This window comes from Microbacterium sp. Au-Mic1 (genome assembly GCF_021341785.1).
Classification (GTDB): domain Bacteria; phylum Actinomycetota; class Actinomycetes; order Actinomycetales; family Microbacteriaceae; genus Microbacterium.
On the sequence record NZ_JAJTTF010000002.1, the window covers coordinates 1 to 57,061 of the forward strand.

The 57,061-nt window shown below is 69.8% G+C and carries 50 protein-coding genes, 1 pseudogene and 1 riboswitch; of the genes and pseudogenes, 35 read left to right on the plus strand and 16 right to left on the minus strand.

Going from position 1 to position 57,061, the window contains the following annotated elements:
* The 3 genes from infB to LXM50_RS18660 form a co-directional block, all read left to right on the plus strand.
* On the plus strand, positions 1-2,011 hold a 2,011-nt coding region (gene infB / locus LXM50_RS02550; RefSeq protein WP_233309561.1), incomplete at its 5' end, for a translation initiation factor IF-2.
* A gap of 140 nt (positions 2,012-2,151) precedes the next feature.
* Positions 2,152-2,583: a 30S ribosome-binding factor RbfA gene (gene rbfA / locus LXM50_RS02555; protein WP_233309562.1), complete on the plus strand. Its 432-nt coding sequence runs from the start codon at positions 2,152-2,154 to the stop codon at positions 2,581-2,583.
* 170 nt (positions 2,584-2,753) lie between these two features.
* Complete coding sequence (locus tag LXM50_RS18660; protein WP_233309564.1) at positions 2,754-4,964, plus strand: helix-turn-helix transcriptional regulator; 2,211 nt, start codon at positions 2,754-2,756, stop codon at positions 4,962-4,964.
* Between the two features lie 32 nt (positions 4,965-4,996).
* On the opposite strand, the gene LXM50_RS02565 is transcribed toward LXM50_RS18660, so the two are convergent.
* A complete protein-coding gene (locus LXM50_RS02565; RefSeq protein WP_233309565.1) occupies positions 4,997-5,893 on the minus strand; it encodes an A/G-specific adenine glycosylase in 897 nt (298 codons plus the stop codon).
* Between the two features lie 89 nt (positions 5,894-5,982).
* Between LXM50_RS02565 and truB the strand changes: the two genes are divergently transcribed.
* From truB to LXM50_RS02595, 6 genes are all read left to right on the plus strand, one after another.
* Positions 5,983-6,879: a tRNA pseudouridine(55) synthase TruB gene (gene truB, locus LXM50_RS02570; RefSeq protein WP_233309567.1), complete on the plus strand. Its 897-nt coding sequence runs from the start codon at positions 5,983-5,985 to the stop codon at positions 6,877-6,879.
* Complete coding sequence (locus LXM50_RS02575) at positions 6,876-7,247, plus strand: hypothetical protein (RefSeq protein WP_233309569.1); 372 nt, start codon at positions 6,876-6,878, stop codon at positions 7,245-7,247. The genes truB and LXM50_RS02575 overlap by 4 nt, the downstream gene beginning before the upstream one ends.
* A 138-nt stretch (positions 7,248-7,385) precedes the next feature.
* Complete coding sequence (locus tag LXM50_RS02580; RefSeq protein ID WP_233310076.1) at positions 7,386-7,814, plus strand: hypothetical protein; 429 nt, start codon at positions 7,386-7,388, stop codon at positions 7,812-7,814.
* A complete protein-coding gene (locus tag LXM50_RS02585) occupies positions 7,811-8,788 on the plus strand; it encodes a bifunctional riboflavin kinase/FAD synthetase (protein ID WP_233309571.1) in 978 nt (325 codons plus the stop codon). The genes LXM50_RS02580 and LXM50_RS02585 overlap by 4 nt, the downstream gene beginning before the upstream one ends.
* A gap of 214 nt (positions 8,789-9,002) precedes the next feature.
* Positions 9,003-11,147 (plus strand): DEAD/DEAH box helicase, encoded by a 2,145-nt coding sequence (locus tag LXM50_RS02590; protein ID WP_233309572.1) that lies wholly within the window; start codon positions 9,003-9,005, stop codon positions 11,145-11,147.
* A 216-nt stretch (positions 11,148-11,363) separates the two neighbouring features.
* Positions 11,364-12,392, plus strand: a complete 1,029-nt coding sequence (locus LXM50_RS02595; RefSeq protein ID WP_233309573.1) for an ATP-dependent 6-phosphofructokinase — start codon at positions 11,364-11,366, stop codon at positions 12,390-12,392.
* Between the two features lie 88 nt (positions 12,393-12,480).
* Here LXM50_RS02595 and LXM50_RS02600 read toward each other — a convergent pair whose 3' ends face one another.
* Both LXM50_RS02600 and LXM50_RS02605 read right to left on the minus strand, forming a co-directional pair.
* The gene (locus LXM50_RS02600) at positions 12,481-13,449 is read right to left on the minus strand and encodes a DUF559 domain-containing protein (protein WP_233309575.1); all 969 of its coding nucleotides are present in this window, start codon (positions 13,447-13,449) and stop codon (positions 12,481-12,483) included.
* Between the two features lie 227 nt (positions 13,450-13,676).
* Positions 13,677-15,806 carry a S9 family peptidase gene (locus LXM50_RS02605; protein WP_233309577.1) on the minus strand — a complete coding sequence of 710 codons (2,130 nt, stop codon included), beginning with the start codon at positions 15,804-15,806 and terminating at the stop codon, positions 13,677-13,679.
* Positions 15,807-15,973: 167 nt separating this feature from the next.
* Between LXM50_RS02605 and LXM50_RS02610 the strand changes: the two genes are divergently transcribed.
* The 9 genes from LXM50_RS02610 to LXM50_RS02650 all read left to right on the plus strand — a co-directional run bounded on the left by LXM50_RS02610 (position 15,974) and on the right by LXM50_RS02650 (position 26,363).
* The gene (locus tag LXM50_RS02610; RefSeq protein ID WP_233309579.1) at positions 15,974-17,212 is read left to right on the plus strand and encodes an inorganic phosphate transporter; all 1,239 of its coding nucleotides are present in this window, start codon (positions 15,974-15,976) and stop codon (positions 17,210-17,212) included.
* On the plus strand, positions 17,209-17,541 hold the full coding sequence (locus tag LXM50_RS02615) for a peptidase (RefSeq protein ID WP_233309581.1): 333 nt from the start codon (positions 17,209-17,211) through the stop codon (positions 17,539-17,541). Before LXM50_RS02610 ends, LXM50_RS02615 begins: the two co-directional genes overlap by 4 nt.
* A gap of 64 nt (positions 17,542-17,605) precedes the next feature.
* Positions 17,606-18,508: a metallophosphoesterase gene (locus LXM50_RS02620; RefSeq protein ID WP_233309582.1), complete on the plus strand. Its 903-nt coding sequence runs from the start codon at positions 17,606-17,608 to the stop codon at positions 18,506-18,508.
* Between the two features lie 127 nt (positions 18,509-18,635).
* On the plus strand, positions 18,636-20,096 hold the full coding sequence (locus LXM50_RS02625; RefSeq protein WP_233309583.1) for an aspartate ammonia-lyase: 1,461 nt from the start codon (positions 18,636-18,638) through the stop codon (positions 20,094-20,096).
* 153 nt (positions 20,097-20,249) lie between these two features.
* Positions 20,250-21,518 (plus strand): extracellular solute-binding protein, encoded by a 1,269-nt coding sequence (locus LXM50_RS02630; RefSeq protein ID WP_233309585.1) that lies wholly within the window; start codon positions 20,250-20,252, stop codon positions 21,516-21,518.
* 1 nt (position 21,519) lies between these two features.
* Positions 21,520-22,479 carry a carbohydrate ABC transporter permease gene (locus tag LXM50_RS02635; protein ID WP_374107794.1) on the plus strand — a complete coding sequence of 320 codons (960 nt, stop codon included), beginning with the start codon at positions 21,520-21,522 and terminating at the stop codon, positions 22,477-22,479.
* Between the two features lie 3 nt (positions 22,480-22,482).
* A complete protein-coding gene (locus LXM50_RS02640; RefSeq protein WP_233309587.1) occupies positions 22,483-23,346 on the plus strand; it encodes a carbohydrate ABC transporter permease in 864 nt (287 codons plus the stop codon).
* 23 nt (positions 23,347-23,369) lie between these two features.
* On the plus strand, positions 23,370-25,208 hold the full coding sequence (locus LXM50_RS02645) for a glycoside hydrolase family 3 protein (protein ID WP_233309589.1): 1,839 nt from the start codon (positions 23,370-23,372) through the stop codon (positions 25,206-25,208).
* 39 nt (positions 25,209-25,247) lie between these two features.
* On the plus strand, positions 25,248-26,363 hold the full coding sequence (locus LXM50_RS02650; protein WP_233309592.1) for a LacI family DNA-binding transcriptional regulator: 1,116 nt from the start codon (positions 25,248-25,250) through the stop codon (positions 26,361-26,363).
* A 19-nt stretch (positions 26,364-26,382) separates the two neighbouring features.
* Here the strand turns inward: LXM50_RS02650 and LXM50_RS02655 are convergent, their stop codons facing one another.
* Positions 26,383-27,252, minus strand: a complete 870-nt coding sequence (locus tag LXM50_RS02655; protein ID WP_233309594.1) for a fumarylacetoacetate hydrolase family protein — start codon at positions 27,250-27,252, stop codon at positions 26,383-26,385.
* A gap of 59 nt (positions 27,253-27,311) precedes the next feature.
* Between LXM50_RS02655 and LXM50_RS02660 the strand changes: the two genes are divergently transcribed.
* From LXM50_RS02660 to LXM50_RS02670, 3 genes are all read left to right on the plus strand, one after another.
* Complete coding sequence (locus LXM50_RS02660) at positions 27,312-28,703, plus strand: PrsW family intramembrane metalloprotease (protein WP_233309595.1); 1,392 nt, start codon at positions 27,312-27,314, stop codon at positions 28,701-28,703.
* A gap of 289 nt (positions 28,704-28,992) precedes the next feature.
* On the plus strand, positions 28,993-29,361 hold the full coding sequence (locus LXM50_RS02665) for an FKBP-type peptidyl-prolyl cis-trans isomerase (RefSeq protein ID WP_233309597.1): 369 nt from the start codon (positions 28,993-28,995) through the stop codon (positions 29,359-29,361).
* A 160-nt stretch (positions 29,362-29,521) separates the two neighbouring features.
* Positions 29,522-30,070 carry a YceI family protein gene (locus LXM50_RS02670; RefSeq protein ID WP_233309598.1) on the plus strand — a complete coding sequence of 183 codons (549 nt, stop codon included), beginning with the start codon at positions 29,522-29,524 and terminating at the stop codon, positions 30,068-30,070.
* Positions 30,071-30,148: 78 nt separating this feature from the next.
* Here LXM50_RS02670 and LXM50_RS02675 read toward each other — a convergent pair whose 3' ends face one another.
* Both LXM50_RS02675 and LXM50_RS02680 read right to left on the minus strand, forming a co-directional pair.
* The gene (locus tag LXM50_RS02675) at positions 30,149-31,042 is read right to left on the minus strand and encodes a DNA-3-methyladenine glycosylase (protein WP_233309600.1); all 894 of its coding nucleotides are present in this window, start codon (positions 31,040-31,042) and stop codon (positions 30,149-30,151) included.
* 60 nt (positions 31,043-31,102) lie between these two features.
* Entirely contained in the window at positions 31,103-31,972 is an 870-nt protein-coding gene (locus tag LXM50_RS02680) for a sigma-70 family RNA polymerase sigma factor (protein WP_233309601.1), read from the minus strand.
* A gap of 85 nt (positions 31,973-32,057) precedes the next feature.
* On the opposite strand from LXM50_RS02680, the gene LXM50_RS02685 reads away from it, so the two are divergent.
* Positions 32,058-32,552: a carboxymuconolactone decarboxylase family protein gene (locus tag LXM50_RS02685; protein WP_233309602.1), complete on the plus strand. Its 495-nt coding sequence runs from the start codon at positions 32,058-32,060 to the stop codon at positions 32,550-32,552.
* 36 nt (positions 32,553-32,588) lie between these two features.
* On the opposite strand, the gene LXM50_RS02690 is transcribed toward LXM50_RS02685, so the two are convergent.
* Positions 32,589-33,821, minus strand: coding sequence for an MFS transporter (locus LXM50_RS02690; RefSeq protein WP_233310078.1), 1,233 nt, complete (start codon positions 33,819-33,821; stop codon positions 32,589-32,591).
* Positions 33,822-34,037: 216 nt separating this feature from the next.
* On the opposite strand from LXM50_RS02690, the gene rpsO reads away from it, so the two are divergent.
* The 4 genes from rpsO (at position 34,038) to LXM50_RS02710 (ending at position 36,572) form a co-directional block, all read left to right on the plus strand.
* Entirely contained in the window at positions 34,038-34,307 is a 270-nt protein-coding gene (gene rpsO, locus LXM50_RS02695; protein WP_018187174.1) for a 30S ribosomal protein S15, read from the plus strand.
* 169 nt (positions 34,308-34,476) lie between these two features.
* Complete coding sequence (locus LXM50_RS02700) at positions 34,477-35,367, plus strand: hypothetical protein (protein WP_233309603.1); 891 nt, start codon at positions 34,477-34,479, stop codon at positions 35,365-35,367.
* A gap of 7 nt (positions 35,368-35,374) precedes the next feature.
* On the plus strand, positions 35,375-36,265 hold the full coding sequence (locus LXM50_RS02705; RefSeq protein WP_233309605.1) for a hypothetical protein: 891 nt from the start codon (positions 35,375-35,377) through the stop codon (positions 36,263-36,265).
* On the plus strand, positions 36,258-36,572 hold the full coding sequence (locus LXM50_RS02710) for a transcriptional regulator (RefSeq protein WP_233309607.1): 315 nt from the start codon (positions 36,258-36,260) through the stop codon (positions 36,570-36,572). The genes LXM50_RS02705 and LXM50_RS02710 overlap by 8 nt, the downstream gene beginning before the upstream one ends.
* Positions 36,573-36,726: 154 nt before the next feature.
* Here the strand turns inward: LXM50_RS02710 and LXM50_RS02715 are convergent, their stop codons facing one another.
* From LXM50_RS02715 to LXM50_RS02750, 7 genes are all read right to left on the minus strand, one after another.
* Positions 36,727-37,962, minus strand: a complete 1,236-nt coding sequence (locus tag LXM50_RS02715; RefSeq protein ID WP_233309608.1) for an MFS transporter — start codon at positions 37,960-37,962, stop codon at positions 36,727-36,729.
* On the minus strand, positions 37,946-39,157 hold the full coding sequence (locus LXM50_RS02720; RefSeq protein WP_233309609.1) for an amidohydrolase family protein: 1,212 nt from the start codon (positions 39,155-39,157) through the stop codon (positions 37,946-37,948). Before LXM50_RS02720 ends, LXM50_RS02715 begins: the two co-directional genes overlap by 17 nt.
* On the minus strand, positions 39,144-40,169 hold the full coding sequence (locus LXM50_RS02725) for an ABC transporter ATP-binding protein (protein ID WP_233309611.1): 1,026 nt from the start codon (positions 40,167-40,169) through the stop codon (positions 39,144-39,146). Before LXM50_RS02725 ends, LXM50_RS02720 begins: the two co-directional genes overlap by 14 nt.
* On the minus strand, positions 40,166-41,182 hold the full coding sequence (locus tag LXM50_RS02730; RefSeq protein WP_233309614.1) for an ABC transporter ATP-binding protein: 1,017 nt from the start codon (positions 41,180-41,182) through the stop codon (positions 40,166-40,168). The genes LXM50_RS02725 and LXM50_RS02730 overlap by 4 nt, the downstream gene beginning before the upstream one ends.
* Positions 41,182-42,183 carry an ABC transporter permease gene (locus LXM50_RS02735; RefSeq protein ID WP_233309616.1) on the minus strand — a complete coding sequence of 334 codons (1,002 nt, stop codon included), beginning with the start codon at positions 42,181-42,183 and terminating at the stop codon, positions 41,182-41,184. The genes LXM50_RS02730 and LXM50_RS02735 overlap by 1 nt, the downstream gene beginning before the upstream one ends.
* Positions 42,184-42,245: 62 nt before the next feature.
* Positions 42,246-43,970: an ABC transporter substrate-binding protein gene (locus LXM50_RS02740; RefSeq protein WP_267920537.1), complete on the minus strand. Its 1,725-nt coding sequence runs from the start codon at positions 43,968-43,970 to the stop codon at positions 42,246-42,248.
* Between the two features lie 82 nt (positions 43,971-44,052).
* Positions 44,053-45,060, minus strand: a complete 1,008-nt coding sequence (locus LXM50_RS02750; RefSeq protein ID WP_233309618.1) for an ABC transporter permease — start codon at positions 45,058-45,060, stop codon at positions 44,053-44,055.
* Between the two features lie 170 nt (positions 45,061-45,230).
* Between LXM50_RS02750 and LXM50_RS02755 the strand changes: the two genes are divergently transcribed.
* Complete coding sequence (locus LXM50_RS02755) at positions 45,231-46,718, plus strand: chlorohydrolase family protein (protein ID WP_233309619.1); 1,488 nt, start codon at positions 45,231-45,233, stop codon at positions 46,716-46,718.
* A complete protein-coding gene (locus tag LXM50_RS02760; protein ID WP_233309621.1) occupies positions 46,702-47,367 on the plus strand; it encodes a GntR family transcriptional regulator in 666 nt (221 codons plus the stop codon). Before LXM50_RS02755 ends, LXM50_RS02760 begins: the two co-directional genes overlap by 17 nt.
* Positions 47,368-47,417: 50 nt before the next feature.
* On the opposite strand, the gene LXM50_RS02765 is transcribed toward LXM50_RS02760, so the two are convergent.
* Entirely contained in the window at positions 47,418-48,422 is a 1,005-nt protein-coding gene (locus LXM50_RS02765) for an isopenicillin N synthase family oxygenase (protein ID WP_233309623.1), read from the minus strand.
* A gap of 166 nt (positions 48,423-48,588) precedes the next feature.
* Between LXM50_RS02765 and efeU the strand changes: the two genes are divergently transcribed.
* The 7 genes from efeU to LXM50_RS02800 all read left to right on the plus strand — a co-directional run bounded on the left by efeU (position 48,589) and on the right by LXM50_RS02800 (position 56,360).
* The gene (efeU, locus tag LXM50_RS02770; RefSeq protein WP_233309625.1) at positions 48,589-49,587 is read left to right on the plus strand and encodes an iron uptake transporter permease EfeU; all 999 of its coding nucleotides are present in this window, start codon (positions 48,589-48,591) and stop codon (positions 49,585-49,587) included.
* Positions 49,584-50,816, plus strand: a complete 1,233-nt coding sequence (efeO, locus tag LXM50_RS02775) for an iron uptake system protein EfeO (RefSeq protein WP_233309626.1) — start codon at positions 49,584-49,586, stop codon at positions 50,814-50,816. Before efeU ends, efeO begins: the two co-directional genes overlap by 4 nt.
* Positions 50,817-50,893: 77 nt before the next feature.
* On the plus strand, positions 50,894-52,180 hold the full coding sequence (gene efeB, locus LXM50_RS02780) for an iron uptake transporter deferrochelatase/peroxidase subunit (RefSeq protein ID WP_233310080.1): 1,287 nt from the start codon (positions 50,894-50,896) through the stop codon (positions 52,178-52,180).
* A gap of 190 nt (positions 52,181-52,370) precedes the next feature.
* Positions 52,371-52,898 (plus strand): DUF4822 domain-containing protein, encoded by a 528-nt coding sequence (locus LXM50_RS02785; RefSeq protein WP_233309627.1) that lies wholly within the window; start codon positions 52,371-52,373, stop codon positions 52,896-52,898.
* Between the two features lie 181 nt (positions 52,899-53,079).
* Positions 53,080-54,294, plus strand: a complete 1,215-nt coding sequence (locus LXM50_RS02790) for an LLM class flavin-dependent oxidoreductase (RefSeq protein WP_233310081.1) — start codon at positions 53,080-53,082, stop codon at positions 54,292-54,294.
* 1 nt (position 54,295) lies between these two features.
* A complete protein-coding gene (locus LXM50_RS02795; protein ID WP_233309628.1) occupies positions 54,296-54,940 on the plus strand; it encodes an FMN reductase in 645 nt (214 codons plus the stop codon).
* A gap of 67 nt (positions 54,941-55,007) precedes the next feature.
* Positions 55,008-56,360 (plus strand): FAD-binding oxidoreductase, encoded by a 1,353-nt coding sequence (locus LXM50_RS02800; RefSeq protein WP_233309630.1) that lies wholly within the window; start codon positions 55,008-55,010, stop codon positions 56,358-56,360.
* A gap of 76 nt (positions 56,361-56,436) precedes the next feature.
* On the opposite strand, the pseudogene LXM50_RS02805 reads toward LXM50_RS02800, so the two are convergent.
* A pseudogene (locus LXM50_RS02805) lies at positions 56,437-56,874 on the minus strand (6,7-dimethyl-8-ribityllumazine synthase); the annotation flags it as partial.
* Between the two features lie 10 nt (positions 56,875-56,884).
* Positions 56,885-57,030: riboswitch (FMN riboswitch) on the minus strand.
* Positions 57,031-57,061: the final 31 nt, after the last annotated feature.

Sequence of the window (57,061 nt, forward strand, 5' to 3'; positions counted from 1 at the left end):
GGCCGGCGGCTTCGCCGGTCGTCCCGGCGGTGGTGGCGGCCGTGGCCGTGGCCCCGGTGGCGGCACGGCCGGCGCATTCGGCAAGGGCGGCGGCAAGAGCAAGCAGCGCAAGTCGCGGCGGGCGAAGCGGCAGGAGTTCGAGATGCGGTCGGCGCCGGTCGTCGGCGGCGTCAACGTCTCGAAGGGCAACGGCGAGATCATCCGCCTGCGTCGCGGCGCCTCGATCGCCGACTTCGCGGACAAGCTCGAGGCGCTGAACGGCTACACCGTGCAGCCCGGAACGCTCGTCACGATCCTCTTCAACCTCGGCGAGATGGCCACGGCGACGGAGTCGCTGGACGAGGCCACCTTCGAAGTGCTCGGCGCCGAGCTGGGCTACAAGGTGCAGATGGTCTCGCCCGAGGACGAGGACAAAGAGCTCCTCGAGGGCTTCGGTCTCGACCTCGAGGCCGAGCTGGAGGCGGAGAGCGAGGACGACCTCGAGATCCGTCCCCCGGTGGTCACCGTCATGGGCCACGTCGATCACGGTAAGACGCGACTGCTCGACGCGATCCGTCAGACCAACGTCATCGATGGCGAGGCCGGCGGCATCACGCAGCACATCGGTGCTTACCAGGTGTGGACCGAGCACGAGGGCATCGAGCGCGCCATCACGTTCATCGACACCCCGGGTCACGAGGCGTTCACCGCCATGCGTGCCCGCGGTGCGCAGGTGACCGATATCGCGATCCTCGTGGTCGCCGCCGACGACGGCATCATGCCGCAGACGGTGGAGGCGCTGAACCACGCCCAGGCGGCCGGTGTGCCGATCGTGGTCGCGGTCAACAAGGTGGACAAGCCCGAGGCCAACCCGGCCAAGGTGCGTCAGCAGCTCACCGAGTACGGCCTTGTCGCCGAGGAGTACGGCGGCGACGTCATGTTCGTCGACGTCTCCGCGCGTGCGAACACGGGCATCCAGGACCTTCTGGACGCTGTGCTGCTCACCGCCGACGCCGGCCTGGACCTCACCGCCAACCCGAACAAGGCCGCGCGAGGCATCGCCATCGAGGCGAAGCTCGACAAGGGCCGCGGTTCGGTCGCCACGGTGCTGATCCAGTCCGGAACGCTCCGGGTCGGCGACGCGATCGTCGCGGGTACCGCCTATGGACGCGTCCGCGCCATGATCGACGAGAACGGCGACGCGGTCGAGGCCGCAGCTCCGTCCCGCCCGGTCCAGGTGCAGGGTCTGAACTCGGTCCCGCGCGCCGGCGACGTCTTCATCGTCACCGAGGAAGACCGCATGGCCCGTCAGATCGCGGAGAAGCGCGAAGCCGTCGAGCGCAACGCCCAGCTGGCCAAGGCCCGCAAGCGCATCTCGCTCGAGGACTTCACCCGTGCTCTCGAAGAGGGCAAGGTCGAGACGCTCAACCTCATCATCAAGGGCGACGTGTCCGGTGCCGTCGAGGCGCTGGAGGAGTCGCTGCTCAAGATCGAGGTCGACGATTCGGTGCAGCTGCGCATCATCCACCGCGGTGTGGGCGCGATCACCGAGTCCGACGTGAACCTCGCGACGATCGACAACGCGATCATCGTGGGCTTCAACGTCCGCCCCGACACGAAGGCCCGCGAGGCCGCGTCCCGCGAGGGCGTGGACGTGCGCTTCTACTCGGTCATCTACAACGCGATCGACGAGATCGAGAACTCCCTCAAGGGCATGCTCAAGCCGGAGTTCGAAGAGGTCCAGTCGGGTGTCGCCGAGATCCGCGAGGTGTTCCGCTCCTCGAAGTTCGGCAACATCGCCGGTGTCATCGTCCGCTCGGGCACGATCACGCGCAACGCCAAGGCGCGGGTCATCCGCGACGGCGTGGTCATCGCCGATGGCCTGGCCATCGAGTCGCTGCGACGGTTCAAGGACGACGTCACCGAGGTCCGCACGGACTTCGAGGCGGGTATCGGCCTGGGCAAGTACAACGACATCCAGGTCGGCGACGAGATCGAGACCACGGAGATGGTGGAGAAGCCGCGCGCTTGATCGCGCGTGGTGACGCCTGAGGCACCCTGTGCCGGCCTTATGGGGCCCGGTCCGCTTCGCGGACGCCCCCACGGTCGCCACAGGGTGCCTCTGGCTCCGCGCTCGCGTTCAGCGGGGGCGAAAAGTGAGAGGGTATGGGAATGGCCGGAGAACGACAGGCACGACTTGCGGATCGCATCCGCGTCATCCTCGCTGAGCGGCTGGAGAAGGGGCTGCGCGACCCGCGCCTCGGCTTCGTCACGATCACCGACGTGCGCGTCACGGGTGATCTGCAGCACGCGTCCGCGTTCTACACCGTGCTGGGCACGGAGGAGGAGCGTGTGGCCTCTGGGGCGGCGCTCACCTCGGCGACCGGACTGCTGCGCAAGGAGGTCGGGCGCCAGCTCGGCATTCGCCTCGTGCCCACGCTCGAGTTCATCCCCGACGCGCTGCCCGAGAACGCCGACCACATCAGCGATCTGCTCCGGCAGGCGCGGGAGCGTGACGAGGAGGTCGCCGGCATCGCCGCGTCCGCCGCGTTCGCGGGCGAGGAAGATCCGTACGTGAAGCCCCGCGAGGGCGACGAGGAGTGAACCGATCACACGGTGCCATGGCGCCGTGAGGTCGTGACGAGAGGTCCCGGGGCGATGTTCCCCGGGGCCTCTCGTGCGTGAGCGGATCCCGTCTCCGGCGAGAACCGCCTTATTCGACAGAGTCCAAGAAGTTGGGATCCGTGGTCGTCTCTTGTTAGCATCCAACCCACGTGCGCGAGGTGGCGTGCGATGACGGCGGGGGCTGCGCGGCGATGAACGGCACGACGACGGGCAGGACCGGGGAACGGACGAGGATCCGGGCCACCGGTGCGCCGTCAGGCGGAACCTTCGAACGTGCGGCCGGCGGCCTCCACGATGCCGCGCCGCACGTGCGCGCTGCGATCGACCGCGTCTGCGGAGCAGACCCGGTCGCGGCCGCCGAGATGCTGGCCGCGCTGAATCCTGAACAGCGCCGGGGATGGCGTGCGCTGCCGGAACCCCTTCCCGCGGTCCCGGCCCTGGAGGCGCACGCGCGGCGCGCGCTGCCTCCGGATGCGGATCCGGAGCGAGTGCTCGAGCTCGCCCTGTGCGGGGCCGGATCGGCGCAGGCGCTGAGCGCGATCGCGGGGTGCGGGCCGGAGGGGCTGGCGCGGTCGCCGTTGGCCGGGCTCGCCGAGCTGCACGGCGGGCGGTTCCGCTTCACCGATGCGGCGCTGCGCACGCAGGTGCTGGCGGCGGCGACGGCGCAGGACAGACTGCGCGCACACCAGCGACTCGCACTCGTGCTCGTCGAAGCAGGGGAGGACGATGCCGCACTGTGGCACCGCGCCCGGGGCGCCGTGGCCGGTGATCCCGCGCTCGTCGAGCCCCTCATCCGGCTGGCGAGCATGGCGCTGGGCGACGGGGACGCCGAGCGTGCCTGGTCGTGTGCGGCGGAGGCCGCGGAGCACGCGCAGCCGGGCACGCCCGCGCACGCGAGAGCGCTGCTGAGCAGCGGACGTGCGGCACTGGCCGGTGGGTGGGTGGCGGACGCCCTGGACCGCATCGAGCAGGCGCTGCGCATCGAGGGCGGACATCGCGGTGAGGCGACGTCGGCCTTCGTGCTCGCCCATACGCTGCGGCACGGCGCGGTGCCGGCGCCCGATCCGCTGGTGCCGGACGACGCCACCGGCTCGGGATTCCGGCTCGCCGCGGTCCTCGGTGCCTCCCTCGGTGCCGAGCGGGGCGACCGCGAACGCAGTACCGCGTGGCTCGCGGTGGCAGGGCGGCTCGGTCAGGACCCGGATGCGCGAGCGACTCTGCTGGCCTGGTGCGATGCGATGGCAGGCGACGCGGATGCGGGGACGATCGAGGACGGCGGTGCGGCCCAGCGCGTGTCGCACGCGCTCTGCGCGGGCCTCGGCGGTGATCCCGACGCCGGCGTGCGAGCGCTGGCCGAACCGGGCACGATCCGCCAGGAGGACCCGGTGATCGGCCTGCACGAGCACGGTCCGCTGCTGCGTGCCCGCCGTGCGGTCGCCGAGGTGCTGCTGCATGTCTGGGCGGGACGGATCGGCACTGCGCATGAGCTTCTGGCCGTCTCCGCGGCGGACCTCCCTGTGGCGCTGCCGTTCGCCGGCCTCGCCGTGGCGCTGTCCCGACGCCTGGACCTTGCCGTGGACGGCCGCATCGGAGCGCTGTCCCACGAGCTCGCCGCCGCCGTTCCGTGGCCCCAGGAGCCCGATGGGTTCGTGGACCGCGCCATCGACGCCTATCTGCAGGGACGCAGCGACGAGGCCGCCGTGCACATGGGGCTGTGGACGGACCGCGGCAGACCCTCGGAGCCGCTCGGTCTTCCCGGGCTGGACGAGATCGGCCCGCTGGGTGCGCCGGCCGCGCCCGAGCCTCCGGAGGCGACGGCGGCGCGAACGCTGCGCGAGCGCGTCCGCGCCGCGCGCGAGTCGTCCTGGCGCACCGATCTCGACGCGGTCGCCGAGGAGAGCCGGGAGATCCGCTCACCCTTCGAACGCGCACGGGTCGAGGCTCTGCTGGGCTCGACGTGCGCGGCGCGGGGCGATCGCGGCCGTGGCGTGCGGCACCTGCGCGCCGCACGGAGCCTGTTCGAGGAGTCCGGGGCGCGGGCATGGCGCGGCATGGTCGATCGACGGCTGCGGATGATGGCCGAACGCCGGCAGCGTGCGACAGAGGCCGCAGGCGAGACGGGAGGCGTCCCCTCGTCGCTGGAGGTCTGCCGTGCGACATGGGAGCCGGTCCTGACCGCCCGTGAACTCGAGGTGGCTCTGCTCATGGCCGAGGGGCGCACGAATCGGGAGATCGCGCTCGCGCTGCATGTCTCGGTGCGGACCGTGGAAGTGCATGGCGGCCGGATCTTCGCGAAGCTCGATGTGCGCACCCGCCACGAGCTGACCGTGCTCGCGCATCGCACGGATCAGCATCTCTGAGGACCGCGCGGGTCGGGGCGGCCTGCGGCGGGTCAGCGCGGCAGCAGCAGCTCGTCGTCCGCGGCCTCGAGCAGACCGTCCGCGATGAGCGAGTCGATCGCGCGGTCGCGCTGGATCGGATCCGGCCAGTCGGCGAGGACGGCGCCGGCGGGCAGACGGTGGCCCTCGGCGTGCCGGAGCGCGCGGAGCACGCCGCCCCGGGCCTGCCGATCCGATCCCTCGTACTTCGTCTGCCGTCGCCGCCGATCCTCGCCGTCGGGGAAGCCCGCGGCGCGCCATGCGCAGATGTCGGCGAGCGGGCACCGCGCGCAGTCCGCGCTGCGGGCCGTGCACACGGTCGCGCCGAGCTCCATGGTCGCCGCGTTCACGATCGCGGCCTGCCCCGCGTCGTCGGGCAGCAGCGCGAGCATGTCGGCCAGATCGCGATGGGCGGGCGGATCCGGCTGAGCGCGCCCGTGCACGGCGCGGGCGATCACTCGCCGCGTGTTGGTGTCGACGACGGGGTGACGGTCGCCGAACGCGAACACCGCGACCGCGCGGGCCGTGTAGTCGCCGATGCCGGGGAGCGCCAGCAGCGCGGGGACGTCGCGCGGGGTGACCCCGCCGTGCTCGTCGCGGATCGCGACCGCGGCCCGGTGCAACCACAGCGCCCGCCGCGGGTAGCCGAGGTTCGCCCACTGCTGCAGCACCTCGGCGGGGGCCGCCGCGGCGAGCGAGATCGGATCCGGCCACCGTACGAGCCACGCCTCCAGATGCGGGATCACCCGGTTCACCGGGGTCTGCTGCAGCATGAACTCGCTCACGAGCACACCCCATGCGCCGTAGGCGGCCAGGTACTCGGGCCTCCGCCAGGGCAGGTCGCGCGCGTGCTCGCCGTACCAGGCGATCAGCGCGGACGCGATCGGCGCAGAGGCGGGGGAGTCGGGCACGGGAGTCCACGCTACCGCTCCGCCGCACGGCACGGCGCTGGAGCGGAGCCGGTCGGATCCGCGCAGTCGGGGCCTCTAGGCTTGGGGGTATGGCAACCAGCGGGATCCTGCTCGTCGACAAGCCGGGCGGGATGACGAGTCATGACGTCGTCGCCCGCACCCGGAGGGTGTTCGGCACTCGCAAGGTCGGGCACGCCGGCACACTCGACCCGATGGCCACAGGCCTGCTCGTGGTCGGGATCGAGGCCGCGACGCGTCTGCTCACGTTCGTGGTGGGCGCCGACAAGACCTACCACGCCACGATCCGCCTCGGCCAGAGCACGAGCACGGACGACGCGGATGGCGAGATCACGGCCTCGGCCGACCCCGAGCGCGTCTCCGCGATCGCCGCCCACGAGATCGCCGCGGGCATCGCCGCGCTCACCGGTGCGATCTCGCAGGTGCCCAGCGCCGTCTCCGCCATCAAGGTCGACGGGCGCCGGGCATATGACCGGGTCCGGGCGGGGGAGGACGTCGTCCTCGCGGCCCGTGACGTGGTGGTGTCCCGCTTCGACGTGCTCGATGACCGCCCCGGTGACGGAGGCGTGCGAGACCTCGACGTGGTCGTGGACTGCTCGTCCGGAACCTACATCCGCGCCCTCGCCCGTGATCTCGGTGCAGCATTGGGCGTCGGGGCCCACCTCACGGCGCTGCGCCGCACGCACGTCGGTCCGTTCGATGTGGCCGACGCGTCCTCCCTCGATGGCCTGGCCGAAGCCCGGCCGCTGACCGCAGCGGACGCTGCGGCCCGGATCCTCCCCGTCCTCGAAGTCAGCGCGCAGGAGGCCGTCGATCTGCGTCACGGCAAGCGACTGGCCGGGCAGCGCGCCAGACTCGAGGGGCCGCGCGCCGCGGCGATCGATCCGGACGGCGTGCTGATCGGGATCGTGGAGCGCCGCGGCGACGACCTGAAGAGCGCCATGAACATGCCGGAGGGGGCATCATGATCCTCTGGTTCACTGTCATCCAGCTCGCGGTCGCGGTCGCCGCAGGCCTGTTCTGCCTCATCATGGGCTTCGCGGGAAAGCGGCCGAACGACTGGACCGTGGGATCGCTCGCCCTGATCGAGCTGCTGCTGATCGTGCAGGTCGTGATGGCGATCGTGTCGCCCTTCACCGGGAACCCCGCCCTCGGCGACCCCCTCGAGTACGGCGTGTATCTGGTCTCCGCGGTCCTGCTGCCGATCGGCGGGGCGATCTGGGCGCTGCTCGAGCGCTCCCGCTGGAGCACGGTGATCATGGGCGTGGTCGCGTTGTCGATCGCGGTCATGGTGTGGCGGATGCAGGTGATCTGGACGACGCCGATCGGCGGCTGAGCGTGCAGGGCGTGCGGACCGCCCGCCACCGGGTTCCGTAGAATGGACCGTGCCATGAGCACTGCGCGAGCCTCGACCCCGTCCGATTCCTCCGCTCCCGACTCGGAGGGTTCCTCCGTCGTACCGGCTCGCCCCCGCATGCGCGGTGTGGGCCGCGTGCTGGTGATCGTGTACGCCGTGATGGCACTGGGCGCCACCGGCCGGTCCTTCGTGCAGATCGCGCGCGCCTTCGACCAGGCGCCGCTGGCGTACTCGCTGTCGGCGGTGTCCGCCGTCGTCTACATCGTCGCGACGCTCGCGCTGATCGGATCCGGCCGTCCGGGGTGGTACCGCGTCGCCTGGGTCGCGATCGCCTTCGAACTGGTCGGCGTGCTGGTCGTGGGTACGCTGAGCCTCACCCACCCGGCGCTCTTCCAGCACCAGACGGTGTGGTCGCAGTTCGGCCTCGGTTACGTGCTGATCCCGCTGTTCCTGCCGATGGTCGGGCTGTGGTGGCTCATCACGCACCGGCCGTCCCGCACCGTGGCAGCGGCGAACGCCGGCACGGCGGACGGATCCGGCGCATGATCGTGTTCCGCGACCCGGCCGAGGTGCCGGCGGACTTCGGACGCACCGTGGCCGCGATCGGCAAGTTCGACGGTGTGCACTCCGGTCACCGCGCGGTGTTCCGGCGTGCGCAGCAGGACGCGGCGCGCATCGGGGCGAAGACGGTGGCGGTGACCTTCGATCGCAACCCGCTGAGCGTGCTGCGCCCGGACCGCTGCCCGGACGATCTGGTGTCGGTCGAGCGCAAGATCGAGCTCCTCTCGGCATGCGGATTGGATGCCGTCTTGGTGCTCACCTTCGACGAGCAGCTGGCCTCGCGCACGGCGGAGGACTTCGCCCAGGCGATCCTCGTCGACGCCCTGCACGTCGCCACCGTCCTCGTCGGCCGTGACTTCCGCTTCGGCAGCGGCGGCAGGGGAACCCCGGCGCTGCTGGCCGAGCTGGGCGCTCGGAGCGACTTCACCGTCGATGTGATCGAGGATGTCTTCCTCCAGGGCACCGACCGGCGGGTCTCCTCGTCCTGGGTGCGCGAGCTGCTCTCGGCGGGCGATGTCGCGCTCGCGGGTGCGGTGCTGGGACGTCCAGTCTCGGTGCGCGGCGAGGTCGTGCACGGCCTGAAGCGCGGCCGCGAGCTCGGATTCCCGACCGCGAACCTTCCTGCCCTGCTCGACGAGATGGTGCCGGCGGATGGCGTCTATGCGGGCCGGCTGGTGGACCACACGACCGGGGTGGTGCATCCTGCCGCGATCTCCGTCGGGACCAACCCCACCTTCGACGACGTGCTGCAGCGCCAGGTCGAGGCGCACGCGATCGACAGCCCGGGCCTGGACCTCTACGGTCACGACGTGACGGTGGAGTTCACCCACCGGCTGCGCGGGATGACGGCGTTCGACAGCATGGATGCGCTCGTCGCGGGCATCGCCTCCGACGTCGCTCAGGCTCGGATTCTGCTGGGTGTGACGGAACAGGATCCGGCGAACTCGCCCGCCGAGTGACCGCATCGGCCCTCGCGTGGCGTAAACTGACCGCGAACCCGTTGTGATCGACGTGCGCGATGCACGCCTGCGGGGTTCTCGTCCGCTCGGTCTGCGATGCCTCTCGGCAGCCGCCCGTCCGCGGACACGCATCGTCAGGACGGATCATCGTCCGGACGGTCATTTTCGGACAGTCGCCGTCCTCTCGGAGACGGCATCCACGCTCAGGAGGAGCATGCCGACCACGGCGACCGCCACCCGGCGGAAGAAGACGTCGCGTCGAGACGAGGACGCGCCGCTGATCCCGATCCTCGCGCGCAAGGTGCGCGAGATCGAGGCCAAGGCCCAGCACGGGAAGCTCGGCCCGACGAATCGCGTCAAGTTCCAGGTGATCGCGTTCCTGGTGCGCGAGGAGCGCGCCAGAGCCAAGGGCGACGCCGAGCTCGGCGACGCAGCCCGGGCGGAGCAGCTCAAGCGCCTGGACGGCGTGGCCACGATCCTCGCGAAGACCGCCGCGCGCGACACGTCGCTGATCCAGCTGCTCGAGGCGGATCAGGCCACGAGCCCGGTCGCGAAGCGGATGCGCCGCGACTGGCTGCTGGAGTCCGGCGCCGAGCTCGCGCCCGAGGAGCTCGTCATAGCCGATGTGATCCGCGTGCAGCAGGCGCCCGTGGTGCCGGCCGCGCTCGCCGAACGGCAGGTGACCCCGCCGTCCGTGGAGTCGCGGATGCTGGCGAACCCGTTCCTGGCGCCCGATCTCACACCCCGGCCCGCGTCCACGCCGCGCCGCCGGCTGGACGGCTGGGAGCTCATGGGGCCCCTGTACAAGGCGTTCGAGTCGGGGGCGGGCGGGGCCACGGCCTCGATGGAGCTCCCGCCGCTGCCCGAGTACGACCACCTCTCGCCGAAGGGCCTCGAGGTGATGGTGCATCAGTCGCGCTTCCTCGAGTCGGTGCGGGCCGGGCATCGCTCGTTCCTGCTCGCCGACGAGCCGGGTCTCGGCAAGACCGCGCAGTCCGTGCTCGCGGCGTCCATCGCGCACGCCTACCCGCTGCTCGTGGTCGTTCCGAACGTCGTGAAGATGAACTGGGCGCGTGAGGTCGAGCGGTGGACGCCGCAGCGCCGAGCCGCCGTGATCCAGGGCGACGGCCAGGATGTGGATGCCTTCGCGGACATCTTCATCGTCAACTACGAGATCCTCGACCGGCACCTCTCCTGGCTGGGCGAGATCGGCCTGCGCGGTATGGTGGTGGACGAGGCGCACTTCATCAAGAACCTGTCCTCCCAGCGCTCGCAGAACGTCCTCGCGCTCGCATCTCGGATCCGCGAGCAGTCCGCAGGCACGCATCCGCTGCTCATGGCACTGACCGGCACCCCGCTGATCAACGATGTCGAGGACTTCGACGCGATCTGGCGTTTCCTGGGCTGGACCAACGGCGAGCGCCCCTCCGCGGAGCTCGCGGACAAGCTCGACGCCACCGGACTGACGCCCGCGGACAAGTCGTTCTACGGCGAGGCCAGGGACGCGGTCATCTCGATGGGCATCGTGCGCCGCAAGAAGAAGGACGTGGCGGCCGACCTGCCGGACAAGCTCATCGCGGATCTGCCCGTGCAGCTGGACGACGAGTTCGGGCGCGGGATCCGGCAGGCCGAGGCCGAGCTCGGCGCGCGGATGGCGGCGAAGTATCGCCGGATCATCGAGGCGCGCGGAGACCGGGGCCTCGCCCACGGCGAGATCGACGAAGACATCGTCCGGCTCGTCGCGCACGGCGAGCTGGAGGAGTCGAAGGCGGCAGGCACGGGCGGGGACAACGTCTTCACCATGGTGCGCAAGATCGGCCAGGCCAAGGCCCTTCTCGCCGCGGACTATGCGGCACAGCTGCAGCGCTCCGTCGGCAAGGTGGTGTTCTTCGCCAAGCATGTGGACGTCATGGATCAGGCCGAGGCGCACTTCGCCGCGGCCGGCATCCGCTCGGTGTCGCTGCGGGGCGACCAGACCGCCGTCGCCCGGCAGCAGGCGGTCGACGCGTTCAACGGCGACCCCGACGTCGGGATCGCGGTGTGCTCGCTCACCGCGGCCGGCGTCGGCGTGAACCTGCAGACCGCGTCGAACGTGGTGCTCGCCGAGCTCAGCTGGACCGCGGCGGAGCAGACCCAGGCGATCGACCGCGTGCACCGGATCGGTCAGGACGAGCCGGTCACCGCGTGGCGGATCATCGCGGCGCACACCCTGGACACGAAGATCGCCGAGCTCATCGATCAGAAGCAGGGCCTGGCGGCCCGGGCGCTGGACGGCGAGGCCGTGGAGGAGGGTGCGAGCGAGCCGGTGCAGCTGGCGGCGCTCATGCACCTGCTTCGTCAGGCGCTCGGCGGCGACTGAAACCCGGCTTGCCGAAGTTGTCAAGAACGGCGCTTCTTCTCCTGATTCCTGGAGTCGAGGCGCCGTTCTTCTTCAAGAAGGCGAGAAGTCCGTGAGGAGCCGTGTAAGAACTCCGCTTTTCGGTGGTTCGGAATGGCGCCGGGGAGTCGATCGGCACTAGGGTCGAACGAGGCAACGGCGCCGCGCTTCCATCCCCTTCCCTCCCGAGGACGACCCATGAAGATCGGCATCCTGACCAGCGGTGGCGACTGCCCCGGCCTGAACGCGGTCATCCGCGGCATCGTGCTCAAGGGCACCACGACGTACGAGCTGGAGTTCGTGGGAATCCGCGACGGCTGGCGCGGTGTCGTCGACGGCGACTTCTTCCCGCTCACCCGGCACGAGGTGAAGGGGCTGAGCAAGGTCGGCGGCACGATCCTCGGCACCAGCCGCACCAATCCGTACGAGGGCGCGCGTGGCGGCGCCGAGAACGTCGCGAAGACGCTGTCCAAGCACGGCATCGACGGCATCGTCGCGATCGGCGGGGAGGGCACCCTTGCCGCGGCGGACCGCCTCTCGAAGGACGGCATCCAGGTGCTGGGCGTGCCGAAGACCATCGACAACGACCTGCGGGCCACCGACTACTCGTTCGGCTTCGACACGGCGGTGAACATCGCCACCGACGCCATGGACCGCCTGCGCACCACCGGCGACTCGCACCAGCGCTGCATGATCGCAGAGGTCATGGGTCGCCACGTCGGATGGATCGCGCTGCACGCCGGAATGGCCGCGGGTGCGCACGCGATCTGCATCCCCGAGGTGCCGATGTCGATCGAGGAGATCTGCGACCTCGTCACCGGCGCGGGCGACCGCGGCCGCGCACCGCTCGTCGTGGTGTCGGAGGGGTTCAAGCTCAAGGGCATGGATCAGGCCTTCAGCGACAAGGGGCTCGACGCCTTCAACCGCCCCCGGCTCGGCGGCATCAGCGAGATCCTCGCGCCGGAGATCGAGAAGCGCACGGGCATCGAGACCCGCTCCACGGTGCTCGGCCACATCCAGCGCGGGGGCTCGCCCTCCGCCTTCGACCGCGTGCTCGCGACGAGGCTCGGGCTGCACGCTGCGGACGCCCTCGTCGATCAGGCCTGGGGTCAGATGGTCGCGCTGCGCGGCACCGACATCGTGCGCGTCCCGTTCGCGGAGGCGCTCGGCGAACTCAACACCGTGCCGCTGCAGCGTTACGAAGAGGCCGCTGCCCTGTTCGGGTGATATGCGGCCGGCGGCGAGTCGGCTTCGCGTGTCACGTGCGGGATCCTGTCTGCATCCCGAGATCAGGCGTCCTCACCGAAAATCAGGATCATCTGCCTCGAATCCTCCTGATCCGGGTCGTTCGTCCTGATCTCGGGATGTGGATTCCGGATGCGGATCCGAAATCCGCACCGGGGACGTGGACCCCGCTCGCGGTTCGCAGTGCGGGCGCCGTACCTGGATCAACGTGAACCGAGGTGGCGTGCTGTGCCATCGCTGCTCGCACCGTGTCCTGCACAAAGCGCGGCTCGAACATGAGCTGGGCGTAGTCGAAGCGCAGCACTAAGAAGCCCCGCAGCGCAAGTCGGGCATCCGCGCGCAGATCGCGTCGGCGGTCCTTGGCACTGCCGTGGAACTGAAACCCGTCGAGCTGCACGACCAGGCGGTCGCCGATGAGCGCATCGACGGGGTGCCCGTCGATGATGATCTGCTGACGCACGACGACCCCGATCTCGCGCATGAGCGCGACGAAATGCGTCTCGAGCCCCGAGTCGGACAGGATGTCGGCTGCTCTCATGAGCCGCCGGGCGCTCTCGGAGCGCCACCGTACGCTGCGCAGCACGTCGATGCTGATCTTCTTCTTCCGGATCGCGGATTCCCAGACTGCCAGGGCGTCGGCTGCGCTCAGGCAGCGCGCGACGTGGAAGAGCACATTGATGAGGGGGTCCACGACCTCTTGGGCGGAGGCCGGTGCCGGGCCGGATCCCCAATGCAACCGCACCCCGTCGCTGTCATGCCGGGAGGCGTTGGCGGCCACGGTGATGTGCACGTCCGGATCCCGCGGCGCCCAGAGTCCCTGCGCCGCCGCCTGTGTCACGCAGGTCACCCGTCCGCCCAGTTGCGCCGCGCGAATGCGCTCGGGTGGGGCATCGGGCAGCACGATCCAGGACCTGCGCACCCGGTCGACCGTGCTGATCGAGGCCGCCGCAGCGAGCGAATGCTTGCTGAATCCCGCCTGGTACAGCGCGGAGGTGTGCGAGACGCCGCCATGTGCGGCGAGCCAGGGAAGCAGGTCCATTCATCCAGACTGGACGCACGGGGGCCCGATCACCGGTTATCCACAAGGGATACGACGATTGCGGTGTGTGGAGGACGAACGCCCGGCGCCGAGATCAGGAGGAACGACCCAGCGCAGGACGATATCCGGCGGATCCTCCTGATCTCGGTCGCTCGTCCTGATCTCGGGACACAGATCCAACTGACCGGCCGGCCGCCGGGCCGGTCCCGGGGCGCTCGTCGCGCTCGTCAGTCGGCGACGCCCAGGCGGTCCAGGATCCAGGCCAGCTCGAAGGCGCGCTCGCGCCAGGAGTTGTAGCGGCCGCTGACGCCGCCGTGGCCGGCCACCATCTCGCACTTGAGCAGCACGTCGTCCGCCCCTGCGTCGCGCAGGCGGGCCACCCACTTGGCGGGCTCCACGTAGAGCACGCGCGTGTCGTTGAGTGAGGTGACGGCGAGGATCGACGGGTAGGCCACGCCGTCGCGCACGTTCTCGTACGGCGAGTACGACTTCATGTACGCGTACACCTCGGGGTCGTGCAGCGGGTCGCCCCACTCGTCCCACTCGATCACGGTGAGGGGGAGGGACGGATCCAGGATCGTCGTCAGCGCATCCACGAACGGCACCGAGGCGAGGATGCCGCGGAACAGCTCGGGGGCGAGGTTCGCGACGGCGCCCATGAGCAGACCGCCCGCGCTGCCGCCCTCCGCGACCATCCGGTCCGGGGCGGTGATGCCGGTCTCGACCAGATGGCGCGCGCACGCGACGAAGTCGGTGAACGAGTTGGCCTTCTGCCCGAGCTTGCCGTCTTCGTACCACTGCCGACCCATCTCACCGCCGCCGCGCACGTGCGCGACCGCGAAGACCACGCCGCGGTCCAGGGCCGACAGGCGCATGACCGAGAAGCCGGGGTCGATCGAGTGCTCGTAGGATCCGTAGCCGTAGAGGTGCACGGCGCGGGGCTCGGCCCCGGGCTCGCCGAAGGAGCGCTTCCACACCAGTGAGACCGGGATGCGCGCACCGTCCGGGGCGATCGCCCAATCGCGGCGCTGTCCGTAGTCGGCCGGGTCGTAGCCGCCGAGCACGGGCTGGCGCTTGCGCAGGTGCAGCGCGCGGGTCGCCAACTCCAGGTCGTAGACGGTGGAGGGGGTGACGAACGAGCCGTAGCCGAGGCGCAGGAACGGCGCGGCCCACTCGGGGTTGCCGCCGAAGCCCGCCGAGTACAGCGGCTCATCGAAGCCGAGCTCGTCCAGCGCCCCCGTCGCCGGATCCATCAGTGCGATGCGCTCGAGCCCTTCGAAGCGGTAGGCCACGACGGTGACGTCGCGGAACGCGTCCACGTCCAGCAGCCGGCGGCCCGGGGTGTGCGGCAGGATCGCCCGGCGCTCGCCCTCGGGGTCGGACACGGAGACCGCGACGAGCTCGAAGTCCAGCGCGTCGTCGTTGTGCAGGATGAGCAGTTCGTCGTGGTCGTCGACCACGGCGTGCTCGACCGCGTACTCGACGCCCTCGCGCCGCGGCCAGACCACGCGCGGCGGTGCGGTGAGGTCGTCCAGATCGACGAGGTGCTCCTCGCTCGTGATGCTGGAGCCCACGCCGATCACGAGGTAACGGCGGCTCCGGGTGATCCCGGCGCCGAGCCAGAACCGCTCGTCGGGCTCGTGGAACAGCTGCACGTCGTCGGTCACGGGCGTGCCGATCCGGTGCAGCCACAGGGTGTCCGGGCGCCAGGAGTCGTCGACGGTGGTGTAGATGATCGCGGCGCCGTCGGGCGTGAAGAAGGCGCCGGACGTTCCGGGGATCTCATCGGGCAGGGTCTCGCCCGACCGCAGGTCGCGGACGTGCACGGTGTAGCGCTCGTCGCCCTCGAAGTCCGTCGACCAGAGCAGCCGGGTCGCGTCGTCCGAGACGTCGAACGCGCCCATCGCGAAGAACTCGTGCCCCTCCGCCTCGACATTGCCGTCGAGCAGGACCTGCTCGCCGGCGACGGGTGTCGCAGCGTCCAGCACCGGCGGGGTCCAGTCGTCAGGGGAGGAGACCGCCGCACGGCACTGCAGGCCGTACTGCTGCCCCTCGACGGTGCGGCCGTAGTACCACCAGTCGCCGCGCCGGGTGGGGACCGACAGATCGGACTCCTGCACGCGTCCCTTGATCTCCTGGAACAACGTCTCGCGCAGCGGCTCGAGGTGCGCCAGACGCGCGTCGGTATAGGCGTTCTCGGCCTCGAGGTGCGCGATCACCTCGGAATCGTCCTTCGCGCGCAGCCAGTCGTAAGGATCGTCGAACACGTCCCCGTGATGCGTGCGGATCAGCGAGCGGCGGGCTGCGCGGGGCGGGACGGGGGTGGAAGGAGCCGAGGTGGCGGGGACGGAGGTCACAGCACAACGCTAGCCGCTGCGGCTCGGCCGAGGTCCTTCGCGGCGGCGGATGGCGTCGAGTTGACCGGCCTGGGTCGGGATGGGAGGATTCAACCGGCCCGTTAACGGATGCTGTACTCCCGGTGAACTCTTCGTTCGTCACGTCCCTCCACTTACGAAAGCGAACGGTGGAAACCGCAGCCCTCATCGTCGTGCTGGTGATCCTGCTGGCACTCTTCTTCGACTTCACCAACGGGTTCCATGACACGGCGAACGCCATGGCCACCCCGATCGCGACGGGTGCGCTCAAGCCGCGGACCGCGGTGATGCTCGCGGCCGGACTGAATCTCGTCGGCGCCTTCCTGTCCACCGAGGTCGCCGCGACCGTTTCCGGCGGCATCATCCAGGAGGATTCGAGCACCGCGCATCTCATGCCGTCGCTCATCTTCGCCGGCCTCATCGGCGCGATCACCTGGAACATGCTGACCTGGCTGCTCGGACTGCCGTCCAGCTCGTCGCACGCGCTGTTCGGCGGACTGATCGGCGCCACGCTGGTCGGCGTCGGGCTCAGCGGCATCAACTTCGGCGTCGTGCTGTCCAAGGTCGTGCTGCCGGCGCTCATCGCGCCCCTCACGGCCGGTCTGATCGCCTATCTCGCCACCAAGCTCGCGTATCTGATCACGCGTCGGTACGACGGCAGGCCCGATGGGCGGAGCGGCTTCCGCTGGGGACAGATCTTCACGTCCTCGCTCGTCGCGCTGGCACACGGCACGAACGACGCGCAGAAGACCATGGGCGTGATCACTCTGGCGCTGATCTCGGTCGGCTGGCAGGCGCAGGGCGACCACCAGCCGCATATCTACGTGATCGTCGCGTGCGCGTTCACGATCGCGCTGGGCACCTATCTCGGCGGCTGGCGCATCATCCGCACCCTCGGCAAGGGCCTGACCGACGTCAAGCCGGCACAGGGCTTCGCGGCGGAGACCTCCACCGCGGCGACCATCCTCGCCTCCAGCGCGCTCGGCTTCGCGCTGTCCACCACTCAGGTCGCCTCGGGATCCGTGATCGGATCCGGACTCGGCCGGCGCGGCTCGGCCGTGCGCTGGCGCACCGCCGGCCGCATCGCGATCGGATGGGTGCTCACGCTTCCCGCGGCGGGTCTGGTCGGAGCGATCGCCGCGTTCATCGTGGTCGTCGGCGGCGGCTGGGGCGTCCTGATCGATGCGATCCTCGCCCTCGCAGTGATCATCGCGCTGTTCCTGCGCTCGCGCCGCAACGCCGTCACGGCCAACAACGCGTTCAGCGAGGTCGCCGACTCCGGTCTCGCCATCGAGGTGCCCGAGGAACCGCCGCTGACCCCGCGCCAGGCCAGGGCGCAACGCGCCCGTGAACGCGCGAAGGCCAAGGAGAAGGGGACGGGACGATGACCGTCGTCATCCACTGGGAGGCGTTCTTCCAAGTGCTCGGCGCCGCGCTCGTCGGCACCCTCCTCGTCGTGGGCTTCTACGCGCTCGGCCTTCGCCTGCTCGTGCGCGCGGGCAGGGTTCCCGTGGTCACACCCGCCGAGTTCACGGACGCGATCACGGTGATCAGCGAGAAGGAGGCCAAGCGCGCCGCGAAGGCGGCCGCGAAGGCCGCCCGCAAGAGCCCGCTCACGGTCGCCCAGAAGACGCTGGCCCGGATCGCCGCCTACGCGTGCTTCGCCGTCTGCGCGGCGGCGGTGCTCGGCGGCATCCTGCTCATCGTCGTGAAGTAGTGCCCGCCCGGGCCTGCGCGGCGCCGTCCGGGGAGGCCGCCGTCGCGGCGTTAGCCTGAGAACCATGACAGTGCAGTTCGGCCGTTACGCCCCGCCCACGCACACCCTGGTGCACGTGAGCGACCCGCACCTGCTGGCCGGGGGAGCGGCGCTGGGCGGACGCTTCGACGTGGACCGCACCCTGGCGCGTACACTCGCGGCGATCGAGAGCGCGACGGACAGACCTGACGCGATCGTCGTGACCGGCGATCTGGCCGATCTCGGCGAGCCGGACGCCTACCGTCGGCTGCGCGCGGTGGTGGAGCCCGTGTCCGAACGACTGGGCGCCCCGGTGATCTGGGTGCCCGGCAATCACGACGAGCGCCCGGCGATGCGAGAGCATCTGCTCGACGTCGCGCCCAGCGAGGAGCCGGTCACCGGCGTCTGGGATCTGAACGGTCTGCGCGTGCTCGCGCTGGACTCCACGGTCCCCGGCTGGCACCACGGCGACGTCGATGCGGAGCAGCGCGCGTGGCTGGCCGACCAGCTGCGCACGCCCGCACCGCACGGCACGCTGCTCGCGATGCACCATCCGCCGGTGCCCAGCCACATCCCGTTCTTCGACATCCTCGAGCTTCGCCATCAGGACGAACTCGCCGAGGTGCTGCGCGGATCCGACGTCCGCGGGATACTCGCGGGGCACCTGCACTATTCGATGCACGCGACGTTCGCGGGCATCCCCGTGAGCGTGGCATCCGCCACCTGCTACACCATGGATGTCGCCAGCCCGGGCGACCGGGTCAACGGCATGGACGCGGCCCAGTCCTTCCAGCTCGTGCACGTGCGGCCCGAGACGATCACGCACACCGTCGTCCCCGTGGTCGAGGCGACGCCCGTCGACACCTTCAGCCCCGAATGGGTCGAGCGGATGGCGCAGCTCACGCCCGAGGAGCGGCTGGAGGCGTTCTCGCGCAAGCCGGGGCGGTGAGTCGGCACCGCGACTTTCGCCGAACCGGAGAGGCGGCTATCGGCACTTCGCCGAAGCGGCGATGGGTGCCCGGGTAGGATGGACGCATCCCCCTTCCCTGTTCGCCATCACCCACGAGGATGTGTCCATGGCCGCCGTTGCGCCTGCCACCCGTACCGAAACCGACTCCCTGGGAAGCAAGGAGATCCCTGCCGACGCGTATTGGGGGATCCATACGCTCCGCGCCGCCGAGAACTTCCCGATCACGAAGCGCCCGATCTCCGTCTACCCGGAGCTGATCGAGGCGCTCGCGATGGTCAAGCAGGCCAGCGCGCGTGCGAACAAGGAGATCGGAACGCTCGACGCGGAGAAGGCGGACCTCATCGACGCCGCCGCGCAGAAGGTGATCAACGGCGAGTTCCACGACCAGTTCATCGTCGGCGTCATCCAGGGCGGCGCCGGCACCTCGACCAACATGAACGCGAACGAGGTCATCACCAACATCGCGCTCGAGCTGGCCGGCCGTGAGAAGGGCGACTACGCGTTCCTCTCGCCGATCGACCACACCAACCGCAGCCAGTCGACGAACGACGTCTACCCGACAGCGGTCAAGATCGGGCTGTCGCTGAACCTGCGCTCCCTGCTCGACGAACTCGACCTGCTGCGTGTGTCGTTCCTGAACAAGGCGCGTGAGTTCCACGACGTGCTCAAGGTGGGCCGCACCCAGCTGCAGGACGCCGTCCCGATGACCCTCGGCCAGGAGTTCCACGGCTTCGCCTCGACCCTCGGCTACGACCACACGCGCCTCACCGAGAACGCCTGGCTCATGTACGAGATCAACATGGGCGCCACCGCGATCGGCACCGGCATCACGACGCACCCGGCCTATGCGGCCTCGGTGCTGAAGCACCTGCGTGAGATCTCGGGTCTGGACCTGGCCACCGCGAGCGACCTCGTCGAGGCCACCAGCGACACCGGATCCTTCATGTCGTTCTCCTCGTCGCTCAAGCGCAACGCCATGAAGCTCTCCAAGATCTGCAACGACCTGCGTCTGCTCTCCTCGGGCCCGCAGGCCGGTCTCGGTGAGATCAACCTGCCTGCCATGCAGGCCGGCTCCAGCATCATGCCGGGCAAGGTCAACCCGGTCATCCCGGAGGTCGTCAACCAGGTCGCCTTCGCGGTCGCGGGAGCCGACGTGACGGTGACGATGGCCTCCGAGGCCGGTCAGCTGCAGCTCAACGCATTCGAGCCGGTGATCGCGCACTCGATCTTCCAGTCCATCACCTGGATGCGCCAGGCGATGTGGACCCTGCGCGTGAACTGCGTCGACGGTATCACCGCGAACCGCGACCGCCTGGGCGCCATGGTCGGGTCCTCGGTCGGCGTGATCACGGCGCTCACGCCGTTCATCGGCTACGCCGCCTCGGCCGCCCTCGCCAAGACCGCGCTGCTGACCAACCGCAACGTCGCCGACCTCGTGGTCGAGGCAGGTCTGATGTCGCGCGATGAGGTCGCCAAGCAGCTGTCGCCGGCCCGCCTGTCGGGGCTGGAGACGATCACCGCGGCGATCCCGGTCATCCCCTCCAAGGACGTAGACGCCGGGGCCTGACCCGACGCGCACGCCGAACGGCCCGCCACTCGTAGAGTGGCGGGCCGTTCGGCGTTCTCGGCCTTGCGCTCTCGCAATCTATGCGCTTAGATCAACGGAGGACAAGAATCTATGCGCTTAGATTCAGCCGATGGACGCTTCAAGGAGGAAGACGTGAAAAGCAGGACAGCTCTGGCCGGGATCGCGGCTCTCGCAGCGATCGGCCTCGCACTCACGGGGTGCGGTCGTGCGGACGGCGGGTCCTCCGCCCCCAGCGCCACCGCGGTGCAGCTCGACGACGCACCGGCCAAGGGAACGATCACGATGTGGGCCATGGGAGCCGAGGGGGAGGCCCTGCCCGACTTCGTCAAGACCTTCGAGAACGCGAACCCCGGCGTCACCGTCAAGGTCACCGCGATCCCCTGGGACGCCGCGCACAACAAGATCCAGACCGCGATCGCGGGCGGCAACACCCCGGACATCGCGATGATGGGCACCACCTGGATGGCCGATTTCGGGGACTCCTTCGGCACCGTCCCCGCCGGGATCGACACGTCGGGGTTCTTCGACGCGGCGGTGAGCTCCACCAAGATCGGCGACCGGGCCGCGGGCATCCCCTGGTACGTCGACACGCGCGTGTTGTACTACCGCACCGACATCGCCGCGAAGGCCGGCTGGACCAAGGCTCCGGCCTCCTGGGAGGAGCTGCAGAAGATGGCGGCGGACATGCAGTCCCAGGGCGGGGCGAAGTGGGGGATCCGCATGCCCGCCGGCAACGACTCCTTCCAGGGCGCGCTGTGGATGCCGTGGTCGGCCGGTGCTGAGGTGACCGATGGCAAGAAGTGGACGCTCGACACCCCCGAGATGACCAAGGGCATCGAGTACTACAAGAGCTTCTTCGACAAGAAGCTCGCGGATCCGAACGCCGACACGTCCGCAGGGGCGGTCGAGTCCGAGTTCGTCGCCGGCAGCACGCCGATGGTCGTGGAGGGGCCGTTCCTCCGGGGCCAGCTGGCCTCGGTCGGCGGTGCGGACTTCGCGAGCAAGTACGCCACGGCGGTGCTCCCGGCCGACAAGTCCTCGGTGTCGTTCAGCGGCGGTGCGAACCTCGTGATCTTCAACGGCAGCAAGAACGCCAGCTCGGCGTGGAAGCTCGCGCGCTGGCTGACGGATCCGAAGGTACAGGCCGATTTCTACGCCGCGACCGGCGATCTGCCCGCGGCCAAGGCCGCGTGGCAGGAGAAGTCCGTCTCCTCCGACACGAGCCTGTCGACCTTCGGCACCCAGCTGGAGACGGCGAAGGCTCCGCCCGTCACGACCTCCTGGGTACAGGTGGCGGCCAAGGGCGACCAGGCGCTCGAGTCGATCCGCCGCGGCGGGACCTCGGTCGCGGACGCGCTCAAGAAGCTGCAGTCCGACGCCGACACGATCGGACTGAAGTGAGATGACGTCCACCGTCCTCCCCGCCGCCGGAACCCGGACGGGCTCCGGCGGCCGGAACGACCGGGCGGGCGGGGGCATGTTCGCGGCCGCCCGCCGCCGCCGGGCGCTCATTGCGTGGGGCTTCGCCCTGCCGTTCGTGCTGGTCTTCGGCGTGTTCATGATCGTGCCGATCGTGGGCTCGTTCGCGATGTCGTTCACCGACTTCACCGCCCGGGACATCGGCTCGCCGTTCGCCGTGGACGCCGTCGGTCTGCAGCAGTACGTCGCGCTCTTCCGCGATCCGCGGTTCCTCACCTCGCTGGGGGTCACGGGCGTGTTCGTGGTGGTGGGCATCCCCGTCACGATGATCGTCGCGCTGGCCCTCGCCCTTGCCCTGAACAGCGGCAAGGGACGTCTGGTGTCCTTCTTCCGGGTCGGGTTCTACGCGCCCGTGGTCACCAGTATCGTGGCCGTCGCCGTCGTCTGGCGCTACATCCTGCAGCCGGACGGCCTGCTCAACACCGCGCTCGCGGCGATCGGCATCGCAGGGCCCAACTGGCTGAACGATCCCGCCTTCGCCCTGCCGTCGCTCATCCTCATGGCGGTGTGGCGCAACGTCGGCACGCTCATGGTCATCTTCCTCGCCGGGCTCCAGGCCGTGCCGGAGGACGTCACGGAGGCGGCGATCATGGACGGCGCGTCGCCCTGGCGGCGGCTCATCTCGGTTACCCTGCCGCTGCTGCGCCCGACGCTCCTCCTCGGAGCGGTGCTCATCTCGGTGGGATATCTGCAGTTCTTCGAGGAGTCCTTCGTGATGACCAAGGGTGGCCCCCTGGACTCGACGCTCTCGGTGGCGTTCTACACCTACCAGCAGTTCGGATTCGGCGAGTACGGCCTCGCGTCCGCGGCCAGCTACGTGCTGTTCCTCGTGATCGCGCTCGTGAGCCTGCTGCAGTTCCGCCTGTTGCGATCGAAGGACTGACCCATGGCTCTCGCACAGACAGAAGCCCCGATCCGGCGCCGCCGTGCCCGGCGGCTGAGCGGCCGGGCGACGTCCTACGCCGTGCTGACGGTCGGGCTGGTGATCTGGCTCGTCCCCTTCGTCTGGATGGTGCTCGGATCCGTCAAGACGCAGGGCGAGATCCTGCGCCGTCCGCCGACCTGGTGGCCGCAGGCGCCGACCGGGGAGAACTACGCGCAGTGGTTCGGGCCCCTCGACTTCTGGCACTTCTTCGGCAACAGCCTGATCGTGGCTCTCGTGACGGTGCTCGGCAACCTCGTGTTCTGCTCGATGGTCGGCTATGCGCTCGCGAAGATGGAGTTCCCCGGCAAGCGGATCCTGTTCGGCGCCGTCATGATCACGCTCATGGTGCCGGGCGTGGTGACCTTCGTGCCGCTGTTCGTGATGGTGTCCAAGCTCGGGCTGGTCAACAGCTATCCCGCGCTGATCCTGCCCTTCATCACGGCGCCGCTCGGGGTGTTCCTGATGCGCCAGTTCATGGCGGGGATCCCGGACGCTCTGCTCGAGGCCGCGCGCCTGGACGGCGCAGGGGAGTGGCGGGTCTTCCGCTCGGTCGTGATGCCGCTGTGCGGACCGCCACTGGCGACGCTCGGGATCCTGACCTTCCTGGGCTCCTGGAACAACTTCCTGTGGCCGCTCGTGGCGGCGCAGACCGAGGACATGTACACACTGCCGGTCGCCCTGTCGCTGTACTCGACGGGCCAGAACGCCACCGACTACGGGCTGCTGCTGGCAGGCTCCGTGCTGGTGATCGCCCCGATCCTGCTGCTCTTCGTCTTCCTGCAGCGGTGGTTCATCCGGGGCGTCGCCACCACGGGCTTGAAATGACGCAACGAGGGAGAGGGACATCCATGAGGGATGAGTTTCGGACGACGGACGAGGGCGTGCGCTTCCGCGACCTCAACGGCAACGGAGTGCTGGATCCGTACGAGGATCCGCGACGGAGCGCCGAGGAGCGGGTCGAGGACCTGCTTGGTCGCCTGTCGATCGAGGAGAAGACGGGGCTCCTGTTCCACACCGTCATCGAGATCGGCGACGAGGGCGAGCTGCGCGAGGAGCCCGGCGCGATCTCGAAGTCACCGACCTCGGTGGTCGTACTCGACAAGCACCTCACGCATTTCAACGTGCACGGCATGCGTACCGCGCGGGAGGGTGCGCGGTGGAACAACCGGCTCCAGGCGCTCGCGGTCCGCAGCCCGCACGGCATCCCGGTCACCATCAGCACCGACCCCCGGCACGCCTTCGTGGAGAACTCGGGCGTCGCCTTCGCCGCCGGCCCGTTCTCGCAATGGCCGGAGCCCCTGGGGCTCGCCGCCCTGGACGACGTCGAGCTGGTGCGGAGGTTCGCCGAGATCGCGGGTAGGGAGTACCGCGCGGTGGGGATCCGGATGGCCCTCCACCCGCAGGTGGATCTGCCGACCGAGGCGCGCTGGGGGCGACAGGCGCAGACGTTCGGCTACGACGCCGAGCGCGTCGCCGAGATGACCGGGGCGTATCTCGAGGGCTTTCAAGGTGCGCACCTCGGTCCCGACAGCGTCGCCTGCATCACCAAGCACTTCCCGGGCGGCGGTCCTCAGCTGGACGGCGAGGACGCGCACTTCCCCTACGGTCGTGAGCAGGTGTACCCCGGTGGGCGCTTCGAGGAGCATCTGCGTCCGTTCGTCGAGGCGATCCGTCGCGGCACGGCGGGGATCATGCCGTACTACGGGATGCCGGTGGGGCTGGTGCGCCACGGGGAGCCGATCGAGGAGGTCGGCTTCAGCTACAGTCGGCAGATCGTCACCGGCCTGCTGCGCGAGGAGCTCGGCTACGACGGCGTCGTCCTGAGCGACTGGGAGCTCATCAACGACAACCAGGTCGGAGATCAGGTGCTGCCGGCGCGGGCCTGGGGCGTCGAGGAGCTGTCGCCGAGGGAACGGCTGCTGCGACTGCTGGACGCCGGCGTCGATCAGTTCGGCGGCGAGGAGTGCGTCGAACTGCTGAGCGATCTCCTCGCCGAGGGGGCGGTGACGGAGGAGCGGATCGACCAGTCGGCGCGGCGCATCCTGCTGGTGAAGTTCCGCCTCGGGCTCTTCGACGACCCGTATGTGGACGAGGACGAGGCCGAGCGCATCGTCGGCGCCGCGGAGTTCCGCGCCGCGGGGGAGCGCGCTCAGGCCGAGTCCGTCACCGTGCTGCAGAACCGAGAACGCACGCTGCCGCTGTTCCGCGACGGGCATCCGAGGATCTACGCCGAGGGCGTCGCCACCGAAGCGCTGGCCGAGTACGGGGACCGCGTCGCGGCTCTCGAGAATGCGGACGTCGCCGTGGTGCGGATCGCCGCGCCATTCGATCCAAGGGACGACCTCTTCCTGGAGGCCTGGTTCCATCAGGGCTCCCTCGAGCTCCCGCCGGGCCTCGTCGCGCGGCTGCGCCGGGTCGCCGCGCACTGCCCGCTCGTGGTCGTCGTGAACCTCGACCGTCCTGCGATCCTCACACCGCTCGTGCCGTTCACCGCTGCGATCGTGGTCGAGTTCGGCACCTCGGACACGGCCCTTCTCTCGGCGCTCTCCGGACGGATCCCGCCGCGAGGCGTGCTCCCCGTCGACATCCCGCGTTCGATGGACGCAGTGCGGGCGGCGTTCGCGGACGTGCCGGACGGCACCGAGGACCCCGTCTTCCGCCGCGGCACCGGCCTGACGATCGGCTGACCGCGCGCTCAGTAGAATCACTCCGAAAGCGAGGTGCTCATGGCGTCGAGCCGACCCACCGTCTACGACGTGGCGCAGCGGGCCGGAGTGTCGATCGCGACGGTCTCCTTCGCGTTCCGACGGCCCGACCGGGTGCGCGAGGACACGCGCCGCCTCGTCCTCGAAGCGGCGCGTGAGATCGGCTACGTGCCGAGCGGATCGGCGCGGAGCCTCGCTCGCGGGCGCACAGGAGTGCTCGGGCTGCATCTCTTCGACATGCTGCTCGACCAGGAGCCCGGTGCATCGCCTTCGGCGGACGGCACCGGCCGGGTCGACCTCGACGAGCTCGACCTCGACGCGGACACGGTCACCTGGGACGTCGCCGCGGACGAGCGGGAGAGCGATCCGCGCACCTTCCCGCTGTACGTCGACGAGGTGCAGCGAGGCTTCGTGCTCGAGTGCAAGCGCAACGGCACAGCGGTGCTGCTCTCCAGCGGCGGTGTGGGCGTCTCCGACCTGGCCGACACCGCAGGCCGGGTGGACGGTCTCGCGATCCTCCCCGGACGTTCGACGGCGGCGGCGATCGAGGCGGTGGCCGCGCGGGTGCCGGTCGTGCAACTGAGCAAGCGCGCGGGCATCGGCCACCGCGTCACGGTGGACAACGCCGGAGGCATGCGGATGCTCGTGCAGCACCTGCACGACGTGCACGGCGTCGGATCCTTCGGATGGGTCGGGGCCATTGCCGAGGACGATCTGGACGAGCGGCGCGAGGGGTTCCTCGCCGCGGTGCAGGACATCCGGGGAGCTCGCGCCGAGACCCTCGACGACGCCGACCTGGAGCGGACGCCCGCCTACCCGGTGCTGCGCGACCGCGCTGCAGCAGGGACGCTGCCCGGCGCCCTGGTCTGCGGCAGCGACCAGACCGCGCTGCGCGTGATGGACGTGCTCCGCGGCGAAGGGATCCGCGTACCCCAGGACGTGCTTGTGACGGGCTTCGACGGCATCATGGCGAGTCGGCTCCCGACGCCGACGCTGACGACAGTGCGTCAGCCGATGGAGCTGATGGGGCGCATCGCCGCCCACCTGCTCCTGACGGATCCCGGCGACGGGACTGCGCCGCCGCGCACCGTGAGGCTCGCGACGGACCTCCGCGTGGGCGGCAGCTGCGGCTGCTGATCCTCGCTCCGGCGGAGGATCAGTCCAGGATCCGGCAGTGCGTCGTGAGCTCGCCGATCCCGTCGATGCCGACTGTCACGGTCGAGCGGTCGCGGAGGAAGATCTGCGGGTCGCGGGAGTAACCGGCACCGCCCGGGCTGCCGGTCGAGATCAGGGTTCCGGGACGGAGCGTGAGCGAGCGGGACAGGTGGGCGATGAGCGCGGAGACGGGGCGCACCATCTGCTCGGTCGAGGCGTCCTGCACCCTGTGACCGTCGACGACGGTCCAGATGTGCAGGTCCTGTGGATCGGGGATCTCGTCGGCGGTCACGACGACCGGCCCGGTGGGGGAGAAACCGTCGAACGACTTGCAGCGCGACCACTGCGCCTCGGCGAACTGGATGTCGCGCGCGGTGATGTCGTTGACGACGGTGTAGCCCCAGACGTGGTCCAGGGCGTCCTCGGCGGACACGTCCTTCGCAGCGGCGCCGATCACGACGCCGAGTTCGGCCTCGTAGTCCACGGACTCCGACAGCGCGCGCGGCCACGACGTGGTCTGCTCGTGGCCGGCCAGGGAGTTCGGCCACAGGGTGAACACCGTCGGTGCCGTGTCGGTCTTCAGCCCGAGCTCGCTCGAGTGCGCGGCGTAGTTGAGCCCGACGGCCAGGACGACCGGCGGAGCGAGGACCGCGGCGCTGTAGGCGAAGCCGTCCAGCGCGTGCACGGGAGCCTCGCCGCGGGCGTGCGCGTCGCGGACGGCGTCGAGAAGGACGTCGCCCCCTTCGATGAGCTGCTGGAGGGTGGCAGGGGCCGGATCCACGAGATCGGAGACGAGCGTCGCCCCGGCACCGTCGATGACGGCGAGGGCGGGAAGGTCGGATTCGGGACGGCGCAGATGAGCGAACCGCATGCCTCCACGCTACCGGGCGCTTCCGATGCCCTGCCGCGGCGAGCCTCTAGGCTTTGGGCATGAGCTTTGGAGGACACGGCGATCCCGCCGCGCAGCGCCCTGCCTCGCGCCCGTCGACGCCCGCATCGACGCCGTACCAGCCGCCCTCCGCCGCGCAGACCTCGCCGCAGGTTCCGCAGCAGCCCGTGGGCGCGTACCAGCCGCCGCAGTTTGCTCAGCAGCCGCAGTACGTCCAGCCCCAGAACTACCCGCAGACGGCATCGACGCCGATCGCGCCGGTCTACGGCTCGGTGCTCGCGCAGCGGCCGGAGCACCACGGCGCCGTCGCCTACGACGCGTACACGCCGCCCGCTCCCGTTCAGGCGGTGCCTGCTCTTCCCGTGCCGTCCGCGAAGGGGCGGCACGCCTCCGTGTGGGCCTTCGGCGCTCTCGGTTTCGTTCTTCTCGGTCTCATCGCCTACTTCGTGTGGGCGCTCGGCCCTGCGGCGTCGATGATCGGCATGGTCCTGGCGCTCGTCCCGCTGACGATCGTGTTCTTCGGCGTGTTCTTCATCGATCGATGGGAGCCGGAGCCGAAGTCGCTGGTCGCGTTCGCGATCGCCTGGGGCGCGATCGCCTCCGTGGGTCTCGCTCTCGCCGTCGACCTCTTGCTCACTCTGCTGTTCGGACAGCGCGGCGACGATCTGACGGCCGTGTTCCAGGCGCCGATGGTCGAGGAGACCGCGAAGGGCCTCGGCGTCTTCCTGATCTTCGTGATGGCGCGTCGCAGTTTCGACGGCCCCATCGACGGGATCGTCTACGGCGCCCTGGTCGGCGCCGGATTCGCCTTCACCGAGAACATCCAGTACTTCGCGATCAGCCTCATCGAGGGCGGGGCGCCCGATCTGACCGTCACGTTCGTGCTGCGCGGACTCATGTCGCCCTTCGCCCACGCGATGTTCACGTCGGTGACCGGCTTCGCGATCGGGCTCGCGGCGCGTCGCGGAGCTTCGGCGGGGCGTGCGCTCGGTTTCGGCGCGCTCGGACTGCTGGGCGCGATGGCACTGCACGCGCTCTGGAACGGCTCTTCGATGATCGGCAACTTCTTCGTGCTCTATCTCGTGCTGCAGGTGCCGCTGTTCGTCGGCTTCATCATCGTGATCATCCTGCTGCGCAAGGAGGAGGCGCGGCTCACCTTTGCCCGGCTCAGCGACTACGCGACGGCGGGGTGGTTCACCCCGCAGGAGGTGTCGATGCTCGCGACGCCGGCAGGTCGTCGCGTCGGCCTGCAGTGGGCGTCGGGACTGCGGGGCGACCGCCGTCCGGTCATGCGCGGGTTCATCAAGGATGCGACCACCCTGGCGTCCGTACGGCAGCGCATCATCACCGGACGGGATCCGCTGGCGACGCAGGACGAGCAGGTGCTGCTGCAGCGTACGCACGCGGCGCGCGAGGCCCTGCTCTCGGTCTGAGGGCACGCGAGAGGTTTCGGCTCGCTCCGCTCGCTCAACCCTGCTACGCGAGGGCTCAAGTCCGCTACGCGGCCGTGAGCCCTCGCGTAGCAAGACTCAGCGCCCGGTGCTGCGGCGATGCCTGCAAGTCCTCCGGGCGCTGAGTTGATCTGAAGACAGGTTGCACCCGCGGCGCGGGGATGTCAAGGTTCGGGCGTCTCCGATCCTCGTCGAGGCACGCCGAGCACTGTTCGCCGTCGGCGCAGTGCCTCGCGTTGACCGGACCGAAACCGTCGGGTTGTATGGACGTATGACTGAGCGCACCAAGCCCGAGTTCGACGCCCCCACCGGACCCGCTCCCACGGAGCTCGTGATCCGCGACATCATCGAGGGAACCGGCGACGAGGCGAAGCCCGGCGACACCGTGACTGTGCACTACGCCGGTGTCGAGCACGACACCGGCGAGGAGTTCGATTCCTCCTGGGGTCGCGGCGAGACCATCCAGTTCCCGCTGCGCGGCCTGATCCAGGGCTGGCAGGAGGGCATCCCGGGGATGAAGGTCGGTGGACGTCGTGAGCTGATCATCCCGCCGCGGCTCGCCTACGGACCTGCCGGATCCGGTCACTTCCTCGGGGGGAAGACCCTCATCTTCATCATCGACCTCATCGCCGTCGGCTGACGAGAACGATCGCGAAGGCCCCGTCTCGGACGGGGCCTTCGTCGTGTCGGGAAGACCTCGGAAAAAGTTGGGCAGACCGGGAATGCATTCAGGTGAATGTAAGTTGTACCGTGATGTCGCCGCAGGAGCGGTGGCCCAGAACTTCGTACGAGGAGCAGCAATGAGCATCGACATCCCCGGCTACCGCAGCGGCACCTGGACCCTCGACCCCGCCCACAGCGAGGTCACCTTCAGCGTCCGCCACATGATGATCTCGAAGGTGCGCGGCACGTTCGGTGTCAAGAGCGCGACCCTGGTCGCCCCGGAGAACCCGCTCGAGGCGCGAGTCGAGGCGAGCGTCGACGTGACCTCGCTCGACACCGGCGACGCCGGCCGTAACGGCCACCTGATGTCGGCCGACTTCTTCGATGCCGAGAAGTACCCGACCATGGACTTCGTCTCCACCGGCGCGCGCGCCGAGGGCGGCGACCTGTTCGTCGACGGCGACCTGACCATCCACGGCGTCACCAAGCCGGTCACCTTCGAGCTCGACTTCGGCGGCTTCGGATCCGACCCGTACGGGAACTACAAGGCCGGCGCGTCCGCGAAGGCCGTCATCAACCGCGAGGACTTCGGCCTCACCTGGAACGCGGCGCTCGAGACCGGCGGCGTGCTCGTCGGCAAGGACGTCACGATCACGCTCGACCTGCAGGGCGCGCTGCAGGCGTAATCCAGATCCATCCGAAGGGCGGGTGCCGCATCGTGCGGCGCCCGCCCTTCGCGTGTAGAGGTGCTACACCGGCGCCGTTCACGCCGCAGGCCCATCGATGAGCCGGCTCCCGACCGCTCGCAGCGACACGGCTGCCCAAGTGCGGAACGGTCGCCAGGCTTCGGCGATCCGTCCCAGCTCGGCGTCGCCCGGCATGTGATCGAGGTCGTACAGCGTCTGGACCGCGGCGCGGGTGTGATCCTCCTGCGTGGACAGCACGTCGGCGAGCCCGCACGCGCGGATCACGATGAGCGCGCTGTAGAAAGGGCCGATACCGGGCAGACGTTGCACGTCGAGCATCGCCTCCTCGGGCGTCATGCCGGCCAGCCGGTGCACGTCGAGCTGTCCGTCCAGCGCCGCGCGGGCGATCGCGTGCAGACGGGGGATCCGGTCCGCGGGCAGTCCGGGGAACTCCTCGACTCCCAGCAGCTGCTCGGGCAGCGGCAGAGCGGCTTCGTGCCGTCCCGAGAGCGCGAAGACCGTGCCGTGCTGCTCGGAAAGACGCCGGCGCAGTGCGATGCCCTGCCGTCGTGCACGGCGGGCGGAGAGGACCGCCCACACCGCGGCCTCGTACGGGCTGTAGAAGTTCGACGGTCGGAAGCCCGGTGCCGCGGCGTGTACGCGCGCGAGCACCGGATCCGCAGCGCACACGGCCGCCCACGCGTCGCCGTCGTGGTCGGCCGAGACGACGCGGGCCACCTGCGCGGCGATCGCGTCGAGGTCGCCGTCGCCGTGTGCCGTCAGAGCGAGCGCGCCGTCCTGCTGGCGCACCTCGACGCCGACCTGGGCGTCGAGTGCATCGGTGCAGAACGCGAGCCGCATGACGCCGTCGAAGGCGGATTCGTCGCGATGGCCGAATCCCATGAGTGCGACCTCGCGGAGGTCGTACGGCCCGATCAGGGGCAGCGTGGTCGTGCGGATCGTGGTGCTCATCCCGCCAGTGTGCACCGGGCCGGCGACATCGGCGCCCTACGATCCGACGTGCTTCCGGCGTCAGCGCGGCAGCGTCAGCTCAGCCAAGCGCGCGGGGCCGGCGAACGCGTCGATCGCCGCGATCCTGTCCCCGCCGACGTCGAACGCCATCACCGACACCGCGCGCCGGCCGACCATGACCACGACACCGGGGAGGCCGTCGACCAGCACCGGGAGGAGCACGGCGTCCGGGATGGCGAACATGAGCGCCTGGCCTGCGACGGCCGCACTGCCGCGCACGAGCGCCGTGGCGGAGAGCCCCTGCTCGATCCGCAGTTCGACCTCGGGGGAGAGCAGCGACACCAGGCGGTCGAAGTCGCCCGCGCGGGCGGCCGCGAAGAACGCCTCGACGACGGGACGTCGTTCCCGGGCGGGGCGGATGCCGACCATGTCGGCCGAGCGCACCCGGCGGCGCGCGCGGCTGGCCAGCTGCCGCACCGCATCGGGGGAGCGCTCGAGCAGCTCCGCGATCTGCTCGAAGGGCACGTCGAAGGAGTCGTGCAGCACGAACGCGACGCGCTCGGCGGGGGAGAGCCGTTCGTGCACGACCGTGAGTGCGGCGCCGACGGCCTCGGCCCGCTGTGCCTCGTTCGCAGGATCCGGTGCCCGCTCATCCGTCTCGATGACCGGACTCGTCGCTTCGTTGTCGAGCGGGATCTCGCCCCGCGACGCGCGAGAACGCAGCACGTTCAGGCAGGCGCGGGATGCGATCGTGGTCAACCAGCCGCCGAGGTTCTGCACGTCGTCCGCGCCGGCTGCGGAAGCCCGCAACCACACGTCCTGCACGATGTCATCGGCCTCTGCGGTGGATCCGAGCATGCGCTGCGCGAGCCGGCGCAGCCGCGGCCGGTGCTCCTCGAAGCGCCGGGCGAGGGAATTCTCGTCCGTCATGTCACATCTCCTCCGGCCCGCGTGTCATCAGAGTGACCGTCCGGATCGGGACGGCATCTGACGAGAAGAACGGGACGAGTCTGACATGACCATCGACCAGACCATCGACACCACGGCCGCCGTCGCGATCAAAGCGCGGATGCCGCATCCGGCGTTCCTGCTCGAGGGAGGCTTCGACGCTCTCACCGGACTCAGCAGGGTGGCGGGCTCGAGTGATCTGCCGGAGGAGCTGCTGCATCTCGTGCATCTGCGGGCCAGCCAGATCAACGGATGCAGCTGGTGCACGATCGAGCACTCCAAGGAGATGCGCGCCGACGGCGCCGGCGACGAGCGGGTCTTCGGCGTCGCCGCCTGGCGTGAGGCGCCCCTGTTCACCGAGCGGGAGCGCGCGGCGCTCGCGCTCACCGAGGCCCTCACCCGGATCGCGGACACGGCGGATCCGGTGCCCGACGCGCTGTGGGCCGAGGTGTCGGCCCAGTTCGACAAGCGGCAGCTGTCCGCGCTGATCCTGGCGATCAGCGCGATCAACGTGTGGAACCGCATCAACGTGGCGATCCGCCAGCCCGCCGGACAGCGCTGACGAGCCGGAGGATCCGCAGCCGTCGCCGACGGGCGCTCAGGGCTGCGGATCCTCGGCGTCGTAGGCCCGGAAGCGCGGGCTCAGCCGTACGAACAGCGCCACGAGGCCGATCACGAGCAGCCCGCCCAGTAGCGGCGGGAACCACAGTGCGGTGAGCGAGGCCAGTGCCCCGGCGTAGAGCGCGCCGAGCCGCGGCCCGCCCGCGACGACGATGATGAACACGCCCTGCAGGCGACCGCGCATGGCGTCGGGCACGGCGGCCTGCATCATGGTGTTGCGGTAGATCGAGCTGACGTTGTCGGCTGCGCCCGAGAACGCCAGCGCGACGCAGCCGAGCGCGATCAGCAGCACGTTCGGCGAGCCCGCGGTCGCAGGCGAGCTCGGGAGCAGGGCGCCCGCGAGCAGCACCGCGCCGAACAGCGCGATCATCGAGCCATAGGCCTGCACGGCCCTGGCGATGCCGCGACCGTGCCACCGGTAGTGCACGATGCGGCCGGAGAACAGGCTCGAGAGGAACGTCCCGACCGCGACGGCCGCGGTGAGCAGGCCCGTGGTGACCGCACCACCGCCCAGGATCACGGTGCCGAGCGCAGGGAAGAGCGCCAGCGGCTGGCCGAAAGTCATGGCGCAGATGTCGAGGATGTACTGCATCCGGATGTTGCCGGCGCGCCGAAGGAAGCTCCAGCCGTCGACGAGCGAGGCGAGTCCTGGGCGCACGATCTCGCCCTCCGGCTTCAGTGCAGGCAGGGTCCACAACCCGAGGAACATGGACAGCATCAGGATGACGTCGATCGTGTAGGTCCAGCCGTAACCGGTGAGTGCGACGAGGACGCCGGCGAGGGCGGGGCCCGCCATCACGGTCATGCCGAATGCCACGCCGTTCAGCGCCGAGGCTGGCGCGAGCAGTTCGCGGGGGAGCAGCCGGGGCACGATCGCGGTGCGCGTGGCCATGCCGACGGAGTTCGCCGCGGCGATGATCATGCTCAGCGCGTAGAGCCACCAGATCGTCTCCCGGTGCGTCCAGGTGAGCGTCGCCAGCAGGGCGGTCGCGGCGAAGGTGATCACGGCGGCGATGAGTGCGACCCGTCGGCGGTCGAAGGCGTCTGCGAGCATGCCGCCGTAGAGACCCGCGAGGATCATCGGCACGAGGCCGGCGACGGCGATCATGGAGACGGCGAAGGTGCTCTGTGTGAGCTCGAACACGTGCAGCATGACGGTCACGACCGTGAGTTGTCCGCCGATGCCGCTGAGGGTGGACCCGATCCACATCCGGGCGAACGCCGGACTCCGCCGGAACGGGCTCAGGTCGATCAGGTGACTCACCCATCGAGCGTACTGGCGGAGCGACGGGTCGGGATCCGGCGCGGCGCGCGGCGCCGCCCGGTGCTGATAGACTTGTGCGGTTGCCGTTCGATCGGCCGCGGATAAAGAGAGCCCACGCATCAGGCGTCGGGCACCGCGCAGCAAAGAGGAAGGGGATCACCTATGGCACTGGAAGCAGACGTCAAGAAGGCGATCATCGAAGAGTACGCGACGCACCCCGGTGACACCGGATCCCCCGAGGTGCAGGTTGCCATGCTGACGCAGCGCATCAAGGACCTCACCGAGCACCTCAAGGAGCACAAGCACGACCACCACTCGCGTCGTGGCCTGTTCCTGCTCGTCGGTCAGCGCCGTCGTCTGCTCGGCTACCTCCAGGACGTCGACATCAACCGCTACCGGTCGTTGATCGAGCGTCTCGGACTCCGCCGCTAAGCAGCAGCGCAGCCAGCGTACAATCGCGCGAAACATTCTTGCGAGGCCCGTCCCACGGTGTGGGGGCGGGCCTCGACCTTTGTCCCCCTTGTCCGGAGGCATGCTTTCCTGTAGGAAAGTGAGATGAGCTTTCCTGGTGGAAAGCGAACGAACGGATCGAGGGGGAACCGTGGAGCAGGAGTCGATACCCGGGCAGGACCCGCTCGAGCCCCCGGATCCTCGCGTCGCGCAGGCCTATCTGGATGTGCTGCCCGGCCTGCAGTCCCGGCGTGAGATCGTGATCGACCGCCGTCGGCTGGCCCGACTCGCCATCATCGAGGGCGTTGCACTGGCCGCATACTTCCTGGTGTTCCTCACTGCATGGATGCTGCAGCGTCGAGCAGGGACATCTACCACGACGCCCGTGAGCGCGATCGCGGTGTACCTCACCTGGGTGTCGCTGGTACCGGGGCTCCGCGAGCGCTATGGCGCGCGTCTGGCGCTGACGGCAGGACAGCGGACGGTGCAGGTGCTCCTGATCGTCGGCGCGCTGGTCGCGTTCCTGGGCATCATGATCGTCGATCTCGCGGTCGCCCCGCTGTCCCCGCTCTGGGCCGGTCTGCCGGCGCTGTTCGCGGCGGCGTCGGGACTCTGGGCATGGCGGATCCTGTCGCACGCGGCGCGGGATCAGCATAGGAGACCGGCGCCGCCGCATGCGGAGTTCACCAGGGCCGGGCGCATCACGACCGTCATCTGCGGGATCGTCCTCACCGCCTGCATCGTCGCGACAGGTCTGGGCGCGCAGCCGCGTTTCGGGACGACGATCTCGGCCTTCACCTGTGTCGCGGCGACGGTGGTCGTGCTGATCGGTCAGTTCTCCGGCCGTGCCACCGCCGTCGGCGAGATGTGGCACGCGCCGCAATGGACGATGTTCGCCATCGGGGCCGGGGCCGCCGCAACAGTCGTGATGCTGTTGGCGATCGCCCCCGGCGCAGCATTCCCCGTGAGCATCATGCTGGGCGCACTGATCCTCGTGGTGAGCATCGTCGTGAGCGTGCGGCCGGAACCGACGGATGAGTGAGGGCGACATGAGCGAGAACGGACGCGGCAACGACGTCGGCCTGATCGGTTCCCCCCAAGATGCCCGCGCGGCGCTCGATGCTCTATCCGGGATCTCCTCGCGACGCGACGAGCTGCTGGATCGGCGTCGGCTGGGCGGGATCCTGCTCGTCGATGCGATCATTCCCACGGCGGCGTTCACGTCATGGATTCTGGTGCAGGCGCTCCGGGATGACTCGGTGAGCATGCATTCCATCCCGGCTCTCGCAACACTGGTCGTCGTGCTCTTATGGGATCAGCTCGCCCGAGGGCTGCGCGAACGGTATCGCGCACGGGCAGCGCTTCACGGTGCCCGGCGTGCGGTGCAGAACGCGCTCTCGGCCGTCGGGGCCGGGATTCTTGTCGTCGCTGTCTTCCTCACGTTCTTACGAGGGGAAGCACCGGTCGTGCTCGCCGTGATCGGATCCATCCTCCTGATCAGCAGCGGTGTCTGGGCTGCCGGCGTGATGATGCGAGAGGCGAAGGGCGCGCCGCGGATGCCACCGGCGGAGCACGCGGTGATGAACGTCGCAGGGCGGTTCGCCACGTTCTTCTTCGGTCTCGGGTTGGGATCGATCGCGATGGTCGGGCCGTTGGCTGCCGCGCCCGGCGGAACTTCCGCGTTCGTCGTCATCCTCGCCGTGATCGCATTGGTCATCGCCGGCGCCGGGCGTTTCCTCAACGCGGTCCCGGAGCTCGGCGCGATGTGGCGCCCGCCGCAGTGGGTCGCGTTCGCGCTGTCGACCGCGATCGTGCTCATCGCGCCAGTGCTCGGCGCGGTCCGCCCCGCAGAAGCGGTTCTGTTCGGCATGGTCGCCGGGGGAGCGGTTCTCCTCGTGTTCGGCGCTGCCGCGCTCTGGCCGGTGGGCTCCGATGCCTGAACCGCATCCGCGTACGCGGCTCGACGACACCTTCGCCGGAGCGATCCGCTTCTCGATGATGGCGGCGTTGCGCGATGGCGTGGAGATGGACTTCGCGACGCTCGCGCACGTGCTGCAGGCGAACGATTCCGCAGTGAGCAAGGCGATCGCGGCGCTGTCGGCCGTCGGCTATGTGGTCGTCCGCAAGGGTCAGGTCGGCGCGCGCCCACGCACCTGGGTGCGGGCGACCGCCCCGGGCTCGCGGGCGTTCGAGGCGCACGTGCAGGCGCTGCGCGACATCGTCGGCGGGGGCGGATCGGCGATCTGAGTCCGCGTGCCCGTGCCGAGTGAACGGGATCCCGTCGAACGCACCGCGTGGTCGCGCCGACATGCCGTCCGCTCGACAGGATCCCGTGCCGTCGGCGGATCCGCGGGCGCAGGCTGAGGCGGATCGGCGCGCGCAGGCGGAGGCGCGAGCGGGCTCAGCGCCGGATCAGCGACACGGGGCGGCGGCGGATGACCAGCGTCACGGACACGGCCAGCAGGGCTGCGCACAGCGCCATGAGGAGCAGGCTGACGGTCCAGGTGCCGGTCGCGTCGTGCAGGATGCCGAGCACCAGGCTGCCGCTGCCCGCCACGGCGTAGCCGACCCCCTGCGCGATCGCGGACAGGATGCCGGCGGAGGCCTCATCGGCGGACAGGCTCACGAGCAGGCCCATGGCGAGCCCGAATCCGGCGTTCTGCGCGATGCCGAGCACCGTCACGACCGCCGGGTCGTGGCCGCCGTCCAGGCCGAACCACACGAAACCCACTGCCATGACGACGCCGAGGCCGGGACCGAACCAGGTGAGGATCCGCCGCCGACGGGCGATCACCGGTGCGACGAGCGTCGGGACCAGTCCTATCAGGCTGAACCAGCCCAGCAGCCCGCCCGCGGCACCCCGGGTCTCGCCGTGCGCCGACAGCATGAGTGGAAGCCAGGTGGTCACTGCGAAGTACAGCAGCGCCTGCAGCGAGAACACGGCCGTCATCAGGGCGACGGTCGTCCTCGCGTCAGCAGGGATCGACACCGGCTCGCCGATCGGCGCGGTGGCTGCCGATCCGCGGCCCACGGCGAGCATCGCCAGCGCGGCGAGCACCGCCAGGGCGGCCCAGGCGGCGAGCGCCGGACGCAGCCCGAACGCCTCGTCCAAGGGCACGGCCAGGCCGGCGCCGAGCGCGGCGCCGATGCCGAAGGACATACTGCTGAGGCCCACCCAGAGCCCGCTCGCGCCGAGCGCCTTGAGGTAGGGCGGCAGCAGGGTCGCGGCCACCATGATCGCCGCCCCCGCGAGGAACGTGCCGGGCAGCAGCATCCAGCCGCTGAGGACGCGCAGCACGAGACCGGCGGCGAGCACCGACATCGCAGCGAGGATGGCACGGGTCGTGCCGATCCGCCGGGCCAGCAGCGGCCCGAGCATCGCGGTGAGCCCGAAGGCGATGACGGGCAGCGTCGCGAGCAGGCTGCGCTCCACGCCCCCCAACCCGAACTCGCTCGTCGCCTGATCCAGCAGGGCGGAGACCGACGTGATCGCCGGGCGCAGATTGACGCCGACCAGGAGCGCGGTACCGAGCGCGAGGGCTCGGGCGGCGCTCCCGGTCGGTGCGGGCCGAGCGCGGCCCCCCGCGCGTCCGGCCTGGACGGCGTCGCCGTCCGCCCGATCAGCTCGCGAGGACACGAAGCCCATCGGCGACGACGCGCCCGTCATGGATGACGGTGCGATCGGTGCCGCGGTCCATCACCGCGCTGGTCGGGGTCTGCCCGTCGACGAGCACCAGGTCGGCGCGGTCGCCGACCGCGGTTCCGGGCCGATCCTGGACGCCGGCGAGGCGCGGCACCTCGTGCGACATGATGCTGGCACCGCCCATGGTCGCGATGGCGAGGCACATCTCGATGTGCTCGTCGCGACGGAAGTTGTTCGTGAACGCCAGCTGCCAGGTGCGATCCAGCAGATCGCAGTTGCCGTAAGGGCTCCAGTAGTCGCGCTGGCCGTCCTCGCCGAGGCCGAACCGCACGCCCGAGGAGACCAGGTCGACGAGCGACAGCTGGTTGCGGGCCGCGGGGGCGACACTCGCCATGGCGATGTCGAGTTCGGCGAACTCGTCGATCAGCCGGCGGCTGGTCGCCTCGTTCACGCCGCCCAGCTCGTAGGCATGCGACATCGTGACCTTGCCCTGCATGCCGAGCGCGCGCACGCGCTCCAGCACGAGCTCGGTGCTGAACACGCCGAGATGACCCGGCTCATGCAGATGGATGTCGACCTCGACCTGGTACTTCTCTGCGAGGCCGAAGACGACGTCGAGGTGGCGGACCGGGTCGCGGTCCAGCTGCGAGGGGTCGATGCCGCCCATGACATCGGCGCCCTGCTTGAGCGACTCCTCGAGGTAGTCGACTGTTCCCTCCTCCAGGAGGATCCCGGCCTGCGGGAACGTCATCACCTGCACGTCGGCCTGATCGGCGAACTTCTCCTTGGCGGCCATCACCGAGTCGAACTTCTCCAGCTTGCAGTCCACGTCGACCTGCGCGTAGGTGCGCACGCGCGTGGTGCCGCGGGCGATCATGCGCTCCAGCGTGCCGGCGACGATCTCGGCGTGCGGTACGTCGGTGTTGCGCCAGTTGCGGCGGTCGTTCATCATCATGGCCCACACTCCGGGCGCGCCGGTGTGCTCTCGGAACGGAAGGCCGATGCGGGAGGAGTCCAGGTGCACGTGCACATCGCTGAAAGAAGGCAGCAGCAGCCGCCCACGGCCGTCCACGTCCCCGGCGCCGAGCGGGCCGGTCTCGTCGTGCGGGCGCACGGCCGCGATGCGGCCGTCCTCGATGACGACGTCGGATGCGGAACCGCCCCAGGGGCGGACGTCACGAATCAGCAAGGATCTTCCTCTCTTCGGGGGTGCTCGCCGCGAATGCGGCGGCTTCGGCCGGGTGGTGGCAGGCGACCGCGCCGGACGGCACTCGCTCCGTGCACATCTTCTTCTTCTCGTCGTCCAACAAGGCGAAGACGGGGCAGCGCGTGCGGAACACGCAACCGCTGGGCGGGTTCGACGGATGCGGCAGATCGCCGGTGAGGCGGATCCGACCACTGCGATCGGCGTGTGGATCGGGGGAGGGGACCGACGACAGCAGCGACTGCGTGTACGGGTGCCGTGGGGCGTCGAAGACCGCGTCCCTGGTCCCGACCTCCATGACCTTGCCCAGGTACATCACGGCCACATCGTGGGCGAAGTGCTTGACGACGGACAGGTCGTGCGCGATGAACACGTAGGAGATGCCGGTGTCGGCCTGGATGTCCTGCAGCAGGTTGATCACCTGCGCCTGCACGGACACGTCGAGCGCGGAGACCGGTTCATCGCAGATCACCACGTCGGGTTCCAATGCCAGCGCCCGGGCGATGCCGACGCGCTGCTTCTGGCCGCCGGAGAATTCGTGCGGGAAGCGGTTGTAGTGCTCGGGGCGCAGCCCCACGCGGTCCATGAGGGACTGCACGCGGGTCTTCATGCCCTCCTTCGGGCTGATCCGCTGGGCGCGCAGCGGTGCGGCGATCGCGGCGCCCACGGTCTGACGCGGGTTGAGCGACGACGCGGGGTTCTGGAACACCATCTGCACGCGACGGCGGAAGTCCTGCAGCTCGGATCCCGCAAGTCCCGCGACGTCAGCGCCGTCCAGACGGATGGTGCCGGAGGTCGGCGTCAGCAGGCGCATCAGCAGCCGACCGGTCGTCGACTTCCCGCAACCGGACTCGCCGACCAGGCCCAGGGTCTTGCCGCGCTCGAGCGTGAAGGACACGCCATCGACGGCCTTGACGATGCTCTTCGGCTTGAACATGCCCTGCGAGACGGGGAAGTGCTTGGCGAGGCCCTCGACCTGCAGCAGTGGGGCGGTCATCGTGCGGCCTCCAACGTGATCGGCTCGGACGTGCCGAGGCTCTCGGACAGGTGGCAGCGCGATCGGTGCGATCCCGCGCCGTGCAGCGCCGGCCGCTCGGTGCGGCACCGGTTGCCCGGGACCAGGTGCGCCACCGGGCAGCGGTCGGCGAACAGGCAGCCCTGCGGCAGATCCAGCAGGGACGGCGGGAAGCCGGGGATCGGGGTCAGGCGTCCCGCCTCATCCGCCATCGACGGCATCGATGCCAGCAGGCCCTTGGTGTACGGGTGGGCGGTGCGTAGGAAGGCGTCCTCCATGTCGGCCTGCTCGACGCACTGCCCGCCGTACATGACGATCACGCGCTGGCAGACCTCGGCGACGACACCGAGGTCGTGCGTCACGTAGACGACGGCGGATCCGGTCTCCTGCTGCAGCGAGGAGATCAGATCGAGGATCTGCGCCTGCACCGTGACGTCGAGCGCGGTCGTCGGCTCATCGGCGATGAGCAGCTCCGGCTCGCAGATCAGGGCCATCGCGATCATCGCGCGCTGGCGCATGCCGCCGGAGAACTCGTGCGGGTAGGAGTCGTAGCGCGACACCGGGTCCGGGATGCCGACGCGCGCGAGCATGTCGATCGCCTGCGCCCTGGCGGCTTTCGCGCTCACCCTGTTGTGCACCCGGTACGCCTCGGCGATCTGCGTGCCGACCGTGTAGAAGGGGTGCATCGCGGAGAGCGGATCCTGGAAGATCATGCCGATCTTGCGACCACGGTACGGACGCATCTCGTTCTCGGTGAGCGGCACGAGATCCGTGCCCTCGAACAGGATCTGTCCGGTGACGCGTGCGCTCGTCTCCTTGAGCAGCCCCATCAGGGTCTGACTGGTGACGGTCTTGCCGGATCCCGACTCGCCGACGATGCCGATGGTGTCGCCGCGCTCGAGCGTGAGGTCCATGCCGTTCACCGCATGCACGACGCCATCGTCGGTGGGGAAGTCGACCCGCAGGTCGCGGATGTCCAGGAACGGGGTGGCCATCAGCTGACCCTCACTCTCGGGTCGATGCCGGCGTAGGCGAGGTCGACGACGACGTTGGCGGTGATGATGAAGAACGCGGCCAGCATGGTGATGGCCATGGTGACGGGCAGGTCCCCGGCGACCGCGGCGTGCACGGCCGTGAAGCCGAGGCCCGGGACGGAGAAGATCTGCTCGGTGAGCACGGCGCCGCCGAGCAGCGCGCCGATGTCGAGGCCCAGCATGGTCACGATCGGCGTGATGCCGGCGCGCACGCCGTGCCGGAACACGATCTCGCGCCGGCCCAGGCCCTTGGCCCGTGCGGTGCGCATGAAGTCCTCGCCGAACGTCTCGATCATGTTGTTGCGCGTGATGCGGATGTACTGGGCGCTGAACAGCACGGCGATGGCGACCCAGGGCAGGAGGTAGTTGAGGAACCAGGCGGCCGGGCCGGCAGGCCCGAACGGACTGCTGATCTGATTGCTCGTGAACGGCAGCCAGTGCAGGGTGCTCACGAAGACGAGCAGGAGCAGCAGGCCGGTCACGGGGATCGGCAGCGAGACGCCGACCGAGGCGGCGCCGACGATGAGCTTGTCCGTCGCCCTGCCCTTGCGGATGGCGGCGAGCAGGCCGAGGCCGACGCCGACGATCGTCCACAGCACGACAGCGCCGACTGCGATCGACAGCGTGTAGGGGAGGGCGCGGGCGAGAACGTCGGTGACGTTCTCATTGGTCTGGAAGGACTTGCCCAGGCACGGCCACGCGCAGAGCTGCTCCGCACCCGGCGCGCCGATCATGCGCGGTCCGAAGAATCCGGAGAGATACGCGAAGTACTGGATGAAGAAGGGCTTGTCCATGCCCAGCGCGACGCGCGCCTGCTCGATGCGCTCCGGGGTGCACTCCTGGCCGCATGCCGCGGCGGCGGGATCGGACGGGCCGATCTGGAAGAGCGCGAACGTGACGAAGCTCACGACGAGGAGGAGGATGACGAGGCCCGCCACTCGGCGGACGAGGAATCCGATCATTGCTGTCCCGTGCGGGGCCGGCCGCGAAGGGCCGGCCCCCTCCTTTCAGGAGTGCGGAGGCGTCAGTTCTTGACGCCGACGGTGGACAGGTCGATGCTTCCGAAGAAGTAGCCGACCTGGGCGTTCTGGATCTTGGATCCGACGACGCTCGAGGTGTACGTGCGGAAGAGCGGCACGATCGGGTACGTCTCCATGGCCTTGTTGTAGAGCTCGGTCCACTTCGTGTTGAGCTCCTCGGACGAGCCGTTGGTGTCGCGCAGCTTGTACATCTCGCCCGAGATGGTGGGGTCGAAGTAGCGCGAGATGTTGCTGAATCCGTAGGTCGTGCCGTCGAGGCTCGGGCCGAGGTTCGGATCCACCGTGGTGCGCGTGGAGCCGGAGGCGGCGCCGCCGCACCAACCGGCACGGGCGATGTCGGGCATCTGGTCGCCGGCGAGCGTCGTGTAGTAGTTCGGTGCGGGGATCGCGACCATCTGCAGGTCGATGCCGAGCTCCTTGAAGTTCTGCTGCAGCACCGTGCCGAGGTTCTTGTACCGCTCGGTGGCGTTCGAGTAGCCGTAGGTGAGCGTCTTGGGAACCGTCTTGCCCTGCAGCAGCTTCTTCGCCTCGTCCAGCTTCGGCTTGCCGGCCGGGTCGAGGTCGAGGTTCGGCTTGATCCAGCCGACCTGGGCGTCGTTCAGGTACGAGTTGGTGAGCTTGCCGAAGCGCGGCCCGCCGTACTGCACCTGGATCGACGCGCGGTCCATGGCGAGCGCCAGCGCGTGGCGCACGTCCGGGTCCGTGATCGTGGTGGTGTTGAAGTTCAGCACGTCGGTGCAGCCGAGCAGGCCTCCCGCCGTGCGCGGCTTGATGGTCTGGTCGCCGAGTCGGGCGGCGTCGGAGGCCTGGAGGGCGCCGTTCGAGTCGAGCGTGATCGCCGTCGGGTCGGAGTCACTCAGCAGCTGCTGGCTGATCGTCGCCTGGGCGGTCGACAGCGAGAAGGAGAACGTGTCGGGCAGCGCGGTGCGGTTCTCATCCGTCTTCGGATCCCAGTGGGGGTTGCGCACGAGCTTGAGCTCGCGACCGCGGTCGTAGCTCGAGATCATGTACGGGCCGGAGGAGATCGGGTGGTTGGTGTAGTCGAGCTTGGTGTCCTTCGCCTGCGGGACCGGGGCGCTGTTGGAGCGCGAGGCGAGCGCGGGGAAGTCGGGGTAGGGCTGCTTCAGGTGGAAGATGATCGTCTTCGCGTCCGGGGTCTCGATCGCGGCGAGCTCGCCGCCCGAGTACGGACCCTTGTAGGTGTCGGCGTCGAGCACGGCGTTGAGCTCCTGCGGAGCCTGCGTGTAGACGTCACGGGCGAAGGTGCGCTCGATGCCGTACTTGATGTCGGCGGAGGTGATCGGGGACCCGTCCTCGTAGGTGAGGCCGTCCTTGAGCGTGTACGTCCAGGTGAGGCCGTCGGCGGAGGTCTTGCCGAGGTCGGTGGCGAGATCGGGGACGATCTTCGGCGGCTGGCCGGCGGTCTCCTTCGCCATGGTCAGGGTGCGGTAGTAGAGCTGGCCGACGTTGGCGGTCTGCACGTAGTTGCTGTTGCCGGGGTCGAGCGTCTGGAAGTCACTGGACATCAGCACGTTGACGTTGCCGCCCTTGGTGCTGAAGCCCTCGTTGACGACGTGCGGGGCGTAGGGGTTGTTCGCGGCGGTGCTTCCGGTGGCGGTGCCGCCGGAAGCGGATCCGGCGGAACAGCCCGCCACGGCGAGCGCGACGGCCAGGACGGAGGCGGCGAACAGGGGACGGCTGTGTCTCATGGTTCTTCTCTTCTCGGGGTGGGTGGACAGGGGAGTGCGGGGATGCGGGCGGCCCGGACGGGACGCCGCCCGCAGGGAGGGCTCAGCTGCGCGAGGCCTTGGGATCGAGGGCGTCGCGGACCGCGTCGCCGAGCAGGTTGAAGGCGAGCACGGTGATGACGAGCGCGGTGCCGGGCACGATCAGGAACCAGGGATCGACGAGGTACCAGTTGCCGGACTGCGCGGCGTTGAGCATCTGCCCCCATGACGGCGTCGGATCCTTGACGCCGACGCCGAGGAAGGAGAGCGCCGCCTCGGCCGAGATGTTGGTCGGGATCATCATCGTCGCGTAGACGAGGACGACGCCGGACACGTTCGGGATCACCTGCGTGAACAGGATGGTGCGCTTGGAAGCGCCGTAGGAGCGCGCGGCCTCGATGTACTCCTGCTCACGGATGCTGAGCACCTGCCCGCGCACGACGCGGGCGAGATACGCCCAGCCGAAGAAGCCGAGGATGATGACCAGCGAGGCGATGGGCACGAAGCTGCCCTGGCCGAGCGCGGTGCCGCGCAGCCGGGACTGCAGGATCGGGGTGAGCGAGAGCACCAGCAGCAGGTGCGGGAATGCGAGGAACAGGTCGATCAGGCGGCTGATGACCATGTCCACCTTGCCGCCGAAGAAGCCCGCGGCCGCACCCATGATGGTGCCGAGGACGACGGAGACCAGCGTGGCCAGCAGTGCGATCGTGAGGGAGACCTGCGCGCCGTAGGCGAGGCGGGCGAAGAGGTCGCGGCCGAGGCCGGGCTCCACGCCGAGCCAGTGCTCGGCCGACGGATACATGAACTGCGGCAGCGGCAGACCCGGAGTGTTGAAGTTGTCCAGCGTCTCGGGCCCGGTGTGCGTCGTGAACGGATCCTGCCCCTCGAGCGCCGTGAGCAGCGGGGCCAGGAGCGCGAACAGCACGATCGCGATGACCACGCCGAACGATGCCAGCGCGATGCGACTGCGGCGGATCCGCAGCCATGCGGTGCCCAGCAGCGAGCGGCCGGTCGCGATCTTCGGGGTGGTGAGGGCCTCGGTGGTAGGGACCGTCGTCAGCGTTTCCGTCACGATCTTCCTTGATGGTCTGGAAAGGGGGTCCTCGGAATTGTATACCAGCATCGAAGGATTTGTATACCAACGGTCGATCACGGCCGAAAGTCTGGCGTGCGGGTTGCCGCTCTGAATCGAGATCGATAGATTTTGGATACCAATCACCCCAGTTCGAGGAATGGAACCCCGTGCGCACCCTGATCACCGCCGATCACGTCCTGGCCTTCGACGGCACCTCGCACACCGAGCTCCGCGATGGCGCGGTGCTCGTGGAGGACGACCGCATCGCTTTCGTGGGGCCGCGCGCCGAAGCGCCTCAGGATGCCGACCGCTCGGTGGAGCTCGGCGAGAGCCTGCTGATGCCGGGGTTGATCGACCTCGACGCCCTCACCGACATCGACCACCTCATCCTCGACTCCTGGTCGGCGCCGGAGCATGCTCGTCGCCTGCAGTGGTCGGCGGACTGGTTCGCACGGCGGCAGCACGTGTTCAGCACGGAGCAGCGCCGCCGGATCAGGGAGATCGCGCTCGTGCAGCTCGCCCTCCACGGCATCACGAGTTACATGCCCATCGCGTCCGAGGTGCACTCCGCCTGGGCGGAGACCGCGGACGACTTCTACGCCATGGCGGAGTTCTCCCGCGCCCTCGGACTGCGCGGGTTCCTCGGCCCCTCGTATCGCTCCGGGGTCAACGTCGTGCAGGACGGACGACGCGCGCTCCTCTTCGACGAGCCGGAGGGCGCGGCTGGTCTCGCGGACGCGATCCGGTTCCATGACACGCTGCGTTCCTGGGCGGATCCGCTTCTCACTCCGGTCTTCCTGCCGTGCCGGATCGAGACGCTGACCCCCGCGCTGCTGGCGGCGACCGCGGATGCGGCCAGGGAGCGGGGCGCCCTGGTGCGCCTGCACGCCCTGCAGGGCGACTTCGAGCGTGACTGGATCCTCGAGCAGTACGGATGCACGCCGCTCGAGCTGATCCGTCGCCAGGGTCTGCTCGACGACCGTCTGATCATCCCGCACGGCGTCTTCCTCGACGTCAATCCCCGGGTGTGGGGCGAGGACCGAGGAGACCTCGCGACCCTGGTCGACGCCGGGGTCTCGATCGTGCACTGCCCGCTCACGAACGCGCGGTACGGATCCGAGCTGGAGACGTTCGGCCGCTACCGGGACGCCGGGGTGAACATCTCGCTCGGCACGGACTCGTTCCCGCCCGATCTGATCCGCGGCATCGATACGGGCGTCTCCGTCGCGAAGGTGCAGAACCACTCGCTCGCCGCCGGAGATCTCGCGGGCTACGTGGAGGCGGCGACGCTCGGCGGTGCCCGCGCTCTGCACCGGCCCGACCTCGGTCGCATCGCCGAAGGCTCCGCGGCCGACCTCACCGCGTTCCGGCTCTCCGACGTGCGGTTCGGCCCGATCGAGGACCCGCTGCGCAATCTGGTGCTCGCCGGGAGCGCACGCGACGCGTGCCTTACGATGGTCGCGGGCAGGGTCGTCATGCGAGACGGTGCGATCGACGGGGTCGACCTCGATGCCGTCCGCGCGGACTCGCAGGTCCTGTTCGACATCATGCGCGCCGGTTACGACGAGCGCGACCACCTGGGTGGCGGCGGGCTGTTCCCGCCGGTGTTCCCGCTTGCGGGGGAGGAGATGACGGTCGATGGAGCCCGCTCCTGAGTCGGACGGCGCCGCGCTCGCGCTCGCGGACCGCGTCTACCGCGATCTGCTCCGGGAGATCATCGACGGCGGGGTCGAGCCCGGCGCCTGGCTGAAGGAGCGCGAGCTCTCCGAGCGCTTCGAGGTGTCCCGCATTCCGGTGCGCCAGGCGCTGCAGCGGTTGGAGGCCGAGGGCTTCGTGATGACGTCGAGGCATCGCGGCGCCAGCGTGACGCCGCTGACCCGCGCCGACATCCACGACCTGTTCGACACCCGGCTCTGCTTCGAGCCGTTCGCCGCACAGCGCGCAGCGGAGCGCGTGCACGACGGCGTCGAGAGCGTCGACCGGCTCCGAGCGCTGCACGAGGATGCATCCGTCGTCGACGCGGAGGCGGCGCGCGCCGCGAGTCTCGACTTCCATTCCGAGATCGTCCGGCTCAGCGGCAGCCGGCTGCTGCTGCGCAGCCTGGGTCCGCTCGTCGGCCGGATGGAGTGGGTGTTCCGGCTCACCCGCGAGACGAGGGACAGCGAGCAGACGGATGAGCACGTGGAACTCGTCGAGTCGATCGCGCATGGTCGCGGACCCCTCGCGGCGGCACAGATGTACGCGCACATCGAGATGAGCCGGGAGCCCGTCCTCGCGCAGCTGGACGGCGTGCTCGAGAACTGAGGCACACGCGCCTGGTGGCGCGGCGCCGACGCCTCTGCCTTCGTCCGCGGTCAGGCGGGGGCGGCCACGAGATCCGCGTGGTGGATCGCCGCCACGTCCGGATGCGCACGCAGGCGCGACTTCAGCGCGTTCTCGCCGTACAGCGCATGGATCGGGTTGGAAGGATCCTTGGTGACGCCGCGCGCCTGCGCGGCCAGCTCCGCCGGCAGGTCGATCAGCGGCAGGCGCGCATCGAGCGCCGGGTTGAAGAAGAACGGGATCGAGATCCGCTCGTCCGGCGCCTGCGGGGACACGACCCGGTGGTTGGTCGCCTTGAGATAGCCGTCCGTCGCGTACTCGAGCAACTCGCCGATGTTGACCACGAAGGCGCCGTCGACCGGGGGAGCGTCGACCCAGGCGCCGTCGCGCTCGACCTGGAGGCCGCCTTTGCCCGGCTCGACCCAGAGCAGCGTCAGCACGCCCGAGTCCTTGTGGGCTCCGACGCCCTGCTGAGGCTCGGGCTCGTGGGTGCCGGGGTAGCGGACGATCTTGATCAGCGTGGACGGGTCGCCGAAGTTCTGCTCGAAGTAGGTCTCCTCGGCGCCGAGCGCCAGCGCCCAGGCACGCAGGAGCTTGCGGGCTACTCCGGAGAGATGCTCGTGCCACTCCGCGACGACGTCGCGCAGCTCGGGCTGGGCGTCGGGCCACAGGTTCGGGCCGATGAGGCGGTTGTAACCCGGGCCGCCGTCGACAGCCTCGCGCTCCGGACCGATGTCGATCTGCTCGCGCCAGTCCACGGCGCCCTGGGTGCGTTCTCCGCCGATCCGCGTGTAGCCGCGGAAGTGCGGGCTCTTCACGTTCTCGATCGCGAGCTTGTCCTCCTCCGGCAGCGCGAAGAAGTCCTTCGCCGCCTGGTGCAGTCGCTTCTCGAGCTCGGGCGTCACGCCCGTCCCGGTCAAGTAGAAGAAGCCCACGTCGTGGGTCGCTGCGCGCAGGTCGTCTCGGAACGCGGCGGCGGTCTCGGCGCCCGCATCGAGCCGGGACAGGTCAAGGATCGGGAGATTCAGATCGGCCATGAGGCGAGGCTAGAACCGGCGCGGAGGTGAGCGGCCGTTTGTTGCCGAGGATTACCGGGACCGGATCCGTCCCGGAGCTCACCGTTTCGGGAGGGTCGAGGCCGGATGCTAGAGTCATCGAGGTAAGGGATGCCTTACCTCACAACTTCTCCCGGAAAAGCTCCTCGTGCTCGCCACCTTCCTCATCGGCCTCCGTGAAGGCCTCGAAGCCGCGCTCGTCGTCGGCATCCTCGTCGCCTACCTGAAGCGGCTCGATCGCAAGGACGTGCTGCCGCGGCTGTGGACCGGTGTCGGCGCCGCCGTCCTGCTGGCCCTCGTGATCGGCGCGGTGCTGACCTTCGGCGCGTACGCGCTCACCTTCCAGGGGCAGGAGATCATCGGCGGCACGCTCTCGCTCGTGACCGTCGGGATGGTCACCTGGATGATCTTCTGGATGCGCAAGGCCGGACGCTCTATGAAGGCCACTCTGCAGGGCGGTGTGGACCGTGCGCTCGAAGCGGGCACCATGTGGGCGCTCGTGCTGGTCGGCTTCGTCTCCGTGGCCCGCGAGGGAGTGGAGACCACTCTGCTGCTGTGGTCCATGGTCCAGTCCTTCGGCGATGCGCCGTCGGCGATCCTCGGCGCTGCGCTCGGGCTGGTCGTGGCCGTGTTCGCCGGTTGGCTGCTCGCGCGTGGCGCCGTGAGGCTCGACCTGTCCCGCTTCTTCACGTGGACCGGCGGCTTCCTCGTCATCATCGCCGCGGGCGTGCTCGCCTACGCGCTCAGCGATCTGCAGGAGGCCGGGGTCGTGCCGGGCCCGTTCACCGCTGCCGCCCCGCTCGATGCCTCCGGCGCCGTGCTCGTGGGCTGGGCCGGCCTGCCGTTCGGGTGGGCTTTCGACGTCTCCGCCGCGATCCGCCCCGACAGTGCGCTCGCCGTGCTGCTGCAGGCCACCGTCGGCTTCATGCCGCGGATGAGCTGGTTCCAGGTGATCGCGTGGCTGCTGTACATCACGATCGTCGGCACGATGTTCGTGCGCGGACTGCGCCGCAGCGCGCCGCGAACGATGCCTTCTTCTACTTCCGTTCACGCAACCGCGTCCTCCGCGACGCCCGTCGCGACCGAGTCGGCGGCCTCCCGCGCCGCATCCACGACCGTCTCGCCCTCTCCTGAAGGAGCCTCATGACCATCGCCCGCCGACCGATCGCCGTCCTCGGCGCCGTCGCCGCCCTCGGCCTCGCCCTGACGGGGTGCGTCGCCAAGTCCGACGTCGCCGCCGGCGGGCGCCTGACCGTCTCGTCCACGGCCGATGCGTGCAGCGTCTCCGCCGCGACGGCGACCAGCGGCACGCTCGCCTTCGACGTGAGCAACAAGGGCGACGAGGTGACCGAGTTCTATCTGCTCGCCGAGGACGGCGTGCGGATCGTGGGCGAGGTCGAGAACGTGGCGCCCGGCGCGTCGCGCACCCTCACCGTCGTCGCCCAGCCGGGCACCTACTTCACCGTGTGCAAGCCGGGGATGATCGGAGCCGGAGTCGGCAAGACCGCTTTCGCCGTGAGCGGCGAGAAGGTCGCCGAGGCCGGGGGCGATGCCGCGCAGAAGAAGAAGGCCGTCGATCTCTACGCCGCCTTCGTGAAGGATCAGGTAGGACAGCTGCTTCCCGCGGCCAAGACTTTCGCGGACGCCTACCGCAACGGCGACGACGCGACCGCCAAGGCGCAGTTCTCCGTGGTGCGCTCCTACTACGAGCGCATCGAGCCGGTCGCCGACAAGCTCGGCACGCTGGATCCGCGTCTCGACTTCCGCGAGCTCGACGCCAAGGCCGAGGGCCTCGACTGGACCGGTTTCCACCGCATCGAGAAGGATCTCTGGGTGCCGGCAGCCGGCGCGATGAACTCCGACGGCACCACCGCCGCGAACCTGGATTGGGCTCCGTCCACCCCCGAGCAGCGCGGCGCCTTCGCCGACAAGCTCCTCGCCGACCTGCAGGAGCTGTACGACCACGTGCACTCCGACACCTTCGTGAAGGATCTGGACGCCCAGGGCATCGCCGGCATCTCGAACGGAGCGATCTCGCTGTTGGACGAGGTCGCCAACGGCAAGATCACGGGCGAGGAGGACTGGTGGTCCGGCACGGACCTCTCCGATTTCGCCGCGAACGTCGAGGGCTCGAAGATGGCGTTCTCGCTGGTGCGCGACTTCGCGGACGGCAAGGGTGATGAGGGCAAGAAGCTGGTGGCGCAGATCGACCGCGGCTTCTCCGCCCTCGAGGCCGAGCTCGCGGTTCACGGATCGCTGAACGACGGCTTCGCGCCGTACTCCACGGTCGCCGAGACCCAGAAGCGCGACCTCACCGACCTGCTGAACGCGCTCGCCGAGCCGCTCTCCAAGCTCACCAGCACGATTCTCGGCTGATGTCGGATCCTGTCCTGCCCGCCGGCCCTGAGCCGGAAGAGGCTGCCGTCGCCGCGCCGGGCACCGAGTCCGCGGGGATGGAGGTCGCGGCCGTTGCGGCTCCCGAAGAGCCGGACGGGAGGGCCTCGCGCACCGGCATCAGCCGACGCGGCCTGATCGGCTGGGCGCTCGGCAGCGGCGTCGCCGGCATCGCCGTCGGCGCAGGAGGTGCCGCTGCGGCTGCGGCGGCGGGCGTGCGGATCGGATCCGCGCCCGTCGACGAGTACGCCTTCGAGGGCGCACACCAGGCGGGGATCACCACGCGCGTGCAGGAGCACCTGCACTTCGCGAGCTTCGACATGATGCCGCGTGCGAGCCGCGACGACCTCGTCTCGCTGCTGCAGGACTGGAGCTATGCCGCGTCCCGCTTGGCCAAGGGGCTCGACGTCAGCGCCTCCGGCGCGGTCGGCGGCTCGCCCGAGGCGCCGCCGGACGACACGGGGGAGGCCCAAGGGCTCACCGCTGCGGGGCTCACGATCACGTTCGGGCTCGGTCCTTCACTCTTCCTCGCCGAAGGCGACAGGTTCGGGATCGCCGATCGGCGCCCGTCCGTGCTCGCCGAGCTGCCGGCCTTCGTCGGGGATGCGCTCGATGCGGGCTACACGGGCGGTGACCTGTGCATCCAGGCCTGCGCGGACGATCCGCAGGTGGCCGTGCACGCGGTGCGCAACCTCAGCCGGATCGCATTCGGCCGCGCCAGGCTGCGCTGGTCCCAACTCGGCTTCGGGCGCACATCGCGCACCGCCGCGGACCAGCAGACCCCGCGCAACCTGTTCGGATACAAGGACGGCACTGCGAACATCCTCGCCGACGACGCCGAGGCCCTCGCCGAGCACGTGTGGGTGGGGGAGAAGGACGAGCCGGCCTGGATGGCCGGCGGCTCCTATCTCGTGGCCCGCAAGATCGCGATGCTCATCGAGACCTGGGACCGGTTGCGCCTGGCCGAGCAGGACCGCACCATCGGTCGGGCGAAAGGCAGCGGAGCCCCGCTGTCGGGCGGGGACGAATTCGCCGAGCCGTCGTTCCACGGCGGCCGCATCGACGACAGCGCACATGTGCGCCTTGCGCATCCGAGCATCAACGACGGCATCCGGATCCTGCGCCGCGGCTACAACTACGTCGACGGGAACAACGAGCTGGGTCGTCTCGATGCCGGGCTGTACTTCCTGTCCTACCAGCGCTCTCCGGCGCAGTTCATCACGCTGCAGAAGCGGTTGTCGACCGATCTCATGAGCGAGTACATCAGGCACATCGGGTCCGGGATCTGGGCGATCCCGTCCGGCGCGGAGAAGAACTCCTACGTCGGCGCCGGGCTGTTCGCCTGAGCTCCGGTCCGGTTCTCCCGGTGCTCCTGCGCTGATCCGCGCATCATCCGATCGGCTGGTCTGCTCCGTCTCTTCGGGCGATGTGCCCTGTCCCGGCCGCGACGAGCATGGGACGTATCGCACAGACCAGGAGGGCGGAGCCCCGCCTCGAGCGCTCCCGCGCTCCGGTCCCGAGGAGAAGGACACAGCCATGAGCACCATCACGAAGACCCGCACCGTCACGATCGCCGCCGGCGCCCTGATCGCCCTCGGCCTGCTCGCCGGATGCAGCGCGACCGGGGCGGTCGACGCGGTTCCCGGCGCGAGCAGCGCCGCGTCGCAGGAGGCCGAGACGATGACGCCAGCCGAGGTGCTGGCCTCGACCGCGTGGGAGACCACGGGCGCGACGGACGCCGCCGGCAAGGACGTCCCGCTGACCGATGACGACGTCAAGAACTTCGTGGGCTGGGCCTACTTCAAGGACGGCGGCACGTTCACCATGTACACCCTCGACGACGCCCCGAAGATGCAGGGCGACTGGACCGTCACCCCAGACGGTGCGACTCGACACATCGTCGCCAAGGATGCCGCCGGCGCCACGCTGTTCGAGCGTGACTCCGACATCGTCGCGCTCGACGATGAGGAGTTCACGTACCGCGTCTTCCCGGACGCGGCGGACAAGAGCGTCTACTTCGACATCATCCACACGCCGACCGACCACACGGAGCCGGCCGTTTGAGTTCGCGTCCTCGTCGGAGCGCCCGTCCCCTCGCGGGGCGGGCGCTCCCGTGTCCGCGGATCCCTGGCCGATCTCGCGGAACCCGGGAATACTTCTGACAGGCGGGTGTTTCACCAGATATATTCAAGTGAATAGAAATCTGAAGGAGAGCGCAGTGAGCGAGTCGAGCACCTGGTCGGGCATGCAGTTCGGCCTCATGTCGGTCAGCGACATCACCCGGAACCCCGTGACGGGCGAGACCCCGAGCGAGCGTGAGCGGATCCAGAACACGCTCACGATCGCCAAGCACGCGGAGGAGGTCGGACTCGACGTCTTCGCGATCGGCGAGCACCACAACCCGCCGTTCTGGTCGTCCAGCCCGACGACCTTCCTCGCGGCACTCGCCGCGCAGACCGAGCGCCTCATCGTCTCGACCTCCACGACGCTGATCACCACGAACGACCCGGTGAAGATCGCCGAGGACTACGCCATGCTGCAGCATGTCTCCGGCGGCCGCATGGACCTCATGATGGGGCGAGGCAACACCGGTCCGGTGTACCCGTGGTTCGGCAAGGACATCCGCCAGGGGCTGCCGCTCGCGATCGAGAACTACGCTCTGCTGCACGAGCTGTGGACCAACGACGTCGTGGACTGGGAGGGCAAGTTCCGCACGTCGCTGCAGGGCTTCACGTCCACCCCGCGGCCGCTCGACGGGGTCGCTCCGTTCGTCTGGCACGGCTCCATCCGCACGCCGGAGATCGCCGAGCAGGCCGCCTACTACGGCGACGGGTTCTTCGCGAACAACATCTTCTGGCCGAAGGAGCACTACCAGCGCCTCATCGAGCTGTACCGGCAGCGCTTCGCGCACTACGGTCACGGCACGCCGGAGCAGGCGATCGTCGGCCTCGGCGGACAGGCGTTCATCCGTCCGAACTCGCAGGACGCGGTGAACGAGTTCCGTCCCTACTTCGACAATGCGCCCGTCTACGGCCATGGCCCGTCGATGGAGGACTTCACCGAGATGACGCCGCTCACCGTCGGCTCTCCGCAACAGGTGATCGACCGCTACGCCGCGATGCGCGAGCACTACGGCGACTACCAGCGCCAGCTGTTCCTCATGGACCACGCCGGCTTGCCGCTGAAGACCGTGCTCGAGCAGATCGACCTGCTCGGCGGCGAGGTCGTTCCGGTGCTGCGCAAGGAGCTGGCGCAGAACCGCCCCGCCGACGTGCCGGATGCGCCGACCCACGCCGCCCGCGTCAAGGCGGTGTACGGCGACGGACCGTCACGTGAGGCGCGCCCCGGCGCGAACCGCGGCGACAACCTCACCGCCGGATCGCCTTACCAGGACGGCGGTGCGGTTCCGGCCGCGGCCGGCTCCTCGTTCGGGACCGCGGCCACGAAGGGGGCGAACTGAGATGGGCGCACGTCGTATCGCGGTGATCTCCGCGGGGCTCAGCAACCCGTCATCCACGCGCATGCTCGCCGACCGCCTCGCCGCGGAGACCGCGCATCGGCTCACCGAGCTCGGCTCCGAGGTCAGCGTCGACGTGATCGAACTGCGCGACCTCGCGCACGACATCACCAACAACCTGCTCACCGGGTTCGCCCCGCCGGCGCTGGACTCGGCGATCAACACGGTCGTGTCGGCCGACGGCCTGATCGCCGTCACGCCGATCTTCTCGACGAGCTACTCCGGTCTGTTCAAGTCGTTCATCGACGTGCTGGATCCGGATGCCCTCGCCGGCAAGCCGGTCCTGATCGGGGCGAACGCCGGTACCGCGCGGCATTCGCTCGCGATCGACTACGCGATCCGCCCGCTGTTCACCTACCTGCACGCCGAGCCGGTGCCGACCGGGGTCTTCGCGGCCTCGAGCGACTGGGGGGCGAACGCCGACGAGGTGGCGCCGCTCAGCACTCGTGTCGAGCGTGGTGCGCGGGAGCTCGCCGAGGCGATGGCCCGCCGCGAGCCCGCCGCGGACAAGGACCCCTTCGATCCGGGCAACTACCTCGGCGAGGGACGCTCGTTCGGTCATCTGCTCGGCGGTCTCGCGGGGGAGTAGCCGCGAGCCGCAGCATCGGGGCGTGACGCCGCCGACGAATGTCCGTGGGGCATCGTACGGTGGCGTCATGCCCCTTCTCTCTGCGTTCGACACACTTCCCGGTGAACTCGACGGATCTCTCCTGCGGGCGGGCGACGACGGTTTCGACGCCGCCCGACGCCCGTGGAACCTCTCGATCAACCAGCTTCCGGCCGCGGTCGCGACGCCCGCGGGCCTGGATGATCTGCGCCTGATCCTCGCCGCCGCGCGTGAGGCCGGCACGCCGATCGCGGTGCAGCCGAGCGGCCATGGCGCGTCCGGCGACCTGGCCGGCGCCGTGATCGTGCGGACGGCGGCGTTCGACAGGTTCGATCTCGATCTCGGGGCCGGTGTCGCGGTGATCGGCAGCGGTGTGCGCTGGGGCGCGGTCGTCGCAGCCCTCGACGGCACGGGCTGGGCGGCCCCCGCAGGCACGAGCCCTGTCGTGTCGGTCGCCGGGTACACGCTCGGCGGCGGTCACTCGTGGTTCAGCCGCACCGCCGGCCTCGGCTCGGACAACCTGCGTGCGGCATGGGTCCTCCGGCCCGATGGCACGCATGAGCGCATCGACGACGAGAGCGACCGTGAGGCGATGTGGGCGCTGCGGGGCGCCGGCGGCGTGGTCGGGATCGTCACCGCGCTCGAGATCGACCTCGTCCCCGCGCCCGCGCAGTGGGGCGCCTCCCTCACCTTCGCTGCGGCCGACGCCTCATCCGTGATCCGCGCGGTGCGCGACCTCGCCGCGGCGGCACCGTCGACGCTGAACGTGTTCACGAATTCGATGCGGATGCCGGACGCGCCGATGCTGCCCGAGGAGATCCGCGGCAAGAGCTTCCTGACCGTCCAGGCCCTGTCCTCCGATGGCTCGGCCGAGGCGCTTCTGGACGGTGTGCGTCGCGCGGGCACCGTGCAGCGGGAGACGGCAGGACCGACCTCGCTCGCCGCGCTCGCCGCAGCCTCGGGAGAGCCGACCGATCCGACCGCCGGCCGGGGCGCCTCGCTGGCTCTCGACCGACTCGACGACGCCACGATCGATGCGCTGGTGGTGTTCCGTCAGGCGCCCGAGCAGTCGTCGATCGTCGGGATCGACCTGCGCATGCTGGGCGGCGCGCTCGACGCACCGCGGCGTCCCGGCTTCGCCTCCCTGGCGTCTGCCTCCTGGCTGCTGCATGCGCTCGTGCCGAACTTCCCCGGCGCACCGGCGGAGCCCGGCGAGGCGAGCATCGCCGGCCTCCTCGACCTGCTGGCCCCGGCTGCCGCAGAGCGGACGGTGCCGACGTTCCTCACGCCGGGTCAGACGCTCGAGCGCTGCGCCACGGCATCCGACCTTGATCGGCTGCGAGCGGTGCGGGCGAGCGCCGATCCTGAGGGCGTGCTGCACGAGGGCCGTCTGCCCCGCTGAGATCCGCCGCTGCCGAGGTCCGCCGTCGCGGCAGACCTCGGCGACGGCGACCCGGTGTGACGCAGCCGTCGCGCGGTCAGCCGATCGCGGCGAGGCTCTGCACGGTGGCCGAGACCGCCTCGGCGAGCTCCCGGCCCTTGACCGAGAAATGGCGGCGGAAGTAGTCCTGGTGTTCGTCGTGCTCGTGGAAGTGGTGCGGGGTGAGCACGGCGGAGAACACCGGGACGTCGGTCTTCAGCTGCACGCGCATGAGCGCATCGACCACGGACCCGGCGACGAAGTCGTGCCGGTAGATCCCGCCGTCCACGACGAGGGCGCTCGTGGCGATGGCCTCGTAGCGGCCCGTACGAGCGAGGCGCTGCGCGTGCAGCGGGATCTCGAACGCGCCGGGAACGCGGAACACGTCGACCTGGTCGATGCCGAGCTCGGCGAGGCGCTCGACGAAGGCGGAGACCGCCTGCTCGACGATCTCGGCGTGCCACTGCGCGGCGACGATGGCGATTCTGGGCATGGTGAACTGCTCCTTCTGTCCTCTCTCATCCGGACTGTGACCGTCGGCTCCGGAATCGCACCGGATCGGCGGTCCCCGCCATGGGGACCGTTCGCGGGCTCGCGCGGACCGAACCGCGACACCGCCGGTGGGGACTTGCACCCCGCCCTGAGGACAGGACGACGCTACCACCGCGAAGTGCACCGTCAGG

Bases quoted from the DNA above. Each gene is read 5' to 3' on its own strand.
- LXM50_RS02625 (WP_233309583.1), top strand. From the start codon at position 18,636: ATGGCCGCCGTTGCGCCTGCCACCCGTACCGAAACCGACTCCCTGGGA.
- LXM50_RS02725 (WP_233309611.1), bottom strand. From the start codon at position 40,169: ATGACCGCCCCACTGCTGCAGGTCGAGGGCCTCGCCAAGCACTTCCCC.
- LXM50_RS02795 (WP_233309628.1), top strand. From the start codon at position 54,296: ATGGGCGCACGTCGTATCGCGGTGATCTCCGCGGGGCTCAGCAACCCG.
- efeB (WP_233310080.1), top strand. From the start codon at position 50,894: ATGGAGGTCGCGGCCGTTGCGGCTCCCGAAGAGCCGGACGGGAGGGCC.
- truB (WP_233309567.1), top strand. From the start codon at position 5,983: ATGGCAACCAGCGGGATCCTGCTCGTCGACAAGCCGGGCGGGATGACG.
- LXM50_RS02675 (WP_233309600.1), bottom strand. From the start codon at position 31,042: ATGAGCACCACGATCCGCACGACCACGCTGCCCCTGATCGGGCCGTAC.
- LXM50_RS02800 (WP_233309630.1), top strand. From the start codon at position 55,008: ATGCCCCTTCTCTCTGCGTTCGACACACTTCCCGGTGAACTCGACGGA.
- LXM50_RS02620 (WP_233309582.1), top strand. From the start codon at position 17,606: ATGACAGTGCAGTTCGGCCGTTACGCCCCGCCCACGCACACCCTGGTG.
- LXM50_RS02765 (WP_233309623.1), bottom strand. From the start codon at position 48,422: ATGGCCGATCTGAATCTCCCGATCCTTGACCTGTCCCGGCTCGATGCG.
- LXM50_RS02790 (WP_233310081.1), top strand. From the start codon at position 53,080: ATGCAGTTCGGCCTCATGTCGGTCAGCGACATCACCCGGAACCCCGTG.
- LXM50_RS02710 (WP_233309607.1), top strand. From the start codon at position 36,258: ATGCCTGAACCGCATCCGCGTACGCGGCTCGACGACACCTTCGCCGGA.
- rbfA (WP_233309562.1), top strand. From the start codon at position 2,152: ATGGCCGGAGAACGACAGGCACGACTTGCGGATCGCATCCGCGTCATC.
- LXM50_RS02685 (WP_233309602.1), top strand. From the start codon at position 32,058: ATGACCATCGACCAGACCATCGACACCACGGCCGCCGTCGCGATCAAA.
- LXM50_RS02730 (WP_233309614.1), bottom strand. From the start codon at position 41,182: ATGGCCACCCCGTTCCTGGACATCCGCGACCTGCGGGTCGACTTCCCC.
- LXM50_RS02680 (WP_233309601.1), bottom strand. From the start codon at position 31,972: ATGACGGACGAGAATTCCCTCGCCCGGCGCTTCGAGGAGCACCGGCCG.
- LXM50_RS02590 (WP_233309572.1), top strand. From the start codon at position 9,003: ATGCCGACCACGGCGACCGCCACCCGGCGGAAGAAGACGTCGCGTCGA.
- LXM50_RS02670 (WP_233309598.1), top strand. From the start codon at position 29,522: ATGAGCATCGACATCCCCGGCTACCGCAGCGGCACCTGGACCCTCGAC.
- LXM50_RS02635 (WP_374107794.1), top strand. From the start codon at position 21,520: ATGACGTCCACCGTCCTCCCCGCCGCCGGAACCCGGACGGGCTCCGGC.
- LXM50_RS02645 (WP_233309589.1), top strand. From the start codon at position 23,370: ATGAGGGATGAGTTTCGGACGACGGACGAGGGCGTGCGCTTCCGCGAC.
- LXM50_RS02705 (WP_233309605.1), top strand. From the start codon at position 35,375: ATGAGCGAGAACGGACGCGGCAACGACGTCGGCCTGATCGGTTCCCCC.
- LXM50_RS02735 (WP_233309616.1), bottom strand. From the start codon at position 42,183: ATGATCGGATTCCTCGTCCGCCGAGTGGCGGGCCTCGTCATCCTCCTC.
- LXM50_RS02575 (WP_233309569.1), top strand. From the start codon at position 6,876: ATGATCCTCTGGTTCACTGTCATCCAGCTCGCGGTCGCGGTCGCCGCA.
- LXM50_RS02665 (WP_233309597.1), top strand. From the start codon at position 28,993: ATGACTGAGCGCACCAAGCCCGAGTTCGACGCCCCCACCGGACCCGCT.
- LXM50_RS02785 (WP_233309627.1), top strand. From the start codon at position 52,371: ATGAGCACCATCACGAAGACCCGCACCGTCACGATCGCCGCCGGCGCC.
- LXM50_RS02580 (WP_233310076.1), top strand. From the start codon at position 7,386: ATGCGCGGTGTGGGCCGCGTGCTGGTGATCGTGTACGCCGTGATGGCA.
- LXM50_RS02615 (WP_233309581.1), top strand. From the start codon at position 17,209: ATGACCGTCGTCATCCACTGGGAGGCGTTCTTCCAAGTGCTCGGCGCC.
- LXM50_RS02660 (WP_233309595.1), top strand. From the start codon at position 27,312: ATGAGCTTTGGAGGACACGGCGATCCCGCCGCGCAGCGCCCTGCCTCG.
- LXM50_RS02585 (WP_233309571.1), top strand. From the start codon at position 7,811: ATGATCGTGTTCCGCGACCCGGCCGAGGTGCCGGCGGACTTCGGACGC.
- rpsO (WP_018187174.1), top strand. From the start codon at position 34,038: ATGGCACTGGAAGCAGACGTCAAGAAGGCGATCATCGAAGAGTACGCG.
- LXM50_RS02640 (WP_233309587.1), top strand. From the start codon at position 22,483: ATGGCTCTCGCACAGACAGAAGCCCCGATCCGGCGCCGCCGTGCCCGG.
- LXM50_RS02655 (WP_233309594.1), bottom strand. From the start codon at position 27,252: ATGCGGTTCGCTCATCTGCGCCGTCCCGAATCCGACCTTCCCGCCCTC.
- LXM50_RS02600 (WP_233309575.1), bottom strand. From the start codon at position 13,449: ATGGACCTGCTTCCCTGGCTCGCCGCACATGGCGGCGTCTCGCACACC.
- LXM50_RS02650 (WP_233309592.1), top strand. From the start codon at position 25,248: ATGGCGTCGAGCCGACCCACCGTCTACGACGTGGCGCAGCGGGCCGGA.
- LXM50_RS02690 (WP_233310078.1), bottom strand. From the start codon at position 33,821: ATGTGGATCGGGTCCACCCTCAGCGGCATCGGCGGACAACTCACGGTC.
- efeO (WP_233309626.1), top strand. From the start codon at position 49,584: ATGACCATCGCCCGCCGACCGATCGCCGTCCTCGGCGCCGTCGCCGCC.
- LXM50_RS02740 (WP_267920537.1), bottom strand. From the start codon at position 43,970: ATGAGACACAGCCGTCCCCTGTTCGCCGCCTCCGTCCTGGCCGTCGCG.
- LXM50_RS02760 (WP_233309621.1), top strand. From the start codon at position 46,702: ATGGAGCCCGCTCCTGAGTCGGACGGCGCCGCGCTCGCGCTCGCGGAC.
- LXM50_RS02595 (WP_233309573.1), top strand. From the start codon at position 11,364: ATGAAGATCGGCATCCTGACCAGCGGTGGCGACTGCCCCGGCCTGAAC.